Below are 57671 nucleotides of genomic sequence, written 5' to 3'. Positions count from 1 at the left end.
TGCCGTCGGATCACCGGTGGAGGAAGATACGCTCAGTCCGGCCACCTTCCCTGTAATGAGTTGCGCGGCATCTTTAACAGCACCTTTGACAAAATCTTTTGACTTTACCGTGCCAATGGCACCTGTTACTACTTCTTTTTTCTCTGTGCCATAACCCACCACCACGACATCGCCCAGCAAGTTGCTGCCATTTTGTAACAAGATGTCAAGGGGAGAATGATCGGCTATAATATGGCGAGACTGGTAGCCTACAAAATGGAATATCAAAGAGTCATTTGGATTTGCCTGGATTTTAAAATGACCCTCCCCATCTGTTGTGGTTCCTTTATTCGTGCTTAGTACTGTAACAGAGACACCAGGCATGGGTTGGTTGTCCTGCTCAGAGCGGACTGTACCGGTTACGACCCGTAGGTCCTGAGCCGTTCCAAGAGTGATTTGTAAAAGCAGCAGCAACAATAATAATAGCTTACTGCTATATAGCGCTTTTTTAGGAATTCTTGTAATCATTTTTCTAGTTTTTAGTGTGAATTTTAATGGCCGTATGCTTGTAAATTGAAATACGGCTTCAATCGCATTGAAAGGTTGTCATAGTCATCATTGGTTTTTAATTATTGAATGTCGGTCTGTATGTAGTAATTGAATTTAATACTGTCAGCATTTAAAAGCTGCCGCTGAGCCTTAGAGAGATGAACCGTCTGCCAGTGCGTAACCGGGTATATTTTTAAAGAAATTTCCGGTTTAGTTGCATGCAGGGCAATGGGTAGGTTAAAGCTGTCCACACAGTTTTCCCATCGATAACGCACGATCGAACTATCCTGATTAAATCTAAGCGATAAGGTGGGGATCTGGGTGGTGGCCAGATATTGTTTAAATACAGGAAGATAATCAAAGGCGGCTTTGCTACATATATACTGCTCAATTTGCTGTCCTGTTACGGTCTGGTGATAAAAATGTTTGTTTAAACCGCGCAGGATGTTTCTAAAAAGAGAATCATTATCCATGCTATGGCGGATGGCATGAATCATATTGCTGCCCTTGTAATACATATCGCCACTGCCTGATTCATTGACACCATACCGCCCTAAAATGGGCCGGTCATTTTTAATGTTACGGCGGATCCCGTAATTGTATTGATTGCCAGCTTGCTTGCCCCAGCGGTACTCGACGTATAAAGTCTCCGAATAGTTGGCGAAACTCTCATGGACCCACATATCGGCCACATCTTTTGACGTGATATTATTGCCGAACCATTCATGGCCACTTTCATGAACAATAATAAAATCCCATTTAGCGCCCCAGCCGTTGCCTGCCAGATCTTTACCTCTATAACCGTGCGCAAACCAGTTGCCATAGGCCACAGCACTTTGATGTTCCATGCCCGTATGTTGCACTTCCACGAGTTGATAACCATCCTTATAAAAGGGATATGAGCCGAACCAGTATTCCATGCTTTGAAGCATATGATGTACTTCAAAAGGCATATAAGCTTTTGCTTTTTGTACATCTGCTTTTAAAACGTGATAGGTCAGACTCAATGGACCTGCCTGTCCAGGATAAACTTCAGAAAAGCTAACATAGTCGCCGATGTAAGGAATAATACAGTAATTGCTAATGGGATTTTGTACGCCCCATTTGGTTGTAATCGTTCCGTCTTGGTTTTGTACTTCACTGATTTTGTGGCCATTGCTAACGGCGACAAGTCCTCTCGGGACCCGCATACTTAAAGTCGCGCCCTGATCAGGTTCGTCACTTTGATGGTCCTTACAAGGATACCAGATAGAAGCACCGACGCCCTGACAACAAACCGTCATCCATGGATGGCCCTCAGGATCTTTGGTAAAGGTCCAGCCCCCATCCCATGGCGGCCGTGCAGCGATTGTAGGATAACCGTGAAAATACACTTTTACCCGGTGAATAGAAAAAAGCGCTTGTTTTGGCGTATAAACATGCCAGGCGTTGCCTTCTTTGTTAAAACGCAGCGTAATATGCGCATCGAGAACTATGCTATCAATTACCAAAGGCGCCTGAAGGTCGATCTGCATGGCCGGCTGATGTATATTGGTTACCTGATAGGTTATCAGATTGCTGCCAGCGGTAAATTTTTGATTAAAATCAGGTGTAATTTCGATGTCATAACGCAACACATCCCACCAGGCGCGCTCTGCGGTTATACTACCCCTAAGTGTATCTGCCCTTGTAAAAACCCTGTTTTTATAGGTGATGGTGGCGGCTGCAACCATTCTGGCCCTGGCGGCTCTGACGCTATCTGCATTAGGCTGCTGATTGTGTTGTTGATGAAGTTGGCCGTGGACGGCGCTACCCACAAAAAATACCATAAAAAGATTGACTAATGTTTTCATCTGTGCTGCGTTGACCTAAAAGGGACATTCAAGGTGCCGGTTGATGTTCCTTATTTGATCGATTATAAATGTTTAAGGCAAAACCGCCGGACTCAACCGCTTTTTAGGGCGTTATTTGAAAAACTTTAATTGACTTTTGGGAGGCAAGCCGTTAAGCGTTTAATCCCCTTAAATGCATTTAAAGTGTATTATGTACATATATAAAATGAACTAAAAAAATAGCTTGTCCAGATTGGACAAACAGTTGTCATGCTTAAATACAATATATTCGAGTTCTCCTGCAAAAACCGATAGTGAAGTTAAAAATGTAAAGTCATCAGGCTTTTACAGATATTGCTGCATGATTGCCGGATTTTAACCTTTTTAAACTTGCGTAGTCGCATTCGAAGGCGAAGAAAAATTTGTTATTATTCCTATATAAACCCAAATGGTTGGCATTTAACGTCGTTATGACGCTAAATGCCAACCATTTGGGTAAAAACACAGACAATCAGAAACGGCTACTTCCTTTTTATCCCCGGCTTTTAGTAACTCTTTATTTTACAGACCATTCGAGAATCCCCGCGGAATTATCAACAGGCAATTGTAATTGCAGCTTTAAAGCCGTGGTCTTTACTGGTTTAAAAGACACTTCGTTAAAGCTGTCTTTTTTAATGGAATAAGGTGAAGTGTTTTCAACAGGTACCCATTTGTCTCCTTCTTTATAGAGCAGCTGCCAACTGACAGGTACCCTGCAACCGCCAAAAGGCCCGTCATCAAAAAAGTAAACTTTTGAACTACTGATTGTATAAGCTTTGTCAAAATCATATGCTACCCATTCAGACTGATTTTTTGTAGGCCACCAATGCAGATTGCCTGTACTTTGATCCTTTGAATCGGCCGGCGTAACCTGATTGTTCAGGGCACGCAGCATTAGTTTAGAGACGTGTGAGCCAGATACTTTACTCTTAGAGGCGATGGAAGGTGCCGGCAGCGGCGTGCCGTTGGAAGCGTCATAAGGAATCCATACTTCCATTTCATCTGGACCGCGGTTATTCCAACTAAAATAGGGTATCGCTGTTACAGTTGTTGGTATTTTTTCAATTCCGTTTTCCCCTGTACTGCTTTTGCGTTTGAGCAAATAACCGGGCACTTCTAACTGCTGGATGCCACCAAGCTTACCCGCTGCATAAATTGCATTAACCCGGGCTGCCGTATCGATAACCAGATGCATGACACTGCTGTCCTTTCTATCGGCACCTTCAATGCAGTATACAATAGGCCCCCTTTGGAAGGCAAATCTATTGTTGTCTGCTTTTACCTCGGGATTTGCCAGGATTTTTTGACGGGCATGGGTAGATTAAAGCTGATCTGATCGCCTTTTTTCCAGTCACGATTAATCACCGCATAGCCATGCACCAGTTTATAGTCAACTGATTTACCATTTAAGAAAATATCGACTGGATGGGGATTGATATCCAGAAAATGGTAGAGATCGCCTGGCAGCGCATCTCCTTTGGCCCAGCCTGGAATACGGATATGCAGCCCGAAGTCATTGGTAGATACAGGTGTAACATTAATTTTGATATGGCCATCCCAAGGGTAATTAGTTAGCTGTTCTAACTGTACTTTACCGGAGGCCAGCTCAAAATTTGCCTTATTGGCAGCAAACAGATTGACAAATAATGCATTTTTATCCTGTGCATAAATATACTCCGGCATGGAAGGCATAAACCTGGAGATATTGGTGATACAGCAGGCACAGTCAAACCATCCGCTACGGGCATGTTGTCCCAGGGAAGCTAAAGGGTTCGGATAGAAAAAATGGGTGCCATCAAGGGAAACACCTGATAATAAGCCGTTATATAACGTTTTCTCCAATACATCAATATAGCGGGCATCCCCGTGAAGTAGGAACATTCTTTCATTAAAATAGACATTGGCAATGGCGGCGCAGGTCTCCGCATAGGCCGTCATATTGGGCAGGTCGTAGGCAGGCCCAAAGGCTTCACCATTACCGGTGGCCCCGATGCCACCGGTAATATAGAGTTTATGGTCAATGATGTCATCCCAGATAGCATCAATAGCGGTCAGATAAGCTGTGTCCTTTGTAAGTGCTGCCACATCGGCCATGCCTGAGTATAAATAAGCGGCTCTTACTGCATGCCCTTCTGCTTGCCTTTGGTTGACTAGCTTGATATTGGATTGGTTATAGCTGTCTCCTTTATTGTCTTTTTGCGGACCACGAACATCCAAAAAGAATTTGGCCAGATCTAAATACTTTTTGTCGCCTGTTGCTCTATAAAGTTTTGCGAGTCCCATTTCCACAACTGGATGCCCCGGATACTTTTCAATTTTCCCCCAGCCAAAATCCTTGACCAGTAAATTGGCGTTTTTAATGGCAATATTTAAGAAGGTTCTTTTGCCTGTTGCCTGAAAGTGTGCTACGGCTGCCTCATATAAATGACCGCAGTTATATAATTCATGACTTAAAATCTCTGCATTCTGCCAGCGATGCTGCCCGATCCAACTTTGCGGATGCTTTACTTTGGCTGTTCTAAAGGTGTACAAATACCCATCTGGCTGCTGGGCCTGGCCTATGATCTGAATTAAGCTATCTAGTTGTCTGTCCAGCAGTGTATTGGGTGTCGTCTGAAGGCTATAGGAAGCCCCTTCGATCAGTTTATAAATATCTGTATCATCAAAAGGGTAGGTCGTCATTTTATCACCAGCAGGCATTCTACCCGATGCTTTAAGAAAATTGTCAATACGGCCGTGTTCTTTACACATCCTGAGAATATATGGGATGGTGACGGTGGCGTTTACCTCAATTTTGGGTTTCCAAAAATGATCCGTTAATTGTACCTGGGTAAAGGCCACAGGCTTATAGGGATAATCCTGTCCAAAAGCACTCGGCAACCCGGGCAGTAGCCCGGTGGCTAGAAGCGTAAGGCCCAATGCCTTGCCCGTTTTTTGTGCCAGCCGGTGCATCTTCGTTGTATGTTTGCTATTTACGTTCATAAGAAAATATTAAGTGGAAGGTTTAAGTGATTGCTATTTGTGAGCATTAATGCGTGCTGTTTGCACCTGGTTTATAATGGGTTTTATAATAGACATCTGCCGGATTATGATGGCCGATATAAACTTCTGACAAAATCTGGTAAAGTGTCGGATCATATTTTTTTAAGGAGGCCGGCGACCAAACCGTTATGTTGCGGACACGATCCGTAAATGGAAAATTAGACCAGAACCACCACTGTGTACCCTCAGCCCAATATTCGTCTGCTGTATTGATGGCGTATTGCCCTTTGTACATCCCTTTTTCTTTTGCTACCGCATAAGCTGCCAAAATGCGTTTATATAAAGATTTATCTACATGTTGGATAGCGCCCATGATATTATGGCTAAACTCATGAACGGTTATACTTTCTCCATAATAACGCGTACCTGGATAGCCTAACAGGTTTTCCTCAGCGCAGGAGGTAATCAGTCCCCCATGCCTCTTGCCCTTTGATTCCAGTAATCTCTATCCGTCTGGGAAGCGATACCTCCGGGCTTATAATAATTGGCCCTTTCTTTTGGTGTAAGTCGAGGATCATTGTAGCCTGGCTTTTTCCAGTTACTACGCTCAGGGAGATCCGTTTCCATTTCTGACTGGGCCATCACCAAAACACGGCCCTTTTCCTTAACCAGTTCACCCCGGATATCACTTCTGCCTGCCAGCATATAAGTAATAATATCTCTTGCTGTCAGCAGGGCTGTAGGCGGTACCTTTTCAGAGGCCACCACCGGGATGCCGACAGCGTTACAATACTGCTTATAAAATGCATTTAAATGGAGACTATCTGGCGGTGGGGTAATCATCTGGGCAAAATAACGCTTTGCCAGCCCCGTCGTGTCATTAATTGCATGGCTGTCAAAGGAGGAAGCCCTGAGAAAGGCCGCACTTGCGGTGCCAATACGGATGGTCATGCCAATGATAATGATCAATGCCATAAGACCCGCTGGAAGATACAATTTTTTGATAGCCATGGATTTAAATTTTAAAATTGAGGTTAAGTATTTAATAAAATCTGCTAATCAAACTTGCTAAGCTAAGGTCACATTGCGAAAATTTTCGCATAATCGGCCGCTAATACACCTATCGTAGCCACTGTTAATCAATTTTTTAATAGTAATTGTTCAAATAAGCAACTATTGGCTTCAGCCGTTTAATCGCTTAATATTGTAATTTATACAATTATAAAATATAAAGTTACCCATTTAGATTTAAATAAACCAATAATCAATTGACCAATTCTTAACTTTTGTTTGTCGGATATTAACCTAACTGCTTAATATCCGACAGAAAATTTGTTGTAAAAAACAGGGCAATTCAATGAAAAATTTGCTGCATAACCCTAAACAAAGAAGACCGGACGTTAGGTTCGGTCTTAAAAAAAGTTTCATGATATTCAGCTTGCCGATATGCCTGGTATACACCAGTAGTACATGGATCAATATTCCAACGCTTGTTTATATTAGTTTATTAGTTCGGTAATAGCTGTGTTTATAACACGAATGCGTACATTATTTCTCTTTATTTTTATTTGCTTCCAATAGAAGAGATAATTCTTCCTCGACTTCTTCAATTGCGGGTAAAGCAGATTTCAGTTCTTCCGGTATAGCTTTACTTAGCTGATAGTCACTCACCCCAATCGGTTGATTATAACCCGATAATGCGTATTGCGCCATAACTTCATCCTTCCCTTTACAAAGTAGTAATCCGATAGTTTTATTGTCGTTCCCTCCTCTTAATTTGTCATCTACAACATTGATGTAGAAATTGAGTTGTCCTGCATATTCCGGCTTGAATGGAGTCGCTTTGAGTTCCACAACTACGTATGCATGAAGTTTGATATTGTAAAGAATAAGGTCAGCATAAAATCACTATTCCCTATTTGGAAGTGTTTCTGGCGAGCCACAAATGCAAAACTGTTTCCCATCTCTAATAGATATTTGGTGACGTGAGCTACCAATTGGTCTTCAATGTCTCGTTCATCGGCACGTTCTTTCGCTCCGGCTAAATCGAATATATATGGGTCTTTTAAAAGATAGTTGGCCAAATCGCTCTGGGGCTCTGGTAATGTTGCCGTGAAATTACTTACTTTTTGCTTTTCTATCTGCCGTTGAAATAAATCGCTTTCAATCTGTATTTTAAGAATTGTGCTACTCCATCCAAACTCGACAGATTGTTTCATATACCAATATCGATTACCTAATGATAGTTTGCTGTCCATCAATACCATGTGACTTGCCCAATTTATTTTGGAAACAGGAGAGCATATAAAGCCATTTTCTATTTGTGGAATCGGGTGTTGCGTGATTATTGCCAGCGCTTTACTGACGTCTTCAATTTGGGTAGTAGCTTCCTGCGTAATTGTATTTTCTTCATTATTAATAGTTTGAATTTGGGCAGGAGCCTCCTGCCCAAATTTGTATTCATTCAATACAGTTGTTACAGAAAGAACTTTCTCTAATGTCGGTTTTTCTAATTCTTGGTCTGCCTCAATTAATTGCTGAACTATTCCTATCGGATACAATTTGGCAAACTGACACATATATTTAAGATTTCTTGGTGAATAACCCTTTTTTTCAGGGTGCAACTTTTTGAGGGCTTACGAAGTACGTTCAATAAACTTGCTTCCCCATCCTAATTTTTTCTGATTGAATAGAATGACCAATCTTCCAATAATGTAATAACATCTGAACATTGGCGGCAGAAATGAGCTTTACTTGTGCCTGGTCAATTTCCACACTAATAGCGTAGATATATTTGTCAAATTCTTGTCGTTCTGGATTCTTTTCTAGTTTATTCATTTGTATGGCTTAATCTAAATTGTATAACAAAGAGAGCTCTATTCGATTGTGGCTGTAAATGAAAAGCATACGGATAGGTGCATTCTCGATAACAGGTTTGCCGTTTTTCTTTCTCTTTTCAAGGGAAAGATTATATCCCGTTTTATATTAATTTGGGTGCAACTTAAAAGTTACACCCAAGAGTACACCCAATTTTTGATATAAGCAAAGATTTTGCATGATTTTTTATTGTATTATAAATTCAAATATTTGTTGATATACAAGCATTTGATTGGTCTTAATGGTCTATAAAGGTTCAGGAGAAAGCGCCTCCATCTCTGCCACCGTTTTAGCCGCCATTTTACTGCCTAAAATGCGGTATCCATCTTCAGTAATGACCAGGTTATCTTCAATACGAATACCGCCAAAATCCCTGAATTTATCCAACTCCTGGTAATTGATAAAATCACTTAATTTGTTCTCTGCTTTCCAAAGATCAATTAAAGTTGGAATAAAATAGATGCCGGGTTCGACAGTCAGGGTAAAGCCTGGTTCCAGTGCCCTGCCAAGACGCAGTGATTTCCAGCCAAAATTCATATTTTTGGGTTGATCAGGCGTGTAACCTACATACTGCTCGCCCAGGTTTTCCATATCATGGACATCAAGGCCTATCATATGACCCAGGCCACACTGGAAAAAGAGCGTATGGGCATCCAGAGCCAGTGCTTCTTTGGCATCACCTTTAATGATATTAAAAGATTTTAAGCCTTCCAGCAGCAGCTCACCACTGAGCCGGTGCACCTCACTAAATGGCACCCCTGGTTTACAGGCGTCAATAGTGGCCAGTTGTATATCCAAAATCAGTTGATACATGTCTTTTTGTACGCCAGTAAATTTCCCGCTGACAGGAGCCGTTCTGGTTAGATCGCCTGCATAATGCATGGCAGACTCAGCACCTGCATCACAAAGTGCCAAAGCTCCAGCCGGTAAGCTCAAATTGCGGGCATGGATATGCAGCGTCTCGCCCCTGGAAGTCAAAATAGTAGGATAGGAGAGGTCCCCGCCCCCGGCGATGGCAATGGCCCTTAACTGACCAGCGATCTCCAGCTCATTTTTGCCTGGGGCCAGGGCGCGCATAAAGTAAGTATGCATATCATTTGAGGTATCCACCGCTTTTTCCATTTCGGCGATTTCTTCAGGCGCCTTATGGGAGCGCATGGCAACAACCGCCCGAATCAAGCCTGGTGATGCCGATGAAACACTTTCACCTGGTGCTACATCCAGCCATGCTTGCAACTTTAAAATATGCTCTGGCCTGTAGGCAGGCAAAAAATGTGTTTTTTGTCCTTTCTCCCTGGCCGATTTAAGTACCGTAGCCAGTTCGCTATAAGGCCTTACCTGCTCAATCCCTGTCTGTGTGGCGAGCTCGCTGAGTGAAGGCAGCGGCCCCGTCCATACAATATCATCTATGGTAAGTTCATTACCGAACAAAGTAGTTACGCCTGTGTCCAGATCCATGACCACCGCCAGTTCAGCCAGGTCAATACCTGCATAATATAAAAAAGTGCTGTCCTGTCTAAATGGGTACCAGTTATTTTTAAAATTCATTCCGGCTTCGTCATTGCCCAACAGCAATATAAGACCGGAACCTACTTTTTTGGCCAACTGAGCTCGGCGCTGGATATAGATGTCCTTGTCAAACATAATTTCTTATTTAGTTATTGAATCTATTGATCCCAAAGGTAGTTATATTTATACTAGTATCTACCCCCGGACCAGTTCGCTGACCAGCAGACCAGTGGCAGCACCTAAGCTGATGCCTAGCTGAGCATGTCCCGTTGCAACCACCAGATTCTCAATGGATGGTGATTTGCCAATATACGGCATGCCGTCCACAGAAACTGGCCTAAATCCAGACCAGATAGCAGGTTTTATTTTGTTAAAATCCAGTTGCCCTCTATAATCCGGAAAGAAATTTTCTACGGCGTTAATGATTCCTTTGACCCTGTTTAAAGACATCGGTGCATCCAGATTTCTGATTTCCATGGTACCCCCAAAACGTAGCTCATTACCCAAGGGCGTAAAAGCGGCCCGGCCCTCCACCAAAAGGCCCGGGCGGTGGATACGGTGGTGATTTTGGACGGGGACCATAAAAGAATAACCGCGTCCCCCGACCACAGGAAGGTTCAGGTGTAGTTGCCGGGCTAGCTGTTCACTCCAGCTACCCGCTGCCAGTACGACAGCATCTGCTTTAAAGCTATTTTCACCTGCGTAAACTTCAGTAATTAACGGCCCCTGCTTTTTAAAACCAGTGACTTGTTGATTGGCGCGCAATTGAACACCCAGGCTTTCAAGGTTGTTGTAAAGTCCTCGCATCAGTTTTGCCGGATTTAAATGACCATCACATTTGTAATACACGGCGCCCATGGCGTTCCACTCAGTGTCCGGTTCAAGCTCTGATAGACCGGTTTTGTCCAGCATTTCTATTTCCAACCCTAAATCCTGGCCTATTTTTGCGATATGCGTACATTCTTTAAAAGCGGCCTGCGTTTGAAAAACCTCCAGCATGCCTTTATGCTGATAGTCAAAATCCATTTCTCCCAGCCAGACCTGTTCGTACTCATTTAGGCTTAGTAACCCGATATCTCTTAGTGACGCGGCGTTTTGCGTGACATATTTTTGTTTCGCCCTTTTTAGAAAGTGAACACCCCAGCGAAGTAAGGCCGGATCTAACCTGGGTTGAATATAAAAAGGGCTGGTGCTTTTAAGCATCCATTTGAGCCCTTGTTTGGCAATACCAGGGGTGGCCAGTTGAATATAATGGCTGGGGCAGACAAAACCCGCATTGCCATAAGAGCAGCCATCCGTAAAATCTCCCTTTTCCAGTACCGTGACTGTCCATCCGGCTTTAGCCAGATAACGGGCAGAGGATAACCCCGAAATCCCCCTCCTATAATAATTACGCTGTTTTTTGGCATATACGCATTATTGAATTGCTTAATTTTTTAAATAAAATCCGGCATCACCGACCAGGTTGTTTTGTATTGTTTAGTTTAACTAGTTTAACAGCAACTAGCGAATCACGCGAACACTAAAGGCCCTGCCTGCCGTTGACTTATATTTAGCATCAAAGCGCACCCGTATATTGATTTTGCCCTGGATCAGCGCTTTGGGGATCCCGTAGGTTCTGTCATAGAACTTATCAGACTGCCCACCTTCCAGATGCTCGGTTGCAATGAGGTTGCCCTCCACGATAATATCAAATTTTCGGTTTTTGTCAGCTCCGATATAAGTGACCAGCAGACTGTCTGTGTTATTAGGATCTATTTTCATGTCAAATTCAAAGAAACCCCCACTTCTTGCCTCTCGGCCATGTTTGCCGAAGGCCTCGCTGACATAAGAATTGTCAGAAGCAGTTAAATGGTGATCTCTTTCTGGCTGCATTTCCCCGATGCGGAAAACATCCACCGTTCTGGCATCAATCGATTTTTGCCTTTCCAGCTCAGCTTTATACGACGCCTTACGGGCCTGCCAGCCAGCAGGCGTAAACAGATCCCAATAAACCATATAATGCTGCTTGTAAACACTGTAAAATGGCTTGAGTGTAACATCCAGTGGTTTGCCAACGGTAGTTTTAAAGATCATATTTTTTTGTCTACCGGCTGGATCCAATGGCTGGCATCGTGGTCATCGGTTAACAGTACCGGTATGCCCATCACCGGGTCAGCCGTACTGTCTCCCAGAAGTCCTGCCAGTAATACTGGACCATAGAAAATAGCCACCCTGTCTTTATTATCAATCATTGGCTCGGCGTGAATGGTGCGGTGAAGTACATACTGAAGTTGATCCCCATTTTTCCAATTATTAGCAATCGTCACAAAACCTTTTGCATCCACCTGAGCGTTTACTGCCTTGCCATTTAAGAGCAGCGTAAAGTCTTTGGACCACTTTGGTTTGCGCAGTTTTACAGAAAATTGAGCAGCCTTCTTATTTTGAATATGTAAGGTAATGGTGTCTGTTTGTAAGATAGAAGAAGCCAATTGTATTTTTGTATGCTGCACCTGCCAGCTTAAGGTAGCCGGGATGAATAAATTTACAAACAAAGTTTTGCTGTCCGGACTCTGGAAAAATATGCTCTCTCCATATTTAGCATGATTTTCCATACCCGTGCCCACACAACAGGTAAAGGTATTGAAGGGATCACTGAAAGTCTTGGCTCCCCCATGCGTAGAGGAACAAAATAGGTAAACATACCCGTCTCGGGCTGCTGGGTGGCTAATATATGATCCGTAAGCGTCCTTTCATAATAGTCCCCCAATTTGGCAGAGGGATGCAGGGTAAAGAGTTTTCTGGTAAGTTTTAACATATTATAAGAAGCACAGGTTTCTGTATTGTCATCGCTGAGCCGGTCACTTAAATGGTCTTCAGTACCAAAATATTCATAACTTCCATCACCACCATTGGCATAGCTATGATGGCCTACAATGGTCCGCCACATAAACTGCGCAATCGTGCTATCTCTGCCACTACCCACCCAAAGGTACTGAGAGGCAGAGCCCACACCTTTAGGGATATTGGTATTGGCATGTTTATTTTGCAGGGCATCCTTTCTTTCAGACAAAGGCAACATCACAAAATCATCAAAGAAGCGATTGGCTAAATTCAGGTATTTTTTGTTACCGGTAATGGCATAAATATTTACCAATACATCGTTCATTCCCCCATATTCACAAACCAGCATTTTTTGCATCTGAGCATCACTTAAGGGTTTTAGCAAATTATCTGCCCAGTCGGCCATTTTAGTGACAACAGTCAAGGCTTCCTGGTTGCCAGTGTATAGATAAGCGTCTACCAGGCCAGCCATCACCTTATGTACCGTATACCAGGGCGACCAACCGCCATTCAGATCAAAACCGCCGCTTTGAATATCTCCTTTGGCCACGCGCCCAAAAATGCTGTCTTCATTAGGAATGGCGCCCACGTAGCCAGTTTTACGGGCTTTTTGGCATCTGGCTAATTCGCCCACAATATAATCAACTCGTTGTTTGAATACCGTATTGCCAGTGGTGCTATACATCAGACTGGTGGCGGATAAGTAATGCCCCAGCGTATGGCCGGATAATCCTGAGCTTTCCCAGCCCCCGTATACGGAGTCCTTTTCCGGCAGGCCGGCATTTTTGTAAAACCTGGCCAGTAGCCTGTCTGGTTTAAGCTCCAAAAGATAATGCGCATCCAATTGCTGGGCGTGTGCAAAAGGAGAACCTGGGGCTAGTTTGACATCTGTCATGGCAAAACCATAGGCCTGGACGTCAGCAGCTGGTTTTATTTTGAAACGCGAATCGTTTTTAACCGGAATATATGTCTGAGCGGCCACCGTCATCAATGACAAGGCGAAAGGGATAATCAGTGCCGTCAATTTTTGATAATGCATAAGGATAGTGATTTTAAAAAAGAGCAAAATTGTATTGTAACCGACCAGTCATTTCCCAGGTGGATAGGCGGCTGATTATATGACTGAGAAACCTAGTGCCAGCGGGTCATCATCCGTGTCAATGGTAATGGTATTTTGTCCGAAGACCCTGGCCCAGCCTTCAATGCCAGGGATAATCGCCTCAAAATCACCCACCTGGCAGGTGCCCTCAATGGTGCCGGTAAAAGTAGAGCCGATAATGCTCTCATGAATAAAAGCATCACCTTTTTGGAGTTTGCCTCTGGCATGTAACTGCGCCATCCTTGCGGAAGTGCCCGTGCCGCATGGACTGCGGTCAATTGCTTTATCGCCATAGAACACAGCATTGCGCGCAGTGTTCTTGGGATTTAGCGGCTTACCTGTCCACATAATATGGTGGACACCTTGGATTGCAGCATCTTCTGGATGAACAAAATCCGGACCCTTAGCGACAACTTCCCGCATCTGGCGTGACCAGCGAATTATATCCAGGGATGTATAATCCTGCATGCCACTGAAATTTTGTTGCGGGTCTACAATGGCATAAAAATTACCACCATAAGCAACATCAAAAGTCAGCTGACCTAGCTCTGGATGGGAGACCGTAAGATCTCCGGCAGCCAGAAAAGAGGGTACATTAATCAGTTTAACGGATTTGATTTTACCTTTTTGCTCCTTATAGGTAGCGATTACTAAGCCTGCCGGTGTTTCCAGCCTAAGTGTGCCCGGTACGGCAGGCGTGATTAGCCCGGCCTCCAGCGCAATAGTTACCGTGCCAATGGTGCCGTGCCCGCACATGGGCAGACAGCCGCTGGTCTCAATAAAAAGAACGCCGATATCATAATCTTTATTGGAAGGAGGGTATAGAATGGAACCACTCATCATATCATGGCCTCTGGGCTCAAACATAAGTCCTTTTCGGATCCAGTCATAATGCTCCAGGAAAAACAATCTTTTCTCCCGCATCGTCTGCCCTTCTAAAATGGGGCCACCGCCGGCCACCAGGCGCACCGGATTACCACAGGTATGGCCATCGATGCAAAAAAATGTTTTACGCATATAGATTCAACAAACTTTCAAAAGGTTAAAGTTGATTTTTTGTCCAGTTGCCATTGATTTGCCTGAAAATGCCCAATGGATTGCTATTTTTGAGGGCGTCCGGTAATAAATTATCAGGGAGATTTTGATAACAAACCGGTCTTACCCAGCGCAGTATGGCCGAGGTGCCCACCGAGGAATAACTGCTGGAAGAAGTAGCAGGAAAAGGACCACCATGCACCATCGCATGACAGACTTCCACACCCGTAGGTACTTCATTAAAAATGACCCGCCCGGCGATCCCGGTGAGTATATCCAGTAGCGGATTAAGACCTTGTTGGTCTGTAAGATCACGATCGGTTCCAAAAAGACTGGCTGTTAATTGTCCGTCCAGACTGCGGAGTGCCTCTATAAGCTCCTGCTGGTCTCTAGCCACCACCAGTAATGAAAAAGGCCCGAATACTTCTGTTTTAAGTGCGCTGTTATGGATAAAACTATCCGCTGTGACCCTTGCCAGTGAGGGGCTTGCATGGAGCCCATCACTCCCAGCGTCCGTGCTTGCTAACAAGGTGTCAACTCCGGCTTGAGATAAAACGATTTGTAGATTATTATGGTAGTTTTCCAATACGGCTTCATGCAACATTTCAGAGGGGGTACACTGCTTAAAGCCCCTATAAATGCCTGTTGAAAAGCCTCCAGCCCGGCGTCTTTGGTCATAAAAATAAGTCCAGGATTGGTACAGAATTGACCGACTCCAAGGGCGACAGATGCTGCTAATTTTTGAGCGGTGCCTTCGGGGGCGGTATTTAATAGATCACTAAGGATCACCACTGGGTTTGTGCTACTCATCTCAGCGAATACTTCAATGGGGGCTGTTCTGTGGGCTGCAGCCTGCATAAGTGTAGTACCCGCCTGGAAAGAGCCAGTGAAACCAACCGCTGCTGTCGCTTTAGCCTGGACCAGGTCGATGGAGATTTGTGTGCCAGTTTCGCTTACATGTTGCAAAATATCAGGCGGCAGCCCAAGACTGCTTATGGCTTCACTGGCCACATCAAATACCGCTTTGGAAGTATTTGGATGGCCAGGATGGGCTTTTATAACAACCGGGCAACCGGCAGCCAAGGCACTGGCAGTATCGCCGCCAAGGGTCGAAAAAGCAAACGGGAAATTACTGGCGCCAAAAACCAGAATTGGCCCTTTGGGGCGTAACATCTTACGGATGTCCGTTCTGGGTAATGGCGTTCTGTCAGGTAAGGCGGTATCGATGCTCGCCTGTACCCAGCTACCTTCCAACAGTAACTGGGCAAAAAGTTTCAGCTGACCAGTTGTACGACTGAGCTCCCCATTTAACCGCGCTTCAGATAAATGGGATTCTTGTCGGGCAATCGTAACCAGCGTCTGTCTGTTTGCTTCCAGCAAGTCAGCTATTTTTTCAAGCAATGCCCCGCGCTGCTGAGCAGTGCTGTGCTGGAAACTTAAAAATGCAGTCTGGGCCCGGTTCATAACCGTGGCGGCTAATTGCATACTTTCTGTTATATCGTGTTGCATGGGAATCAATTTTTGAATTAATTTGTTAGGTGTGCGCTGTTTAAAAACTTAAGCCAAATGCTTAATTGTCTAAGTTACGTGTTATTTTTTGGCAAGGAGGCAATGAACTGACAATTTTTCAAGTTGCCTATCCATCTGCGTCCCCGCAAAATATTACCCAAAATCCATTAAGATGCTGCCAGAGCAAGCCCTTCTGCGACCAAAGACTCAGGGCGATTTGCCAGGGCAGATTCGATTATTTTGACCGCCTTTGAACGCTCCATGCCACTTAAGGCAAGCCTGGGCGCACGAACGATTTCACTGCCAAGGCCGGTATAGACTTCTGCAAGTTTGATATACTGCACGAGTTGAGGTGTAATATCAAATTCCAAAAGTGGCATAAACCATCTATAGATGATGAGGGCCTTATCATGTTGCTTGTTTTTAATAAAATTATATATCGCGACCGTCTCTTTAGGGAAAGCACATACCAGACCTGCAACAAGGCCATCAGCTCCCGCAGAGAGCTCTTCAAAAGTCAGGGTATCTACTCCACATAGAATCCTGAAGCGATCACCAAATTGGTTGCGCAACCGAATGACATTGGATACATCCCTGGTGGATTCTTTAACTGCTTGAATGGTAGGCAGATCCTTTAATGCCTCAAACATATCCAAAGTGATTTCTGTTTTATAATCTACCGGATTATTATAGAGCAGGATCGGCAAATCAGTGGCGGCAGCGACGGTTCTAAAAAACAAAACAGTCTCCTCAGGTGTGGATTTATAGCGCATCGGTGGCAAAAGCATAATGCCTTGCGCCCCCCAGATTTTGATTTGTTTTGCCAGCGCTACCGCTTCCTTAGTGGCACCTGTTGCGATATTTACAACGACCGGTATTTTGCCGTCAGCTATTTTTAAACCACTTTTGACCAACTCTTCCAATTCCTGTGTTGTTACCGTACTGGATTCTCCAAGAGATCCCCCAATAATAATACCTGCCACACCTGCCTGAATCTGCGCCTGCAGGTTTTTTTCAAACAAAGGCAGATCCAGTTCGTCATTTTTATTAAATTTGGTTGTCACTGCAGGAAATACGCCTTTCCATTCTAATGCCATAGTTGTATTTTATTTAATAATTAAAACAAAGTCCTCTACAAAGTAAGGAATATTCGCCTGTAAAATTACCGGCCGCTGTTCAAGCAATATTCCCGCTTTTTGTTATTTACTATACAGATATTAACCCGGTCTGCAGATCCTTGAAAATGTGATAAAATTCATAAAATCCTGTCTGATATTGCCGCGACTAACCATATTTTAACCTAGTTTACACGAAAATTGATCATTTGGTGGTAATTTACGTATTGAGCACGCAGAATTTGTTAACTTGGCCTTATCAATGTTTGGTTATTCTTTGATGCGATTCTCCATTAAAATTCTTGAATTATGAAAGTCCTGCAGTTTACCATCCCCGTTAGTCACGACAAAACAATTGTCACCAGAATGGATTTATTGCCGCATTTTTACCCGTATTTGCATCGCCACAAAGAAATGCAACTAACATGGGTACAACAAGGAGAAGGTACGCTTATGGTGGATCATAATATGCATAGCTTTACCCATAATGATATTTTTATTATTGGCGGCGGGCAGCCGCATTTATTTAAAAATCATGCGGCTTATTTTGAAGAAGGTTCCGAGCGGATTATTTGCTCTTTAGATATCTTTTTTGACCCGGAGGTTATCTGTCAGACTTTATTGGGTGTTCCGGAATTAAAGCATTTACGCAATTTTATCACGCTGGCTCAAAACGGTATCCAGGTACCTCAGCATCATACAACCGAGGTTGCCCGCTTGATGGATACACTTTATAAAACCGAGGACGCAACGCAAGGAGTGATCCTTTTTATACAGCTGTTGCAGCTTCTGGCCGGTATTTCTGATCAAAAGATCTTGTCACGGCAAGGATCCAAGATGATCAATACAGAAACGGACGGCATCCGGATTAGTCATATCTATAACTATATTCTGCAAAATTATGATAAGCCGATCACGCTGGAGGATGTTGCCGGACAAGCCTTTATGACACCCCAGGCGTTTTGCAGGTTTTTTAAGAAACACACCCGCCATACTTTCGTGCAGTTTTTAAATGAAGTACGCATCGGAGAGGCCAGAAAACAATTTTCCACAGGTTCTTTTGAGAGCATTTCCAGCATTGCCTATAACTCTGGATTCAATAGCATCACCAATTTTAACCGGGTGTTTAAATCCGTTATGGGACAAGCACCAAGTGAATATATTGAAAGTCTAAGGGAATTGCAGCAGCCGGGATTGGTATTGGATTAATAATTTCTACTTGAATCTCAATTAGTTAATAACTAGAGGTTAAAAAACTTTAGGATTTTTTTTGTGGGTTGATAATAATAGTTAAATTTACAATTAAAAAATTTTACTCATAATTATATTTGTATGAATTACAATTATGTAATAGGTCTTGATTATGGAACAGATTCTGTCCGAGCAGTACTCGTAGATACGGCCGGTGGAAAGGAGTTGGCTTCCAGTGTGTTTTATTATCCAAGATGGGCCGCAGGTAAGTACTGTGATGCCCAAAAGCAACAGTTCAGGCAACATCCGTTGGATTATGTGGAAGGACTCACTGCCACTATTAAGGAGGTATTAGAAAAGGTGGGACCAGAAGCTGCAGCTCGTGTAAGAGGTATTTCGGTAGACACCACTGGTTCAACGCCAGTGGCTGTAGACAAGACTGGTACGCCGCTGGCTTTAACACCAGGTTTTGAACAGGATCCTAATGCCATGTTCGTATTATGGAAAGACCATACTTCGATTAAGGAAGCTGCCAGAATAAATGAAGTGGCGGCCAATCGAGCCGTTAATTACCTGCAATTTGTCGGCGGTATTTATAGCACTGAATGGTTCTGGGCTAAGTTATTACATGTGCTGCGTACAGATGAACATATCCGGCCAAATATTTATAGCTGGGTAGAACATTGTGATTGGATTCCCTTTTTATTGACCGGTGGTCAGGATGTGAAGGCACTTAGGAGAAGCGTTTGCGCTGCAGGTCATAAATCCTTATTTGCCACAGATTTTGACGGGCTGCCCCCCAATGATTTTTTTACACAAATCGACCCACTCTTAGATGGGTTTAGAGATCGATTATTTGACAGGACGTATACTTCGGCTGAACCTGCAGGGCATTTGAGTGCTGAGTGGGCCGAAAAACTGGGTTTATCTACGGATGTAGTGGTGGGTATTGGTGCTTTTGACTGCCATATGGGTGCTGTTGGAGCAGAAATAGCGCCTTATATGTTAAGTAAGATCATTGGCACTTCAACCTGCGACATTATGGTAGTGCCAGAGGCGGAAATGAAGGATATTCTGGTTAGTGGCATTTGTGGTCAGGTACCTGGATCTGTCATCCCTGGCATGGTTGGATTAGAGGCTGGACAGAGCGCTTTTGGGGATGTGTATGCCTGGTTTAAAAATATCTTATTATGGCCCGCAAAAAATATGGGCGCTTCGCCTGCCGAGCTGGAAAAATTGGAAAATGATTTACTTGTGACACTTTCGCAGCAGGCCAGTAAAAAACCAATTACGGAAAATAGTGTGTTAGCAGTAGACTGGCTCAATGGCAGAAGAACCCCTGATGCCAACCAGGCGTTAACTGCAGCCATTAGTGGGCTGCAATTAGGTACCGATGCCCCTGAAATCTTCCGGGCCCTTGTAGAAGCGACTTGTTTTGGAGCCAGAGCCATTGTTGAGCGTTTTGTTCAGCAAGGTATACCCGTAAAAGGGCTGATCGCAATGGGTGGCGTGGCCCAGAAATCCGCCTTTATAATGCAAACCATGGCCGATGTGATCGGTATGCCGATTAAGGTGCATCGTGCTGAACAAACCTGCGCCATCGGCGCAGCCATGTTTGCCGCTACAGCAGCAGGTATCTTCCCCAATGTGGAGGAGGCGATGGTTGCCATGGGGCAAGGCTTTGATAAAAGCTATGCCCCTGATAGTATAAGACAGGCATTATATAATAAACGCTATGAGCGCTATAAAAGCCTGGGGGGATGGATTAGTGCTCAGGTGGGGGCGCAGTAAGCCTGATTTAATTGATCAATTAAAAATAAATATGATTTTATTATGCAAAAATACTTATCCATTAAACAAGAAGCATACGAGGCCAACATGCAGCTACCTGCATTAGGTCTCGTATTGTTTACTTTTGGCAACGTGAGTGTGGTGGACAGAAATGAGGCGGTTTTTGCCATAAAACCCAGTGGCGTTCCTTATGCAGACCTTTCACCAGATAAAATGGTGATTGTCGATTATGAGGGAAAAGTAGTTGAAGGGAACCTAAGACCCTCATCTGACACTAAAACCCATGGGGTGCTCTATCAACACTGGGAAAAAATAGGTAGCGTGGTGCATACGCATTCCACCTATGCCACCTCCTGGGCACAATCTGGCTTAGATATTCCTATTTTTGGAACAACACATGCGGATCATAACACCATGGATATTCCCTGTGCCCCACCCATGTCTGATGAGATGATCCAGGGCGATTATGAATATCAGACTGGTTTTCAGATTATGGATTGCTTTAAGCAAAGAGGACTGAGTTATGAAGAAATGGAGATGATCCTGGTAGGCAATCACGCACCCTTTACCTGGGGAAAAAATGCTGCTAAGGCAGTCTATAACAGTGGGGTATTGGAACAGGTCGCTAAAATGGCCTTGTTTACCCTGCAAATCAATCATGAAGCGCCCAGGCTTAAAGATGCACTTATTAAAAAGCATTATGAGCGTAAGCATGGTAGCAGCGCTTATTATGGGCAGTAAATAGAACTTAAATTCTTTCATTATACAATATTTTCATTAAACAAAATTTCTATGATCAATTATACGAACCGGGAAATCTGGCTGGTGACCGGCAGTCAACATTTATATGGTGATGAGACGCTGCGGCAAGTGGCTGAACACAGCCAGCAAATTGCCCGTGCGCTGGATACTTCCAGTGCGATTGCTGTAAAAATTGTCTGGCAGCCTACGGTAAAAACCACGGATGAAATCTATCAGCTGATTCAAAAGGCGAATGCCGATGATCAGGTAATCGGGCTGATTGCCTGGATGCACACTTTCTCTCCTGCTAAAATGTGGATCCGGGGATTAACTATTTTACATAAACCTTTACTGCATTTACATACCCAGTTTAACCAGGACATTCCCTGGGCAACCATGGATATGGACTTTATGAACCTCAATCAGAGTGCGCATGGAGATAGAGAGTTTGGTTATATCGTTTCCCGGTTGGGTATCGACCGCAAAGTAGTCGTCGGACACTGGAAAAGTGAAACAGTTCAAAAACAAATTGGCCAGTGGGCCCGGGTTACTGCTGGTTGGGCAGATTGGCAAGGCGCTAAATTTGCCCGTTTCGGAGACAATATGCGTTTTGTAGCGGTGACAGAAGGGGATAAAGTGGCGGCTGAAGCAAAACTTGGTTTCTCGGTTAATACCTACGGAATCGGTGACCTGGTCGAGGTCATGAAGGAGGTATCTGATAAAGAAATAGATACGCTGGTAAGTGAATATGAAGACAGTTATAAGTTAGCTGCTGGCTTAAGTAAAGAAGGTGCTCAGCGCGCGGCGTTAAGAGATGCGGCCAAGATTGAACTGGGTCTCCGCCATTTTTTAAAAGCAGGCGACTTTAAAGGTTTTACCGATACTTTTGAGGATCTCCATGGAATGCGGCAACTGCCAGGTATTGCTGTTCAGCGTCTGATGGCAGATGGATATGGTTTTGCCGGTGAAGGCGACTGGAAAACAGCTGCCTTGGTGCGTGCAATGAAGGTAATGGGCTATGGACTGAAAGGCGCCAATGCTTTTATGGAAGATTATACCTATCATCTGGATCCAAGTGATACCAAAGTGATGGGTTCACATATGCTGGAAGTGGATCCTACACTTGCCAGTGGCGACATCAGTTGTGAAATTCATCCATTAGGCATCGGCGGGAAAGAAGATCCCGTCAGACTGGTATTTAACGGTGGGGGAGGGGCTGCAATCGCTTCCAGCCTGGTAGATATGGGCGGACGTTTTCGTTTGGTGGCCAATGCCGTAGAAGGAGTGGCTATCAATGAAGCGCTACCGAAACTGCCGGTGGCCCGCATTATGTGGAAACCACTTCCTGATTTTCAGACTGCCTGTGCAGCCTGGATACTGGCAGGTGGAGCGCATCATACCTGCTATAGCCAGAATCTATCCATGGAGCAAATTGAGGATTTTGCAGATATTGCGGGAATTGAAACTGTAATTATTGATCAGGATACTTCGCTAAGACAAATAAAGAAAGAACTTAAATTCGCGCAGGCTTATTATCATTAAACAATCATTCATTCACCAAGGGGGGCAGCCCTCAACTAATTAACTAGAACATGAAAAGTGGACTTATCCATATTGATTATATCATTATCGTTGCCTATTTTTTACTGATCACCTTCTATGGTCTTTGGATCTATCATAGAAGGAAAAACAAGGATTTAACCAGTCATGACTATTTTTTGGCTGAGGGGTCTCTCACCTGGTGGGCTATCGGCGCCTCCATAATTGCTTCCAATATATCCGCTGAGCAGTTCATTGGGATGAGCGGAGATGGTTTTTTTGTAGGGATTGCCGTGGGCGTTTATGAATGGGTGGGGGCGCTTGGCCTGATTATTATCGCCGTCTGGTTTTTGCCCATCTATCTTAAAAATAAGATCTTTACCATGCCACAGTTCCTTAAACGAAGGTTTAATGGAACCGTAGCCCTGATAATGGCGATTTTCTGGTTGATGCTTTATGTATTTGTCAATATTACTTCCATCCTCTATTTAGGTGCCTTAGCGGTAAATACACTAGTAGGAGGGCAGTCATTGCATCTGATTATGGTGATTTTTGCCATCTGCTCCGTACTCATTGCTTTAGGTGGTATGAAAGTGATTGGTTATACAGATGCCATACAGGTAGCGATGCTTTTGATTGGCGGACTGGCGACCACTTATTTTGCCTTACAGGTGGTGAGTGAAAAGTTTGGTCTGGGAAAGGATGTTTTTGCAGGATTCCAGGCGATGATGCATGCAGCACCGCAACACTTTCATCTGATCTATTCCAAGCCGACCGCTACTTCTTCTCAGCACTATATAGATCAATACCTGATTGTCCCTGGTATATTGATGTATATCGCCGGTCAGTGGATCGTGAACCTGGAGTATTTTGGTACCAACCAATATATTACACAAAGAGCACTCGGTGCCAATCTTAAGACAGCCAGGACGGGCCTTATGTTCGCTGGGATCTTGAAGATGTTTACCCCTATTGTTGTTATGCTGCCAGGTATCGCCGCCTATGTCTTATATCAAAAGGGATATTTGCCAGAACTAGGCGGCCATAAAGACCACGCCTATTCGGCCGTTTTAGGCTTTTTGCCTAATGGATTAAAAGGCTTGTCTATAGCGGCACTTTCGGCGGCCATTATCGCTTCGCTGGCTGGTAAAGCCAATAGTATCTCCACCATTTATACCCTGGATATTTATAAAAACTATTTCCATAAAGAAGCGAATGATAAGAAAATGGTTTGGATAGGTAGAATTGCAGTGGTGATTTCCATGGCAATAGGCCTGTTCTTTACCTGGGATGACCTGTTAGGTATCGGTGGCGCCGGTGGCTTTACTTTTATCCAGAAATATACCGGCTTTATCAGCCCTGGCGTACTGGCTGTTTTCTTACTGGGAATGTTCTGGAAAAGGACCAATGGACTTGCTTCCATCGTGGGTATCGTCGGTGGATTTGTCCTATGTGTCTTCTTTAATGAATTTGCGCCCGCTCTGCTGGGTCATAATACCTGGTTTTATACTGCTTATCCCAATGGGCATGGCGGCTATGAAATTCCATTCCTTATCTGTATGGGACTGGCCTTTGGCTTTACTGTTGTGCTGATGGTCATCTGTAGCATGTTTAGTCCGAAAGTCAATGCGAAAGCTTTTGTGATTGACCGTAAGATGTATAAGGTTGAACCCAGTGTTTTGGTACTGATTGTCGTCATTATGATGTTGTTCGCAGCTTTATATGCGAAGTTCTGGTAATAGTGGCGTGTAATTAATAGAAGCGTTGAATTGGTTTATCTTTAAAATAGCAGTTTGGAAAAAGTAGCGAAAATAGCTGAAAAGAAAGCAGCCCAAAAGCAAATGTCAGGTGAAAAACAAAGCAAGCGTAAGTACAGTGGTAAAAAGCTGCTACTGGCTGTGGATTGCATCATATTTGGATTTGATGAGCAAGGATTAAAACTGCTGGTGATCAAAAGAGGTTTTGAGCCTTGCATGGGAAGACTCAGTCTGATGGGGGGCTTTGTAGGAGATACGGAAAGCAGCGAAGACGCTGCCATCCGTGTCCTACATGAATTAACCGGCCTGGAAGGTATTTATATGGAACAATTGCACCTTTTCAGCAGTCCGTTGCGAGACCCAGGAGCCAGAACGGCTGTTATGGCCTATTTTGCCCTGATAGATATTAAAAGCTATCAGAGTCAGATGAGTGATGATTTTCAGGCCAGATGGGTTCCGGCAGAAGAAGTGCCTAAGCTGATATTTGACCATAATGAGATGGTGGAAATGGCCAAAGAACGACTGCGTTATAAGGCAGCCTTGCACCCGTTACTCTTTGAACTATTGCCCGACAAGTTTACGATTCCGCAGCTGCAGATCTTATACGAGAAACTCTATGATACAAAATTTGATCCTGGAAATTTCTTTAAAAAAATCAGGTCTACAGGGCTGCTAGTCAGATTAAAAGAAAGAGATAAACTGAATTCAAAAAAAGGGGCTTATTTCTACCAGTTAGATAAGGAAAAATATGAAGAGGGTTTCAATACTTTTTTGAACTTTGTTTATAAGCCTAGGTTTAAAAACAAAGTTCAAAAAAAATCATCGGTTAAAAAATAAGGTGCGTGCCAGCGTGGCGTAGCTATAGTTAAAGGCAATGCATCCAATAGCATGGCGTTATTCACTAATCAACAAAATAAACAAATTTATTCACATGAAAAAACAATTGCTTACGGCCTTTATCGCCTGTTTTGCCCTGGCTGCATCAGCGCAAAAGGCAGTGCTTAGTCTGGATGCAGATCGAGCCAATATTAAGATTAATCCCAATATTTATGGCATGTTCTCTGAACACCTTGGCCGCGGAATCTATGGGGGTATCTGGGTGCCCAAAGATGCAAAAGTAGAAAAGCAGGGACGGATCCGCATGGACGTCGTGGAGGCACTCAGAAAAATTCAGATCCCGAATCTTCGTTGGCCGGGTGGGTGTTTTGCCGATGAGTATCACTGGATGGATGGCATTGGCGACCCTGCCAAAAGGCCAAAGATGGTGAACACCAACTGGGGAGGCGTAACGGAAGACAATAGCTTTGGAACCAATGAATTTATGCAGCTTTGTCATTTACTCCACACACAACCTTATATCTCTGGCAATATGGGAAGCGGCACAGTACAGGAAATGTCTAATTGGGTAGAATATCTGAATTTTGACGGTGCAAGCCCGATGACTAAACTGCGTAAGGAGGATGGTGTAGACAAACCTTATGGCGTGCAGTTTTTTGGTATTGGTAATGAAAGTTGGGGTTGTGGCGGCAATATGACGCCGGAATTTTATGTGGATCAGTTCCGCAGGTATGCCACTTTTGCTAAAAGCTATCATGATGCGCCACTCAAAAGAATTGCCAGTGGTGCCAATTCTGATGATTATCATTGGACAGAAGTATTAATGAAAGGGATCCCGCATAATATGATGTGGGGGATCAGCCTTCATTACTATACTATTCCCACAGGGAACTGGGGCAAAAAAGGATCTGCGACCAAATTTTCTGAGCAGGAGTATTTTAATACGATGAAAAATTGCCTTCATATGGAAGATCTGGTTACCCGGCATTCAGCCATTATGGATAAATACGATCCCCAGAAAAAAGTAGCTTTGGTTGTTGATGAGTGGGGCGTCTGGACAGATGCAGAGCCCGGTACTAATCCCTCCTTTTTATATCAGCAAAACTCCATGCGGGATGCCCTGATTGCTGCTACGACGCTCAATATATTTAATAATCACGCTGATAGGGTAAGGATGGCTAATCTGGCACAGACGGTAAATGTCTTACAATCCTTGATACTAACAAAAGGAGATCAGATGATTTTAACACCCACTTATTATGTGTTTGAACTGTATAAAAAGCACCAGGGTGCCAAACTGATCCCGTTACATCTGATCAGCCCTGCTTATACCATGGGTGGGAAAACGATCGATGCGGTAAATGGTTCTGCTTCTATTGATAGCACAGGTAAGATGCATATCAGTCTGGTGAATCTGGATGCAGAAAAAGCAAATCCCATCACCATTGATCTGGCACATACTAAATATGTAAAAGTGAATGGGGAAATACTTGATGCTAAAGCGGTAACGTCCGTCAATACATTTGAAGCGCCAGATAATGTAAAAACAACCGGATTTACAGATTATAAATTGTCCGGTGATGCTGGAAATCAGGTGTTGAGCGTGAATTTGCCTGCTCACAGTGTCGTTATGTTAGAGGTTAACTAATGTTGCTATCAAGATAATTTAATTTACTCCTACGGGATAATAAAGGTTTGGATTTTAGATAAAAGGGTGAATGGGGTCATTTTGGACGAACAGTCCAAAAATGGCCCCTATTTTTTTTGAGGAGCAATGGTTAAGAGAATTTAGAACTGCATTGGAATAAGAATGGCGTTATAGCCCAACTATCTTTTAATATTGCTCCGTTTTTAGCTGGATGCAAACCTAATCCTGCATTTTTTGACCAATTCTGGACATATGAGTCTATAAGCTGCATTAAGTGAAGCCATATTTGTCGCAAATAACCGCTGATTTTGCCGTAATTACGTCCTGTGTTTCTGGCCTGAGAGGGTTATTTTTGATATCTGATTGGGCAAATTTTAGGCTCTATCTTCTTTTTTACAAAAGCGAAATGAATTATGGAAGAAACCTGGCGTATTTCATCAATGCAAAAAGACTTACTGGAGCAGCATTTAAAAGCAGTCATTCGGGATTTTGTTGAAGGCTTATATGCATTTGATGAAGCTGCCTTTAACCGAATTGCTGATGTAAATAGTTGGTCAGCGGCCCAGATAGGGAGCCACATTAATAAATCTATGCAATTTATTCATCAAGTGGTAACAGACAAGACTTCTCAGGCCCATAGAAACCCGGCGGCGCACATCGACGTATTAAAAGCGATGATGGAAAATATGCATACAAAAGCTAAATCGGCAGCTGAGCTCTTGCCCAGTCCGGATTTTTTAACGAGAACTAGCATGCGAAATGAGGTGACAGGTGCCACTCAGCTTTTAGCAGGGGATATTCGGACACTAGAGTTATCCTCCATTTGTGATACAATGAACTTTCCTACGGTAGGCTTTCTTAGTAGGTATGAATTGATCTCGTTTGCTGTTTTTCATATTGAGCGGCATACCAGGCAATTAGCTGCCACCTATGCCGCATTACAAGCAAAGAATACCTATATGGAAGGTTAATAATTCTCAATTTCTTACTTTAAAAATAAAACTTATGGAAACGGTCGACAAGAAGAACTTATCTGTGGACAAATCTGGGAACATATCCGGGAACAAATCCGTTAAAGTTACCTATTGGGTAACCACCTTGATTATTGCCTTGTTTGAACTCTCTGGTGCCTTCTTTATTAACAGTGAAATGGCCAAAGAAGGCACCAGGCATTTAATGCTGCCGGAATGGTTCCGGTGGGAGGTGAGCATAGGGCACATCATTGGCGGTATTTTATTGATTGTACCCGTCTCAAAAAGGATAAAAGAATGGACATATGTGGCTTTCGGGATTGACTTTGTTTCTGCGTTTATCGCCTATGCAGCGGTAGATGGCCTGACGGCCAATCTATTGTCTCCGGTTGTTTTTATGGTACTTTTGGTGGTTTCCTATATAACCTACCATAAACTACAGGCTTATAAACAATTTCCGGTGATTGTCGCACCAAAAATGGCGGGCGTTTAGATCTTTAACCTGCATAAGCATTGTTGGCTGAGGGCCGCGGATTAGCGTCGATGGGATTATAAATAAAACAATAAAATAGTAGTAGTAGCAGTAGCAGCCTGTTTGATTTTTACGAACACAGGCAGCTACTGCTGTTTTATTGCCATAAAGGATCGAACGGAAACGGTTGCGGAGTTTTTTAACTAACAACTGATATTTTTCCTTTAGTTTTATGGGGTATTTCTTAATTGGACCGTTTGTTTTTGAAATCGTTTCCATAAACTATTTCAAAAGCGATTAATTTAATCAAACTATTTTAAAAGTATATGAGGTATTTATTGGTCATTGTTTTTCTGGTAGGTTATAACTTATCTTTTGCGCAGCAGTCCATCCGTTTAAATGAGGGTTGGCGCTTTTTGCGGGAAGATCTGGGTGGTATTTGGGAAGCCGTTCGTCCGGCTGGAAAGGGTGATCCCGAAACTGTTCCTTTGTGGACGAAGGTGACTTTGCCACATTCAGCCAATGAAAGAGATGCGGTTGATCCGGATGTTAATTATTATGAAGGCCCAATGTGGTATAAAACCAGGCTGGATATCCGTAATCCTTATAACCAGGGTAGAACGTTGTTGCATTTTGAAGGTGCAGGCCAAAAATCTGAGGTGTATGTTTATACAACCAAGGTTGGCAGCCATGTGGGAGGGTATGATGAGTGGAGTGTGGATATTACAGATGCGGTGAAAGCTTTTAAGCTTAATGATAGCTTGTTTAAAGCATTTAAAGGTAAAATCCCCATAGCCATCAGGTGCGATAATAGTAGGGATCTGGAGATGATGCCTTCCGATCTGTCTGATTTTAATTTGTATGGCGGATTATACCGTTATGTCAATCTGGTCTATGAGCCGGCCCTGTACATAGATAAGGTTTTTGCCGCACCAAAGGTTAGTCTGAATCAAAAAATGCCGATTTAAATGTTAGCGTGCGCTTTGCAAACCCCGACAATATGAAATCAGGTAAACTTTCTGTACAACTGAAGGATCCATCAGGTGTTGTGGTTAAGCAATTTGAAAAACAGATTGACAAATTTAGTGGAGATATACAGGTGGCGGATTTGCAAATTCAGGCCCCTAGGCTGTGGAGTACAAATGATCCGGTAGTGTACACGCTGGAAACCAGGATATCTTCCAAGGCAGGTGAACATACCAGTATCTCTCCAGTGGGGTTCAGGCATTTTGAATTTGTGAAAAAAGGGCCATTTAAGCTGAATGGTAAAAGACTTTTATTAAGAGGAACACATCGGCATGAAGATTTTGCAGGTGAAGGACCTGCTATGACAGAAAATCAGATGCGGGAGGAAATGGTTCTAATGAAAAATATGGGTGTAAATTTTATTCGGTTAGCCCATTATCAACAGTCGCCTATCATATTACATTTATGTGACAGCCTTGGCATCCTGGTCTGGGAAGAAATTCCATGGTGTCGGGGAGGACTGGGAGGACCGGTCTATCAGGCACAGGGAAAGCGGATGCTGACAAATTTAATCGAGCAGCATTATAATCATCCTGCTGTCATAATTTGGGGGTTAGGTAATGAGAATGATTGGCCGAATGATTTTCCTGAATTTGATAAGCAGAAAATAAGGGGTTATTTTACTGAGTTAAACAACTTGGCACATAGGCTGGATCCTGCCAGGAAAACGGCCATCCGCCGCTGTGATTTTGCAAAGGACATCGTAGATGTTTATTCCCCTTCTATCTGGGCCGGATGGTATCGTGGTATCTATACCGAATACAAAGGTATTACCAAGGCAGAATTTGATAAGGTGGATCATTTTTTACATGTCGAGTGGGGTGGTGACAGTCATGCCAGACGGCATTCTGAAAATCCGGACAAAGGATTGCAGGATATTAAGGCCACTGGCGCTGCTGATGAACGGGCCGGCGACGCTTCGCTTTTTGGTGGTGCCGCACGCGCTTCAAAAGATGGAGACTGGAGTGAGAGCTATATATGTAATTTATTTGACTGGCATTTAAAAGAACAGGAAACCATGCCTTGGCTTACAGGTACAGCTATGTGGGTATTTAAAGATTTTTCGACACCTGTCAGACCGGACAATCCGGTCCCCTATGTAAATCAAAAAGGAGTGGTTGAAAGAGATCTGACTAAAAAGGAGTCTTATTATGTATTCCAGTCTTATTGGACAGACAAACCCATGGCGCATATTTATGGGCATAGCTGGCCTGTGCGTTGGGGTAAGGATGGAGAAGAAAAATGATAAAGGTTTATTCCAATTGCGAAGTGGCAGAACTGTTTGTTAATGGTAAATCATATGGCAACAGAAAACGCAATAGCCAGAATTTTCCGGCGGCAGGTCTTCGTTGGAATGTACCCATGCATAAGGGTACGTATACTGCCATCGTAGTGGCTAGTAAAGGCGCCAGGACGATTCGTGATACCATTCACTTTCAGTACCAGACAGATGTTTGGGCGGCCCCTTCCGTGGTGACACTTGAGAAGATTGGTGAGCAAAATGGAATAGCTACCATTGAGGCTAAGGTATTTGATAAAAATCATGTTCAATGCCTGGATGCAAAAAACTGGATTCATTTTGGGCTGGCTGGCGATGGTAAACTAATAGACGATCTGGGAACGTCAACGGGCTCAAAAAAAGTTCAAATGTACAATGGCCGGGCGATTATTCGGGTTCATACAAATAATGGAAAATCTGTAGCAAGTGCTAAAGTTGATGGATTACCTGTCGCATTTGTGTCGCTTTAATCTATAACCCTTAATGATTTAAAAAAAATTGAATGATAAATAGAATCACTGTAAGCTATCTACTGGCTTGCACCCTTGGCCTTGTTTTAAATTGCGGGCTGCATGCGCAAAATAGTGTAGGCAAAACTAGGACTATAAAGCAGGTGCAGCAAGTACTTGAAAAAGATGTGCTACAAAGGGCCGACAATGATTTAACAAAAAAGCCGATTACCGTTACCGCTGCGGTGTCTGATCGAAGCGCCGGAGGGAAGCATGATTTTTATAGTGAAGGGGATTACTGGTGGCCAAACCCCGCCAGCCCGGATAGTCCTTATATTAGAAAAGATGGGCTGACGAACCCTGATAATTTTGTCGCGCACAGACAGGCCATGATCCGTTTTAGCCGAATTGTAGGAAACTTAGCTTCTGCGTGGCGGATAAAAAATAAGCCGGTTTATCTGCATAAGGCAATGGAGCATTGCATTGCATGGTTTGTAGATACGGCTACCCGCATGAATCCTGATTTATTATATGCGCAGGCCATAAAAGGTCGGGTTACAGGAAGAGGAATCGGGATTATTGACGCCATACAATTAATGGAAGTTGCCCAAGGCTTGTATATCATGCAAAATGCCCCTGAAATGGACCAGGTTGCACTTCGAAAGATCAAAAAATGGTTTGCCGATTATCTTACATGGGTATCAACACATCCTTATGGTCTTGATGAAATGCATGCAGCCAATAATCACGGGACTTGTTGGGTGATGCAGGTTGCCTGCTTCGCCCGCTTTACCGGCAATATGAAGTTGATGAATTTTTGCCGGGATAGATATAAGAAGGTATTGCTGCCAGAGCAGATGGCCAAAGACGGAAGTTTTCCAAAAGAGATGGCCAGAACAAAACCCTATGGATACGCTTTATTTAACCTGGATGCCATGACGATCATCTGTCAGATTCTGTCCACTGCCGAAGATGATTTATACAATTATCAAACGCCTGACGGCAAATCCATTAAAAAGGGCATTGAATTTATGTTCCCGTATATGAAGGATAAAACTAAATGGCCATTGCCTCCGGATGTGATGTACTGGGATCAGTGGCCTGTTGCGCAGCCAGCCCTTTTATTTGGCGCAGCCCGCTTTGGAAATAATAACTGGTTTAATCAATGGAGTCGTTTGGATCATTTTCCTGAAGTAGAGGAAGTTATCCGAAATCTGCCGGTTAGAAACCCGCTAATCTGGTTATGATTAAGACTAAATAAATGACTGATTGACTTTCTTTTATTAGACGTTATTGCTAGGTTGTAATTAATGCCGACATGGCCTGCATAAAGCAAAAATACCCTCTTGAGGGTATTTTTGCTTTATGCAGGCTATCCTATTTTTGCTTTAGAAAACCAGAATAATTGTACATAGTGTTTGAACGCTGTAATTTGAAATAAGATAAATTTTTGTAGACAGACAAAACCCTATTATAAGGTGCGCCTATTGATAAATAGTAATAATAGGAAGTACTTATGATCACATGCAGGTCATATTTACTGGAGGGTTGATCTTATACGCAGGTTTGTTTTTATCTAGCATTAGAAGTATCAATAGCAGACTAATTGGTTGAATGTTTTATTATCACTAACGGCTTTAAAATAATGAAATTATGAAAAAGATATTATTTCTGACTGCACTTGTGTTGGTGGTGTGTACGGCGTTTGCACAATCATCACTTCAGAAGTACAAAAGGAGTTCCTTATGGACACTTATGATTGATAAGCCTGCCGAAAGCCAGGATTCGGTTATCCTGAAAGCCTTTGCCAGCTATCCTGTCCCTGAAAAGTTCAATGATCATAATGGAGATCTAAGAGTTATCAGTGCTTTAAATGCAATTGATGAAAACTTATTATCGCAGTATGCCAATGGGCCGCAAAGTAATGCGGGGTTAGGACTACTTGGTAAAAATCCTAAAAGTAACAAAAAGCAACAAAGTAGTGCAGGGCAGAATGTTGAACTGATTGAGTGGTATTTGAACGATAGCAATTTTGCGAAGAAAATTGTTGCAAAATGGTTTAACAGGAGTGCTAAAGGAGGTTTTAATATGAATTTGGTTGCTGATAGGGGGGCATATAACGCATCAGATATTGATGTAAAAGTGGCAAAGAAAAGCGAGCGTGGCCTGGCACTTGTCCGGGATGCAGGGGAACAGTTGATTCAGAACACTTTTGTCATCGTAAATGATTTTAAATTTACGAACAAGGAGGAAGTCGCGAAAAAGGCAAAAGGACTATTATCCTTGGCTTCTTCTGTTGCTTCCTATGCAGGTAATTCTTCGCTTAGTCTTGCTTCTGAAGGTGCGAGCCTTGGGGTAGGAGTGGTTGGCAAAGGATATGTGATTAAAACCAATGCTTATTTATTTAAGCTAGTCTGGAATCAGGAGGTAGCCAATGCTTTTTATAATGAAATGTGGACCGACGACGCACATTTAGATCCGGTAAAAGTCGCTGCTTTTGAGAATACCGATCTTTTTAAATTGGAATATATTGGCCTTGAAACAGCATGGGCAGATTTACAAAGTACTGCATTTACCAAAAAAACAGATAGTGCATTAATTTCTATTGCAACAAAAAAAGCGACGGATGCTGTCATTGCAAAACTCCAAAGAAAATATGAAGTATTTAGAACCAAAACACCCTTATTAAGTGGGTGGCCTATTTCTGCCAAAATCGGATTAAAAGAAGGATTGGAGGGTGGCGATAAATATGAAGTATTGGAGCAAATACAGGATGAAAATGGCAGAACACAGTATAAGCGTGTGGGCGTTGTGAAAGTCGAAAAGGGTGAAATTTGGGATAATCGTTATATGGCTGATGAGGAGAATCCCTCTAAACTTGAATACACCAGCTTCAAGGGAGCGAAAAATAAATACGCTGAAGGAATGTTGATAAGACAAATCGATTAATAAATTATTATGAGAAAAAGTGCAATACTCGTTTTTCTGTTTAGCATTTGTTTTGCCACTGTAAAAGTGCAAGCCCAGTGGAAGAAAAACAAAGCATTGGCGGATACCAAAATATGGCGTTATGATATTGAATGTGCAGGACTTGGAAAACAAGGCTCTAAACTGGTAAAAGTATGGTCCTACTCCAAAAATCCAAAACACGCTATTGCCAGCGCCATGAGAAATGCTGTTCACGGCATTATTTTTAAAGGCTATGCCGGTGGTGGACAAGGATGTACTGCTTTTAAGCCTTTGGTGAGAGATCCCGCGGCTGAATCCCAGCATCAAGCGTTTTTTGATGCCTTTTTTGCCGAGGGAGGTGAATATTTAAAATATGTTTCCTCTGCTACCGATGGTCAGATTGCTGCTGAGGACCGTCTGAAAGTGAGTAAACGAGAGTATAAGATTGGAGCCATCGTAACTGTAATGACGGATCTATTGCGTAAACGCCTTGAAAAAGAAGGAATAGTGCGGGCGCTTAATGCAGGATTCTAAAACTCGAATATATGTATAAGATTAAATTTATTTTTACTTGCCTGACCCTTTTTATTGCATGTGTTGTATCTGGTCAGGCTAAAAAGCCAACACTTATGGTCGTCCCAAGTGACGCCTGGTGTATTCAGCACGGTTATGTTCAAAGTTTTGATGATCAAGGAACCGAAGTGGAAGTGCCGGATTATAAGCGCGCCTTTCAAAATAACCCGGAGGTGCTACAGGTAATTAGTCAGATTAATGGCATGATGGCTGAAAGAGGTTTTCCATTAAAGAACATGGAGTCTGCTATTAAAACCTTGCAATCTAATAGCGCCGAAGATATGTTGCGGCAATCCAAGAGCGGCGGTGGAATAATAGAAAGCCCAATTGATGCATTAAAAAAGGCGGCCAAGGCGGATATTATCATCCAGCTTACCTGGACGATCAATAACGTGGGGCCCAAGAAATCAGTCAATTTTAATTTGCAAGGCTTGGACGCTTACACCGATAAACAAATTGCTACCGCTACCGGCACTGGAGCTCCTTCATTTAGTGCGGCGGTGCCAGTGCTTCTTTCCGAGGCCGTCATCTCACATATGGATAATTTTACCAGTTCATTGCAGGATTATTTTGATGATATGTTTGAAAATGGAAGGGAAATTATTGTCCGCATACAGACCTGGGACAACTGGGAGGGAGATTTAGAGCAAAATTATGGTGGCGGTGATGAATTAGGCTATGTGATCGAAAGCTGGATAAGAGATCACAGCGTTAAGGGGAGATTTAATACCACAGATTTTACCGAAAATATGATGTTATTTGAGCAGGTTAGAATCCCGCTTTTTGATGCCAGTAATCACGCGATAGATGCTAGACGGTATTTAAGAGATTTAAGCAGGTATTTAAGCGCGGCTCCTTTTAATATTCCCAATAAGCTGGTCATGAAAGGCCTTGGACGGGCAACCATTATTTTGGGAAGCAAATAAAATTTTAACTATGAAAAGAATATATTTTGTCTTTTTATTTTTACTAGTGCTATCCATGGGTGCAAAGGTGCAAGGACAGGGTAACGTAGTCGGTAGCGGACCGCAACCGGATTTTATGGCCTTGGGCATTTATATCGAAGACGGTTTAGTGCCTATGGAGTCAAGAACGATTATGGAAACAAAGCTACAGCAAATTGCCACTGCCAACGGGATTAGTGATCTGGGCAATTTATCACGGTTTATTCTTGTGCCTAAAATTTCAGTTATTGGCAAGGAGGTTCTGTCAACGGCACCTATTCAAGTAGTATTAAGCCTGGAAGTGACACTTTGCATTGGGGACGCTCAGACGAGTCATATGTATGCGACGAAGAGCTTTTTAGTAAAAGGTGTGGGCAGAAATATAAACAAATCCTATATCGCTGCATTAAAGACGATTTCTCCAAAGAATGCAGGTGTTATTAATTTTATTACCCAAGGTAAACAAAAATAATTGATTATTACAATACGAATTGTGATTTAATTTTACGTCAGGTCGATCGATTTGAATCACAAGAGAAATATGAACAAGCACTTGCTTTGCTGGTAAATGTACCTGTTGAAAGTAATTGCTTCAGTCAAGTAAGAAGCGATTTACAACGCGTGTATAAACAGGTGATTGACAGGCAATGTGCAAAATATCTGATGTCGGCAAAGGCTATCTGGACAGCCAACCAGGATATTAATGCGGCCAATAGGGCTGGTGCGTTACTAGCCAGAGTAGAGCCAAATGCTTCTTGCTATGGCGAAGTCGAATATTTGTTTGAGCAAATCGGCAACCGTGTAAAAGTAATAAGTGACCGGCCATGGGAATATAAGTTGAAGGTGCTGGATGCCAGGATATCCCAGGCAGAAGGCGCGATGGAAGTATTACGGATTTTTGCCAAAAATCAGCCAAATTATGTGGGATATAATATAGGCGGTTGGTTTAGGTGATGAGTAAATACTAAAAGTTAGTTTAATTGGATCTGTTATAGATTTTAATTGCATCTATTAATTTGCCTTTTTTGGCCTTTTTAAGCGCGTCTGTATTTTCCTTGACCATTTCTATAACATGTTCTTTGGTGAGTTGGACGGGGGCTTATTTTTATCTTTTTGAATGGCGGAAAAATAGGGTGAACCCCACTCGGGCATTATGGCATATTTATTTATTTTTCCTTCGTAAACTTTAAATAGCCAGCAGGAATCATTAAAAGCAGGTATTCCTGTCATTTTCCGACCATTAGAAGTAATCATTGAAATTGATTTTGTATCTACTGGATAGAATATTTTAAACTTTTTTCCTCGGTAGAACCTTATATAACATTTATGCTTGTATAGTTGTATTTTCCCTTTGCCTTTGTAAACCTCTCCCGATTTTAGGGTCACGGTATAATCGTATTTTTTCATGGCTGGCCTTACGCCATGATTGTATATGGGCATAAAGCCCATTCCAGGTGTTTGTATAGTTGCTTTACCGTAAGGGGTACGGATGGTGGAATAAGTCGTTCCAAATTGAGCCTTTGAGGTATTATAGCTAACAAAGAGGGCAAAGGTTATTAAAAAGACAATATAGATTCTTTTATACATAAACAGTATATTTAATATAAGATTGAATTTTGGTTTTTTAAAGTCTATACGAAATACGAGAGGTGAAATTACAAATTTTATGTAATTGTTTTAAAATAAAATTTATTTTAAATATGTATTGTATAATCTTTTCTCGTTTTTCTGCATTGAATGATTGATGACCACTTGGTTTGGCAGATACCTGGCAAATAACAGGTTTAAACGCTTTAAGCTTCGATATTTCTTGCGTATTTAGTGTAATATTGCCTTACATTTAATCGAATATTTGATCCATAATCATTACGTCCATGTTGCATATAGAGAGATTGCATCATATAGCTATTATTTGTTCTAACTATGAACGCTCAAAAACCTTTTATACGGAGATTCTTGGGTTTGTTATTGAGAATGAAGTGTTTAGGTCTGATAGAAAATCCTATAAACTAGATCTGTCATTAAACGGACAATATCTTATTGAGCTGTTTTCCTTTCCTGATCCGCCAAGTCGAATAACCAGGCCCGAAGCAACGGGACTCAGACACATAGCCTTTGGCGTTAAAAGTCTGGAAAAAGAGTTGGTGTTTTTGGCTTCCAAAGGGGTTGTTGCGGAAAAGATTCGTATTGATGAGTGTACCAATAAGAAGTTTACTTTTTTTTATGATCCGGATAATCTACCGATAGAACTTTATGAATTTTGATAAGGCTTATTCAAACAGACCGCATTAGCTATGGTGATAGGCTTAGTACCAAAAAATACCTCCCAGGGGGAGTAGTTAATTTAAGTGGGATCTGCCGAATGGATCTCCTATGAGAATGTTTTTTTCGCTGGCTTTAATGATCATCTCTATCGGACAAGGAATATTTGGTGTTTTATAAACGGTTTTTATAGTTTCAATTGGATCAAAGTCAGTTCCTAGACAAAATACGTAAAAAAAACAAGAATATTGAAACATACGCTTTGCAATAACTTCTTGGTGATGTGGCGAAATGTAAAGCCTTGTCATCTCTTTGTCAAGAGACCTTAAAGGGATCTTTCCTTTTGCAAACAGATCACCAATCAATGAATGCATTTGCTCCTCTGTATTTTTTATAAAAAATATAATTGCCGGAAAGCTAACAGCCAGTTTATGAATCCAAGCGATTGCTTTAGGTGTTACCCAATCATATCCTTTGTGATACAGACCTTTGCTCGCGTCCCTTTCATATTTTAGTTCCACATTAAGTGCCAATCGTCCCAGTAAATCAGGAAAATGTTGTATTACTGTAAGCGGTTCTATAATAGGCGTTATGGCCTCGTGTTTCAAATTGTGCTTAGAGACGAGTAATTCAATAGGCTTGTCGGGAGAATCCCTGAATTTCTGAAACCAGTCTTTATATTTTTCAATCAATGGATTGTTTGCATTTGTATAATAAATAGGAGACATATCAATTGATTTAATTCCCGTATAATTTTATTGGTTTAATGTTCGGGCTCATCTGGCTTAAAAATTATAGGTTTTATAATAAAATCTGCTTCAATTTGAAACTTTCTTTTGCAAAATACTAAATTGATTGGACTTTCGAGGGTAAAAAACAAATAATTATTTTATTTATTTGATTGAATACATCACTAGGTGGGGAGATGGAGCAATTGCACTAGTGAAGAAGCGGGCATTTTTGTTCATCAATGAGCACACCATTTTGCTTTATACCTTCACTGGTTGCTCAAAACTTATGATTACTAGCCAGTCAGTTACTGTGTCAGTATGAGCCAGCTCCATTTCTTGGAAAACTTTAAAAAACGCGCAGTCGAGTAGGTTTCGTCTTTTGTTTATACATGTTGTCCTAAAGCGCTGATTAATTACAGGATTTTCTCCGGTCATCTTTGATATTATCCTACTTTTCCGGCGCTTCTTTAGGTTGTAGGTTGGCCCCGCTGACAATGACTTTGTAGACTAGTTTTTCGTAAACAATTGCCGATGGTAGCAGAAAGTTGTCGGCACCTTATTGTTCGTTATAAGTACCCGGAACAAGGCCTGATGGAGCTGTTAATCTGGCCCAATGTGGTCCGAAATGCCATTATGACGCTAAAAATACCCTCTATAGGGTATTTTTAGGAAAGAAAAACCCTCCTAACTTCATCCGGTTTAAGTCAGCGACTTGCTCCTGATATTTTTTAATATAAATGCTCTGAACCATGCAGAATAACAGCGATAATATCTATGATTCATTAGGGCTTCCTCTAACCGCAAAGTGGACGGAAGTTAAGCAGCGCTATGATGCCTCCCTGGACAATACTGAACAGATGAAAAAACAAGCGGATAAGGAGCAGATTCGAGAAATAGAAAAAAAACAAAGCCATTTAAAAAAACTATTTACGGTATTTTCCAATAAAGTCTCTGCAGAAAACGGCCGGATGTTTCAAACAAGGCAGGCACTCAAATCTGTGGGTCTTTCAGATACTGCTGATTGGGATACTGTGCAAAAGCGGGAGAATGAGTGGCCCCGCACTTCCAGCAATGATCATAACCCCAATACGGACTGGGACACCCTGCACAGAAACCGAGATTTACTGCTTCGCGATCCCAAAAGAAAAAATCACACAATACTAACGGCAGCATCAGCGCTTGCCGGAGCCGGTATTTCGCTGGCTGCTTATCATTATTTGAGTAATAGCGATAGCGATGGAAAAAGCCTCGAGGATCTGAGTTTTGAGGGTGACCCACATGCTGAGTCTAGTGAGGATATTCAATCCAGCACTGATTTACTGGAAGCACATACCCAGCAACTTTCAGATCCTGTCATCCATCAGGATGAACTGGATGCTTATGTGACGGAAAATAGTCATTTGGATGGCGAAATGATGTCGTTGCTTGGCCTGGCACCTTCACCGGAATTAACGCTTACTGTAGACTTCAAAATGCAGGTATTAAGTGCTTTGGCTAAATCGATATAGATAAATATTTATTGTTTACTCTCTAAAATGTACATTTATGGCTGCAGAATTAGATGCGCTGCTTTCGGATGCGAGCGCCACCCTTGACGAATTAATCGAAAAATCATCTTCGATCCAGGGAATGACAGATGATATTACCGGACAGCACCAGGCCGTCCAGGATGCCTACAACGAAGTACTTACATTACAACAGCAAACTCAGGAAGCTAATCATCAAGTGGATACTTTACATGATGAAATCAGTAACATCCGTGACGAATCCAATAGTCTGCATGATGAAATCGCTGCTGCCCGAGATGAGGCGAACAGCATGCATGATGAGATTGGCTCTGCCCGAGATGAATCGAACAGCATGCATGATGAGATTGGCTCTGCCCGTGATGAATCCAATAGTATGCATGATGAGATTGGCTCTGCCCGGGATGAATCAAACAGCATGCATGATGAAATCGCTGCTGCCCGAGATGAATCAAACAGCATGCATGATGAGATTAGCACTGCCCGAGATGAGTCCAACAGTATGCATGATGAGATTAGCACTGCCCGAGATGAGTCCAATAGTATGCATGATGAGATTAGTACTGCCCGAGATGAGTCCAATAGTATGCATGATGAGATTAGTACTGCCAGAGATGAGTCCAATAGTATGCATGATGAGATTAGTACTACCAGAGATGAGTCCAACAGTATGCATGATGAGATTGGTAATGCCAGAGATGAATCAAACAGTATGCATGATGAGATAAACGGTGCCAGAGATGAATCCCTTCAGCTAAGAGATGAGTCCTCGCAATTGCGTGACGAGAGTACTCAGCTCCGCGATGAAAGTACACAAACGAAAGATGAAATAATGCAACTCAAGGAAGAATCCGATGGCCTGAAACAGGAAGTGGATAGCTTAAAACAGGAAGCAGAAAATCTCAAAGCGGAAATTGAAGATTTAAAAGGACAGGCAGAAAGTCTTGTTTCCGAAATTGAAAGTAAAAAAGGCGATGCAGAAGGGGTTCAGTCTGAATTGGATTCCATTCTGTCGCAGGCACATAGCGCACTAGCGGAAATCGAATCAGCCCGCTCCTCCGCTTCTGCATCGGGAGGATTTTCGATTTAATCATTTAAAAATAGCATTGTGGCATTAACCAGAACATTTCAGGATCGGTATCAGAAAGCATTTGCAGGGCTGGATGAATTGATGGATGCCTACCCTAGAATGGAGGGTGGGCATCATCTGAAAACACACTTGCAGACGCTGGCCGGACAGGTACTTGTATCAACCCCTATTCAAATTGAAATGGTGTGGCTGGACGAGCCCGATGAGACTCAGTTGATCCGGTTTGTGGACTTTATAAATGTCAACAGACAAAAAGTTGACCAACTATTGGAAAATTTACAGGATGTAAAAGCCGCCAACCTATTTATGACTCAGCTGGAATGCAGTTCGCAATTATTTGATATCACGGTGTACAGGGGTAGGCATTTCCCGACAAGAAGTACACTGCGCCAGGCACCAGCTTTTAAAATTCTTTTCGGATTTGCGACTAATAACGTGGAAGCCGACGACACGGAAACTGTTTTATGGCGTACGGATGCGGAAGGTGGGACCGTTATGATGATATATAATGGTACGGACATTTTTATGCAACAGTCGGAACAATTGAAAGTTATCTCCCTTGAATGGAATAAACTACCGGAGCGTTTTGCGGAACTGGTGGAATTGTATAAACTGCTCCCGCTTTTGCAGTCCATGCAGAGCATCCGGGCGGTGCAGGGATTAGAGAAAATTTCCGATGCCTTTTACCAATATATGAATCAGCAGGAGCGTGATATAAAATCCAAACGTTTCGGGGCTCAGCAAGAAATTAACAGCGTTAAACTGCAGGAAAACGTCAATTCTCGTGATTTTTTTCAACAACTGAAATCCGGTTTACAACGGGATTTTAGCGAGTTTGAAAATGGGGTCAGTGAGCAGGCTATTCAGCTCAAACAACTGCATAATCCCAGATCTCTGATGGCGCAGGTAGAGACAGAGGTGAAAAAAGTAAACCATCTGGTGGAAGAAACATTTGCGGGCAATATTCTTATGGGTTTACCCGAAGGTACACAGCGCCGCCTGCTGGATTTTATCAATCAGTCTTTAAAAAGGACAATCTCTGAGGGGGTACACACTATGGAAGCCTTCTTGAATCAGGAAGTGAGCCTATTGAAAGAAAAACTAAAACCCAAAGGATTTCAGTTTAGTTATCACCCCAGTCCCAATATCAATACGTCGCGGCTGGAACTTAATATGATGGAATATGTCCGCTTTCAGCAGAAATATGAATTGGAAAAGAAAAAACTGGAATTTTCAGATTATGTTCGGGCGGCGATGGCCCCATTTATGAGTGTTATGTCCTTTTTTATTATTTTCCGGTTTGTTCCCATCCCTAGAAGTATAAAGACCACATTTATGATAATAGCCGGTATCGTTCTTACACCACTTGCCATCCTAGGATTTAGAAAATTCCTTCGCAATACTAAAATTAAAAAGGAACGGGATTACGATAAGGAACTCAGAAAAATGCAAGAATCTCTTTTGAATGAAAGCAAAGGTATGATTGGCAAATTTTCAGACGAATGGCAAAGAGAGGTCAGTGGCTGTGTTAGAATAGAAATGAACCAGTTTATCAGCCACCTGGAAACAGTATTTGAATCGGCTTCAGAGAACAACAAAGAACTGTTACAAAAGCAACAGCGTTCCGTCCAGAGGCGGGTGCAGGGACTGGAACAGCGTGAAAGAGCCCATCAGGTTATTGTTCGCAACAAGGAAACCTACGATCGTGCTTTAGCCCAGTTTAAAGGGGAATTAATGAACCAATATCAACAAATAGTAACACAATTATGATTATCGGGATAGACCTTGGGACGACATATTCACTGGCTGGTACGCTCAATCTGGACCAGCAGCCGGTGTTGTTGCCTGACAATTCCGATAAGACCGTGCTGTACACTCCAAGCACTGTCCATATCAACGGGAACAATGCTTTTGTCGGCCAGTCGGTGCTGAATATGCTGGAACAAAACCCCGGACTGGACGTTATTCGTTTTTTTAAACGGTATCTGGGCGAGAAAAAAGAACTGCATATTGACCAGGAAGGCAATGTCTGGTATCCGGAATCTATTGCGGCACTGGTGTTGAAAAAAATCAAATATGATGCGGAAATTTACGCTTCCAATACTGTAGATGGTGCTGTGATTACGGTTCCTGCGCATTTCGACGATGCACAGCGCAAAGCGATTTTGAATGCCGCGGCCATGATAGACCTTACGGTGCTGGGATTAGTGGAAGAACCCGTGGCAGCCGCTATGTATTATGGTATCAGCAACAAAGCGCATGAACAGAACATCTTGGTCTATGACTTAGGAGGTGGCACTTTCGATGCCACTGTACTGACGGTAAACGACAAAGGATTTTATGTTATGAGCAAAGACGGGCTGACCGATTTGGGGGGTAAAGAATTTGATGAAGCCATGGCTGTACTGGTACAAAAACAATTTGAAAAAGCCGCTGGAAAATCTTTGCTTTTTACAGGTAGCAAGTTGCAACAGTTAAGAGTGTTTTGCGAAGAAGTAAAAATTGAATTGGCCAGCCCAGGTGTGCAATATATCAACCGTGTATGTCTGCTAGGAAACGATAGTATAGAAGTGTTCATCACCCGAAAAGAATTTGAAAAGGCCATCACCTACGAAGTGGATAGAACCATTAAAATTCTGAAAAGATGTCTGTCCTCTGCCGGCCTTACAGAAGACATTGTAGATACGTTGCTGATGGTGGGCGGATCATCCATGATTCCATTTGTGCGTAAAAGAATAGAAGAAGAAATGCCCGCACTGGCTGGAAAAATTCGCTTTCAGGATCCCATGAAAGCAGTTGTGTTCGGCGCTGCCATTTATGCCCGAGTACTGAATGGCGACCAGAATCGTTTTGATAATATGGACATGCCCTCCGAATTGCGGGGCGTAACAGGTTATAATATCGCTCTGCGTGCCATTAATCCAGAAACCGGCAGGACAGTTCTGGATATTATCATTCCCAAAAACCGGCCCGTTCCGCTGAAAATAAAAAAGACCTATTACACCGCACCTAATAATGGCGGCAAAATGCGGATAGAGCTGCTTCAGTTTATTGAGGAGGAGGATGTTAAAACCCTGGGATTGTTAAATGTCGGGCCGTTGCCCACTGATAAGGCCAATTATCCCATAGAGGTCACGATTGAATACTCAGAAGACGGCATTGTTATTCTTCAAGCCTATAATCCTGAGACTGGTCTGGAATTGGAAAAAACCTTTGGCAAAGAAGGCATGGACGCCAATTATTTATCCAATCAGAAAAGAATTGTTCAGAAGGCCTTTATTAATAATGCGCTATAGAAAAGATGAATATTTTAGAATTTTAGCAAACTAACCGAATAAGACAATGACCCAAGAAGAAGCCTTTCAACGAATAGAGCTGCCTGAAGGCACTGACATACAAGAAGTGCGTCGAAAGTTTGCTGCCATGCATGGTGACTACCGTATGCGTATAGACAACGCACCCACACCACGCCTTAGGCAAATGTTTGAGCAACAATTAGAACAAATTAAGGAAGCCTACAGTCTGCTCAACGGTAGCGAAGGTGTGAACGATACCATAGACCTGCCGAGAACAAAACGGGTGCTTTACGAGGATGCCGCCAGGGAAAATCAAAGTGCCAAAGTGAAGCCGGATAACAGTTCCCAGTATAGCCTGTTGGATGCTTATGATTATTTCGGCCTTTCTCCCGAAGATGATAAAGTGACTTTTAACCGGTTGACAAAGAAGAAACTAGAAGACCTTGAAACCAGTTTGCAAAGCCAGTTTCTGGCACCCGCAAAAAAACTGTTTGAAGAAGAGCTGGTCAAGGCTACAAAATTAAATGCACTACTTGTGACTGATCGGCAGGCAAAAGAAGCCCTGGCCCAGAACATAGCTGAGAAAAGAGAGCAGGAACGATTAACCAGAGAAAAGGCCGAAAAAGAGCGGCTGGCCAAAGAAAAAGCAGCACAGGAAAGGATGGCCAGAGAAAAGGCCGAACTGCAACGACAGGCGCGTAAACGGGCTGAACATGAACGTATTGAAAAAGCAGAGGCGGAAAAAGCGCATCTGGCCCAGCAAAAAGCCGAAAAACAAAGGGATAAGGCAGCAAACAATCCGTGCAAAAATGCCGTAGATGCTCATTCTGCAAATAAAATGAAAGGAAAATTTATATGGATCATCAGCCTGGTGGTGATCGTACTCGGTGTTCTGGCTTTTGCGTATTTTAAACCCAAACTGGAAGAACCATCAACGCTGGTTGTTATGCAACAGGGTAGTCTGTATGGTTATAAGAAAGATGGGCATATTGTTATTGAGCCCCAGTTTGAAAGCGCAGCGGCTTTTAATGAGGGACAAGCCAAAGTAAGTGTTCACGACAGTGTATTTTATATTGACGAAACAGGAAAACTGACCCACCTGATTAAAGTGAACGTCAGTGCTGCTGAAACAGAAAGTCAAAAGTTGGCGGAAAAAGACCGGACAGCCTGGGAAATTGCGGCGGCATCTGGTAGTAAACCGGCTTATGAAAGCTATCTGAAATTATACCCAGAAGGGCACTATGTGGCAGAGGCCAAAATAAAAATAGCGGCACTGGATAAGCAGGGGAGTCCAACCAAACAAAGTAAAACGACCGAAAAACACAGCCGTACAAAAGTTAATATGATGCAATATAATAAAGATCTCAGCTGGGCCAAAAAGATGGTGGCTGTGGATGGTTGTGAAGGTTGCCGGGCTAATCCTGTCTGCAAATCGCAGGTGATTGAACGGCTGAAAAGAGCCCTGAAAAACAATCCAAACGGACGCGAGGCAAAATCATTACTTCAATGTTTAACCCAATAAAATATACAAAGAGATGAAAAAACTAGTTATACTGATATTCACCTTATTACCGCTTGCTATTATGGCGCAGAACGAAGAATACACTGCCTATCTAGAGCAGGCTATAGCAGGTGCTAAAAACAATGACGCTAAAGCGTTTAATACCAACTTGCGGTTCTTTTCTGCTGCCATAGATCGGGATAATATTACGCCATCTACCCTAGGCAAGAAGAACAGGGAGCTATACACTGAAGCGCTATACCAGGCACTAATATATTCGAATATTGATATTTCGGATGAAATCGCAAAAAAAGCGCTGAAGTTTATTCAATACAATATAGAAAGCAATGCAAGAAATATGTTTATGATGGGGCGCCTTTATAGTGACGGCAAGGCTGTAGAGCAAGACTATGCACAGGCAAAACTATGGTATGAAAGGGCAGCAGCAAAAGGAGATACATGGGCTATGAATAACCTCGGGGTATTGTATCATAATGGAAATGGGGTAACAAAAGATTATGCTCAAGCCAAATACTGGTATGAGAAAGCGGCGGATAGAGGAAATGAAGGGAGCATAGTTAATATTGGTGTGTTATATGAATTTGGGTTGAGCGTGGAAAAAAATTACGTGAAAGCCATGACTTATTATAAAAAAGCGGCAGATATGGGAGATGCGGATGGGATGGATCACCTTGGAGATTTGTATTTCTATGATGATAGGCTTACCATAGATTATACCAAAGCCAAATACTGGTTTGAAAAAGCATCGCTGAAGGGAGTTGCGAGTGCGATGAATAATTTAGGCTGGTTATATAGATATGGTAAAGGGGGGCGCAGGACAATGTCAAAGCTAAATACTGGTATGAAAAAGCCGCGAAGAAGGGAGATGCTGCGGCGATGAGCAACCTTGGACTCTTGTATTATCAAGGTAAAGGCGTTGCTGAAAATAACACCACAGCTAAATACTGGTTTGAAAAAGCCGCCGAGAAAGGAAATAGCAAGGGGATGTTTTATTTAGGGGAAATTTATGACAGAGGATACGGAGTAGTAATTGATTGGGATAAAGCCTTTGAATGGTATGAAAAGGCTGCGGAACTTGAGTATATTTATGGTTTAAGGCTTGCGGGAGAATTTTATCTTTTCGGGGTGGGTGGCGCGGCTAAAATCAAAAGTAAAGCCATCGCACTTTTTGAAAAAGCAAAAGAAAAGGGGGATAAAAAGGCGGCTCTTTATTTACAGGTACTTAGGGATATAGAAAATAAGAAATACCACGAACTGAACACTTCGCAATACGGTAACAGAATATTGGTCGAAGACGAGCCTTTAACCGCTCATCAGAAAAACTTCCCTTATGTGATGACGAAATTTGGTGTCGGCTGGCAGTTTGACGTAACTTATAAAAAGTCTCGTGTGGGCAAGGTGCAGATATTTCCTACATATACGAATGATAAAAATCGGCCTGAGGATGATATTTCTTTTTCAGGCTATGCGCCTTCGCTTGCCATGTCGGAAGAGCATGGAAAGCAGGGGTACCGGCTCTCCTGGAGATTGAAACGTGGTTACCGCGCCATAGGCTATACCTATATCACGGGCCATTTCCCGGATAATGACAAGCACCAGATTAAAGTGCCTCTGGCCTTATGCTGGCTGCCGGAGCGATATTATAAATAGGATGCCCAATAATCCCTGTATTACAAAATCAGAAGCTAAGTTTTCATGACCCACGAAGAAGCCTTTCAACGAATAGAGCTGCCTGAAGGCACTGACATACAAGAAGTGCGTCGGAAGTTTGCTGCCATGCATGGTGACTACCGTATGCGCATAGACAACGCACCCACACCACGCCTTAGGCAAATGTTTGAGCAACAATTAGAACATATTAAGGAAGCCTACAGTCTGCTTAACGGTAGCGAAGGTGTGAACGATACCATAGACCTGCCGAGAACAAAACGGGTGCTTTACGAGGATGCCGCCAGGGAAAATCAAAGTGCCAAAGTGAAGCCGGAAAACAGTTCCCAGTATAGCCTGTTGGATGCTTATGATTATTTTGGCCTTTCTCCCGAAGACGGCAAAGTGACTTTTGACCAGTTGACAAAGACGAAACTCGAAGACCTTGAAAACGGATTGCAAAGTCAGTTTCTGGCACCCGCAAAAAAACTGTATGAAGAAGAACTGGTTAAAGCCAAAAAGTTAATTGCGATCCTGCTGACGGATCGGCAGGCAAAAGAATACCTGGCCCGAAAAAGAGCTGAGCAAAGCGCACTGGATCAACTGGCAAAGGAAAAAGCCCAAAAGAAACAGGAAAAATTGTCCGGAGACTTTATAGAAGAGCATACGGACGGAAAAACCAAAAGGAAGCGCATACTGATTATCGGGCTGGCGGCTGTGATTATCATCGGGGCTTTGGCTTTGTTAATTTTGAAGCCTGGTCTAAATTCCGCGCCCGTCTTATTTGAGCACAATGGTTTGTACGGCTATAAGAAGGGTGATTATCTCTTTATTTGGCCAAGGTATAATACCGCCAGCACTTTTAAGGGCGGTGAAGCCAGGGTCAGTGTAAACGATAGTAATTTCTACATAGACGAAACCGGCAAGTTTTTAAGGTTTGCCGATTCAGTAAATAAGCGTACGGCAGATGAAAATGCACCAAACCCTAAATTCGTAAAGGACTCGTTAACAGAGGTGCATTCAGAACAAGAACCTTTACATACGATAAACACTGACACGGAGAAGGTAAAAGGTAATGCGACAAATAATACTGCCTCCAAAAAAAGTGTTGAAGACCTACTACAATTAGGGAATGAGCATTTTGACAAACGCAATTATGGACCTGCAAGGAATTATTATGAAAAGGCTGTTAAGAAAGGAAGCTCAAAGGCTATGTATAAATTAGGATATCTGTATGCAAATGGGTTAGGGTTTCCCAGTGATTATAAAAAAGCAATATATTGGTATGGAATGGCGGTGAATAATGGGGAAGTGGAAGCTATGGTTCTGTTAGGTGTCCTATATGCAAACGATTATGCAGGTCTGCGAGATAATATGGGAAATCGAGAATATAAAAAAGCTAAATATTGGTATGAAAGGGCGATAGATAGCGGCAATCATAGGGCGGCCTTAAATGGGTTGGGATGGTTGTACTATTTTGGTCATGGTGTTGCAAAAGATTATAAGAAGGCTGCAATGCTTTTTGAAGAGGCAGCCCAGAATGGTTATGCTGCTTCAATGTATGCTTTGGGTAACTTATATCGTAATGGGGGACACGGGGTACAAAAGGATGATAGTTTAGCAAAATATTGGTATGAAAGGGATGCGTTGCCGGCTATGATCCTGCCTGTTCCGAATTGAAAAATTATTAATGGCAGAGTGATTGTTCAAAAGGAGAAGGGCTGCCAAAACAATAAGTTTATATCTGCCACTATTGCTGAAATGCAGGAGGTGGCATCATCTAGAATAACAGTATATAAAAGACGATCTTGAAGATTATTAAAGTAAATATTAGCCAAAGTTTTATGGACCATATTCTGGGAAGGTGATTTTTTTTCAAATGTATGGAACGGAAGTTATCTGCTGGATTCTAGCGATATGAATAAAAAACCATTTGAACCACTCACTTTGATTTCAGATGGAGATGATACAGTCAAAATGTATGTCGAAAGCAATAAAGAAGTATGTCATGTATGTGCCTGAAAACCGGCTCCGTAAGGGGAAATTTATTGGAATGAAAAAGAAAAATCCATCTGTAAATTACTGATTTACAGATGGATTTTAGTGCCCAGGACTGGATTCGAACCAGCACATCCTTGCGAACGCTGCGACCTGAACACAGTGCGTCTACCAATTTCGCCACCTGGGCATTCAGGAGCGCAAAAGTAAGGTGAAAAGTTGAAATTCTAAAAATAATTAAAGGAGTTTTTTCAATTTTTTTGAATTTATACATTTTTTCAGGTGCTTGCATTGGCAATTAAGTTACATTTGGAGCCTAAGAATCGTACAGAAAGATGCATGTAAATCATTATTGGCAAGGCCCTTTGCGGGCTTTATCTATAATAAGGTCAAAAAAGAAATGGCAAGCGCGGTGGAGGATCAAAATAGCATCCGCCAATACTTGATAAAATCAGCTCAGCATACTATGTTTGGCAAGGATCATGGATTTGACCGTATCAAGAACTATGAAGATTTTAAAAAGCAAATTCCGGTCAGGGATTATGAAGCGTTGCGGCCTTATGTTGAAAAGGTAAAAGAAGGCAAACAAAATATACTTTGGAAAGGCAAACCCTTATATTTTGCCAAAACCAGCGGTACCACCAGTGGCGCCAAATACATTCCGATTTCCAAAGAATCCATCTCTAATCATATCAATACAGCACGTAATGCGCTGCTGTGTTATATAGCCCAGACCGGGAAGGCAGACTTTACCGGAGGGAAAATGATCTTTTTAAGTGGCTCTCCGGAGCTGGACAGAATAGGCGGTGTCCCATCCGGTAGATTGAGCGGCATTGTCAATCATCATGTTCCCCCTTATTTAAGGACCAATCAGCTCCCTAAATATGAAACCAATTGTATCGAGGACTGGGAAACTAAACTGGATAAAATTGTAGCAGAAACCAGTGGCAAGGATATGACACTCATTAGTGGCATCCCCCCTGGGTACAGATGTATTTTGACCGACTAGTGGAGAAACACGGCAAAAAAGTAGGCGAAATCTTCCCCAATTTTTCATTGCTTGTTTATGGCGGGGTCAATTTTGAGCCATACAAGCAAAAGCTTTTTGAATCCATTGGCAAGGAAATTGATAGCATTGAACTTTTTCCGGCATCCGAAGGCTTTTTTGCCTTTCAGGATTCACAAACAGAAAAAGGGATGCTACTCAATACCAATTCAGGAATCTTCTTTGAATTTATACCATCCGATCAATACGGAAAGCCAGATGCTACCAGACTTTCGCTGGAGGAAGTTAAAGTAGATCAAAATTATGCCCTGATCATCAGTAATAATGCCGGCCTCTGGGGTTATGATATTGGAGATATGGTTCGCTTTGTCAGCACCGACCCTTATAGGATTGTGGTTACTGGCAGAACCAAGCATTTTATCTCCGCTTTTGGGGAACACGTAATAGGAGAGGAAGTAGATTATGCCATGCAGGCCGCAGCAGCGGACCTGGGGGCAAAAATAACAGAGTTCACTGTGGCCCCCATGGTGGTCCAGGGCGAAGGCAAGAGCTATCATGAGTGGTTCGTGGAATTTGAGAAAATGCCAGAAAATATGGACCAACTGGCCTTAGCACTAGATAATTATCTCAGACAGAAAAATACGTATTACGATGATCTGATTGCTGGGGGCATTTTGCGTACCCTTCAGATATCGCCCGTTCAAAAGGACGGATTTATTCAATATATGCGTTCAATTGGTAAGCTGGGAGGTCAAAATAAGTTGCCTCGGCTCAGCAATGACCGTAAAATCGCAGATGCATTAAAAGAATTTTTAATTTAACCTAAAGGAAACGCCCTGCATTTAGTGATTGAGTTGTAATAGTCATCTGGCCGTAAATAGCCAAATGCCTCCCTGGCTGGAAGCCAGGCGGGGTTATTTTCTATTTAGGCCTAAAACCAATATCTTTACAACGTTCACAAAACGAGGTATTAATCAACCTGCACCCTGAAAATTATGCAAAAAAGACGTATTGCAATATTTGGCTCTACCGGATCAATAGGTAAGCAGACACTGGAAATTATAGATGAAAACCCTGAGCTTTTCTCAGCAGAGATATTAACCGCATCCACTAATGCGGATCTACTGATTGAACAAGCCCTGCAATATGACCCTAATATCGTTGTTATTGCCGATGAAAGTCAGTTTTCTGCCGTTCAGACAGCACTGATGAATACAAATACCAAAGTATTTGCGGGAGATCAAGCCTTGGTAGATGTAGCCGGTATGGATTGCTACGATCTGATGATCGCAGCCATTGTCGGATTTGCCGGGTTAAAACCTACGCTCAAAGCCATCGAAATCGGTAAGCCGGTCGGACTGGCCAACAAAGAAACGCTGGTCGTGGCTGGAGACATTGTTATGCGTACCGCAGCTGAAAACCGCGTACCGATCATTCCGGTAGATAGTGAGCATTCTGCTATATTTCAATGTCTTGTGGGGGAAGGACGCAATAAAATTGACCGGGTAATACTCACCGCAAGTGGTGGCCCTTTTTTGGGTAAAAAACCGAATTTTCTGGTCAATGTCAAACGGGAACATGCCTTGCAACACCCCAGATGGCAGATGGGCGCTAAAATTTCCATTGATTCCGCAACACTCATGAATAAGGGGCTGGAAATGATTGAAGCCAAGTGGTTATTTAATCTTACCCCACAACAAATCCATGTCATTGTGCACCCTGAGAGCATAATTCACTCCATGGTTGAGTTTGAAGACGGTAGTATTAAGGCGCAAATGGGTCTTCCAAATATGAAAGTGCCCATTCAGTATGCCATGAGCTTCCCGCATAGAATCCAGTCCAAGTTTCCCCGCTACGACTTTTTAAAACCGGATGCACTTCATTTTGAAAAGCCCGACCTGAAGACCTTCCGCAACCTGGCGCTGGCCTCAGAGGCCTTGAACAAAGGGGGAAATCTTCCCTGTATCGTCAACGCAGCCAATGAGTTAGCCGTGTATGCATTCCTACACAACCGGATTGGCTTTTTAGAAATGACAGACGTCATAGAGAAGACTATGACCAAAATCAGCTTCATAGAAAGACCAACACTCGAAGATTACTTTGAAACTGACGGGGAAGCCCGTAATTTTGCGGCAACTTTGGTCAATATGTAATCCAAAAGACATCAAAACTCAATTTTTATCATTACTTCTCTAAATACATGACACTATTAGCTATAGACTGGGCAACCGTAGGGATTAAAGCGGCCCAATTAATTTTATCACTGTCCATATTGGTCGTTCTCCATGAATTTGGCCATTATATCACGGCCAGGTTATTCAAGTGCCGGGTTGAAAAATTTTATCTTTTCTTTGATCCTTGGTTCTCCTTGGTTAAAAAGAAAGTCGGTGACACCGAATACGGGATCGGCTGGGTACCGCTGGGCGGCTATGTGAAAATATCCGGGATGATCGATGAAAGCATGGATAAAGCCCAGATGGCAGAACCTCCCAAGCCTTATGAGTTCAGAAGCAAACCTGCCTGGCAGCGACTGATCATAATGCTGGCAGGTATTATTGTCAATATCCTGCTTGGTTTTTTATCTATTCCATGATGCTCTGGAAATGGGGGGACGCCTATCGCCCGACAAACAGTTTGCAATACGGCATTGTCGCAGATTCACTGGCTCAATCCGTTGGGTTACAAAGTGGAGATAAGATACTGACCCTGGATGGCAAAGAAGTACCTCGGTTTGAAGATATACAGATCTCCGTGTTACTGGATCATATTAAAAACATTGAAGTATTAAGAGATGGCAGGAAAGTGGATATTGCTTTGCCCGAAAACCTGGCCAGTACGATGGTGAATAATCATCTATCTTTTATCAGTGCAGCAGATTATAGAATGAAATTGCATCCTTTGGATTCTGTACTGACTGGTTCGGCTGCCAGTAAAGCAGGGCTGAAAAAAAACGATCAGATTATAGCCTTTAATGGCCAGCCAGTTGAATTCTGGGACCAGGTTACCCAATTAACTAAAGCCTCAAAAGGCAAACAGGCCGATTTGAGTGTACAACGCGGTGCGGATACCGTTCAATTGGCCGTAAATATTCCTGCTACAGGCACAATGGGTATTTCTATTCAATCTGAGCCTCCGCATATAGATCATTACGGCTTTTTAGCCTCCTTTCCGGCAGGCGTGGCCAAAGGATGCAGAATGCTCAAGTCCTATGTTAAACAGTTAAGATTTCTGTTTGGCGGTGGCGTTAATTTGTCAGAAGGGATGAGCGGACCTGTGGGGATTGCCAATCTTTTCCCCGCAAGCTGGGATTGGCAGGCATTCTGGTCACTTACGGCATTTTTATCCATGATCCTGGCGATTATGAATCTGTTACCAATACCGGCACTGGATGGAGGTCACGCGCTATTTTGTATCTATGAAATGATCACCGGGCGTAAGCCAGGAGAAAAGTTTATGGAATATGCCCAGACCATTGGTATGATTATTATATTGGCACTGATGGTATTCGCCTTCGGCAATGATATTTTCAGGCTATTTAAAAAGTAAGCAGGCTTATATAGAAAAATAAGTTCATAAGTTATTAAAGTGTATGCATATTGTAATCCTAGGTCCCGCATATCCGCTTAGAGGCGGTCTGGCAAATTTTGATCAACGACTGGCCAGGCAGTTTATGGCAGAAGGACACCAGGTGACAATATATACATACAGTCTGCAATACCCCGGTTTTTTATTTCCGGGTACGTCCCAGTATAGCGATGAGCCTGCACCCAAAGATTTGGATATCAAGGTAGTTATAAATTCCATGAGTCCACTCAATTGGCGAAAAGTGGGCCAGGAACTCAAAAAAAGACGCCCGGATCTGATTGTTGTCCGCTATTGGATTCCCTATATGGGGCCTGCCAGGGCAATATATTAAGGCAGGTAAAAAAGAATGGACATACCAAGGTCGTATGTATTACAGATAACATTATTCCCCATGAGAAAAGGCCGGGGGATTCGCTACTGACAAAGTACTTTATACAACCGGTGGACGGATTTATCACCATGAGTGATTCTGTGCAAAATGACCTCCGACAGTTTACTAATAAACCTTCCAGACTGGTTGTACATCCACTATTTGATAATTTTGGGGCGCCTCTGGCAAAAAAAGAGGCCCGTGCCTTTCTAAATCTGCCAGACGAGGTGCCTATTATCCTCTTTTTTGGCTTTATCAGAAAATACAAGGGACTGGATATTTTATTAAAGGCCATGAAAGTCCTAAAAGAACGTCACCTGGAAACAATACCCAGGCTCCTTATAGCAGGTGAATATTATGGTGGCAAAGAAGAATACGAAAAACTAATTCAGGAACTGGGCATTGAAGATCTGCTCATTATGCGAACCAACTTTATCGCCGATAGTGAGGTGCGTTATTATCTTAGTGCAGCGGACTTTGTTATTCAACCCTATCGAGAGGCTACGCAAAGCGGTGTAACGCCTTTAGCCTATCACTTTGAAAAACCAATGCTGGTAACCAATGTCGGTGGATTGGCTGATTTGGTGCCAGATGATCAGGTAGGTGTCGTCACTAAGCCTAATCCGGCGTCAGTGGCGGATGGAATTGAACAGCTCTATAAAAGGGGAGTGGCCTATTATTTGCCGTATTTACAGGCAGAAAAACAGCGTTATAGCTGGGCTAATTTTTCAGCAGCCATTTTGCAATTGGCAGACTAAGGGCTATAAAAAGCCAAAAACGAGTTCAGATAGACGTTATGGATCAGCAGCTTTCCAGGCGAAGCATTCATGGCTGAGATAGATAAATTACCTTTGCCATTAATGACCGTGCAACAAAAAATATATTATGGGCATGCAATCAATTATACAGGACTGTATCAGCAGATCTATCGCAGTGAAACAACAGATATTGGCTGATGACCGTTTTTTGTCACGTATTGAGCAGGCCGTGGAAATCATTACCGAAGCCTTTAATGCAGGCCATAAGGTCTGGTTCTGTGGCAATGGCGGCAGCGCCGCCGATGCGCAGCATTTAGCGGCTGAGTTCTCCGGCAGATTTTATCTTAACCGCAAAGCGTTGCCAGCAGAAGCCTTTCATTGCAACACTTCATATCTGACGGCCGTGGCAAACGATTATCATTTTGAGGATATCTACGCGCGTTTAATTGAAGGGTTAACCGGGCCCGGGGATGTCCTTATCGGACTAAGTACTTCCGGCAATTCTGCCAATATAGTCAAGGCATTTAAGGCTGCCAGGGCGGCTGAAGTCGTGACCATCGGATTTACCGGCAAAACAGGGGGGCAGTTGCAGCCGTTAACTGATCTACTTTTTAATGTACCGGACAGCGATACCCCCAGAATCCAGGAAGCCCATATACTTATTGGTCATATTATCTGTCAATTGGTAGAGGCGAATATCTTTGGTGGATAAAGATTACCAGGGGCATACAAATCGATTAGGTAGCAATATCCCACCAACAAATATTAGAAAACAGAGAAAAACATACGAACCCAGCAAGCTTAACAAGCATAGGAGGCAGTGATTATTCAAATGGAAATCGAACAAAGAAATAGCCATAGAACCAGCATGGCTGACAAAGAAATAGACAGTACAAAACAAGTTACCTCCATTGATAGTAGCTGGACCTTGTTTTTAGACAGGGACGGCGTCATCAATGTGGATCATGTGGGGGCTATACACTCAGTATTCAGGAATTCAGGTTATATGAAGGCGTAGTGGAGGCAATGGCCCAGTTTGCCCGCCAGTTTGGTCGGATTGTCGTTTGTACCAACCAAAGGTGTATCGGCAGGGGATTACTGAGCGAGCAGGGACTTTCAGATATTCACCGTTATTTATTACAACTCATTGAGCCGGCAGGAGGCAGAATCGACCATTTCTATTTTGCCAAAGAAGTATCTGACGATGATCCGTTACGTAAGCCGCATCCTGGCATGGCACTGCTTGCCCTAAAGGATTATCCCGAGATCGATCTGGAAAAATCCATTATGGTGGGCAATAATCCATCAGATATGCAGTTTGCCATCAATGCAAAAATTCACTATAAAGTATTTTTAAATACCACTATTGATGAGGCGCCAATGAAAGAAGGACAGCCGATCAGTGATCTGCATTATCCAGGTTTAAAAGATTTTGCAGACAGCATTAAAGATAATACCATCTCTAAAATCATACAATAAACTGTTTATACATGACAGGCGTTGATATATTACAACAATATTTTTCTGGCTTTACCCAGCAGCAAATCCATCAATTTGAGGCCCTTGGCAAATTGTATCCCGAGTGGAATGAAAAGATTAATGTCATCTCCAGAAAGGATATAGATAGTCTTTATACCCGTCATATCCTGCATTCACTCAGTATTGCGGCCATCATAGAGTTTAAACCGGGCACGCAGATTATTGATATCGGCTGCGGGGGCGGACTGCCCGGCATACCACTGGCTATTTTCTTCCCTGAAGTCAGTTTTCATCTGGTGGATTCCATCAATAAAAAACTGACCGTCGTTAGAGAGATCAGTGCAGCCATCGGGCTTAAAAATATCACTGTTGAACACACCCGTGCGGAGCAGATACGGGACCGTCAATTTGATTTTGTCGTTTCAAGAGCAGTTACGACCCTGAAGAATTTATGGCAATGGGGTAAGCCCCTGATCAGAAAAGGCAAGGAAAATGAATTGCCAAACGGCCTGATTTGTCTAAAAGGAGGCGATCTGGCAGAAGAAATCTCGCAAAGCGGACTCAGGCCACATATCTATAAATTGGATGATATTTTTGATGAAGAAATATTTGAGGATAAATTCCTGTTACATGTAAAAAAGGGGTAAAATGAAACATCCATGAAATAAAACATAATATAAAACAAACGGTTGAGCCGTTCATCCAATCACTTAGTTGTCATCCATAGAGAACAACCTTAATACTTTTTTGAACAGCCCAAATAAATTCACTAAATACACCAGGTAACCGGTATGAATAAGCATATAGCCCTTTTTAGAAATTTGTTGTTAATCTTTTTTTCAGCATGGACACTGCTCGTTTTAAACAGCTGTCACCCGAAAGGCGCTAATGGGGAAAATGGCAGAGA

The 57671-nt window shown here is 42.7% G+C and carries 56 protein-coding genes, 1 tRNA gene and 2 pseudogenes (2 of these 59 only partly in view); 39 read left to right on the top strand and 20 right to left on the bottom strand.

The features are described from left to right. The 17 genes and pseudogenes from FSB73_RS05650 to FSB73_RS05590 form a co-directional block, all read right to left on the bottom strand. A protein-coding gene (locus FSB73_RS05650) for a SusC/RagA family TonB-linked outer membrane protein (protein WP_225974525.1) crosses the window boundary here: on the bottom strand, positions 1–507 show its beginning. Its footprint begins 1686 nt before the window's first position; only the first 507 of its 2193 coding nucleotides appear in the window; the start codon lies at positions 505–507; the stop codon falls past the left edge of the window. 101 nt (positions 508–608) lie between these two features. Beyond that, positions 609–2360, bottom strand: a complete 1752-nt coding sequence (locus tag FSB73_RS05645) for a M1 family metallopeptidase (protein ID WP_225974524.1) — start codon at positions 2358–2360, stop codon at positions 609–611. A 535-nt stretch (positions 2361–2895) separates the two neighbouring features. Continuing rightward, the gene (locus FSB73_RS24250) at positions 2896–3675 is read right to left on the bottom strand and encodes a hypothetical protein (RefSeq protein WP_394344840.1); all 780 of its coding nucleotides are present in this window, start codon (positions 3673–3675) and stop codon (positions 2896–2898) included. Continuing rightward, entirely contained in the window at positions 3657–5360 is a 1704-nt protein-coding gene (locus tag FSB73_RS05640) for a glycoside hydrolase family 127 protein (protein WP_225974522.1), read from the bottom strand. Before FSB73_RS05640 ends, FSB73_RS24250 begins: the two co-directional genes overlap by 19 nt. Positions 5361–5406: 46 nt before the next feature. Further along, positions 5407–5733 (bottom strand): hypothetical protein, encoded by a 327-nt coding sequence (locus tag FSB73_RS24245; RefSeq protein ID WP_225974521.1) that lies wholly within the window; start codon positions 5731–5733, stop codon positions 5407–5409. 92 nt (positions 5734–5825) lie between these two features. Then, positions 5826–6371 carry a hypothetical protein gene (locus tag FSB73_RS24240; protein WP_225974520.1) on the bottom strand — a complete coding sequence of 182 codons (546 nt, stop codon included), beginning with the start codon at positions 6369–6371 and terminating at the stop codon, positions 5826–5828. Between the two features lie 537 nt (positions 6372–6908). Continuing rightward, positions 6909–7939 (bottom strand): annotated as a pseudogene (locus tag FSB73_RS05630) (PDDEXK nuclease domain-containing protein). A 70-nt stretch (positions 7940–8009) separates the two neighbouring features. After that, positions 8010–8198: a DUF1016 N-terminal domain-containing protein gene (locus tag FSB73_RS05625; RefSeq protein ID WP_146780508.1), complete on the bottom strand. Its 189-nt coding sequence runs from the start codon at positions 8196–8198 to the stop codon at positions 8010–8012. Positions 8199–8483: 285 nt separating this feature from the next. Continuing rightward, on the bottom strand, positions 8484–9881 hold the full coding sequence (locus tag FSB73_RS05620) for an aminopeptidase P family protein (protein WP_146780507.1): 1398 nt from the start codon (positions 9879–9881) through the stop codon (positions 8484–8486). Positions 9882–9941: 60 nt separating this feature from the next. Next, positions 9942–11120 carry an NAD(P)/FAD-dependent oxidoreductase gene (locus FSB73_RS05615; RefSeq protein WP_146780506.1) on the bottom strand — a complete coding sequence of 393 codons (1179 nt, stop codon included), beginning with the start codon at positions 11118–11120 and terminating at the stop codon, positions 9942–9944. Positions 11121–11249: 129 nt separating this feature from the next. Next, positions 11250–11822: a DUF6805 domain-containing protein gene (locus tag FSB73_RS24235; protein ID WP_225974519.1), complete on the bottom strand. Its 573-nt coding sequence runs from the start codon at positions 11820–11822 to the stop codon at positions 11250–11252. Then, the gene (locus tag FSB73_RS27440) at positions 11819–12280 is read right to left on the bottom strand and encodes a hypothetical protein (protein ID WP_394344825.1); all 462 of its coding nucleotides are present in this window, start codon (positions 12278–12280) and stop codon (positions 11819–11821) included. Before FSB73_RS27440 ends, FSB73_RS24235 begins: the two co-directional genes overlap by 4 nt. Continuing rightward, on the bottom strand, positions 12271–13608 hold the full coding sequence (locus FSB73_RS05610) for a beta-L-arabinofuranosidase domain-containing protein (protein WP_394344824.1): 1338 nt from the start codon (positions 13606–13608) through the stop codon (positions 12271–12273). The genes FSB73_RS27440 and FSB73_RS05610 overlap by 10 nt, the downstream gene beginning before the upstream one ends. 75 nt (positions 13609–13683) lie before the next feature. Continuing rightward, positions 13684–14685 carry a 4-hydroxyproline epimerase gene (locus FSB73_RS05605; protein WP_146780505.1) on the bottom strand — a complete coding sequence of 334 codons (1002 nt, stop codon included), beginning with the start codon at positions 14683–14685 and terminating at the stop codon, positions 13684–13686. Positions 14686–14710: 25 nt separating this feature from the next. Continuing rightward, positions 14711–15232, bottom strand: a complete 522-nt coding sequence (locus FSB73_RS05600) for an aldehyde dehydrogenase family protein (protein ID WP_146780504.1) — start codon at positions 15230–15232, stop codon at positions 14711–14713. Beyond that, the gene (locus tag FSB73_RS05595; protein WP_146780503.1) at positions 15226–16212 is read right to left on the bottom strand and encodes an aldehyde dehydrogenase family protein; all 987 of its coding nucleotides are present in this window, start codon (positions 16210–16212) and stop codon (positions 15226–15228) included. The genes FSB73_RS05600 and FSB73_RS05595 overlap by 7 nt, the downstream gene beginning before the upstream one ends. 167 nt (positions 16213–16379) lie before the next feature. Further along, positions 16380–17309: a dihydrodipicolinate synthase family protein gene (locus FSB73_RS05590; RefSeq protein WP_146780502.1), complete on the bottom strand. Its 930-nt coding sequence runs from the start codon at positions 17307–17309 to the stop codon at positions 16380–16382. A gap of 327 nt (positions 17310–17636) precedes the next feature. On the opposite strand from FSB73_RS05590, the gene FSB73_RS05585 reads away from it, so the two are divergent. From FSB73_RS05585 to FSB73_RS05510, 18 genes are all read left to right on the top strand, one after another. Continuing rightward, positions 17637–18536 carry an AraC family transcriptional regulator gene (locus FSB73_RS05585; protein ID WP_146780501.1) on the top strand — a complete coding sequence of 300 codons (900 nt, stop codon included), beginning with the start codon at positions 17637–17639 and terminating at the stop codon, positions 18534–18536. A 123-nt stretch (positions 18537–18659) separates the two neighbouring features. Further along, entirely contained in the window at positions 18660–20309 is a 1650-nt protein-coding gene (locus FSB73_RS05580) for a ribulokinase (RefSeq protein WP_146780500.1), read from the top strand. Between the two features lie 42 nt (positions 20310–20351). Next, positions 20352–21050: an L-ribulose-5-phosphate 4-epimerase gene (locus tag FSB73_RS05575; RefSeq protein ID WP_146780499.1), complete on the top strand. Its 699-nt coding sequence runs from the start codon at positions 20352–20354 to the stop codon at positions 21048–21050. 51 nt (positions 21051–21101) lie between these two features. Further along, positions 21102–22592, top strand: a complete 1491-nt coding sequence (gene araA, locus FSB73_RS05570; protein WP_146780498.1) for an L-arabinose isomerase — start codon at positions 21102–21104, stop codon at positions 22590–22592. 50 nt (positions 22593–22642) lie between these two features. After that, the gene (locus FSB73_RS05565; protein WP_146780497.1) at positions 22643–24328 is read left to right on the top strand and encodes a sodium:solute symporter family transporter; all 1686 of its coding nucleotides are present in this window, start codon (positions 22643–22645) and stop codon (positions 24326–24328) included. 54 nt (positions 24329–24382) lie between these two features. Then, entirely contained in the window at positions 24383–25183 is an 801-nt protein-coding gene (locus FSB73_RS05560) for an NUDIX hydrolase (protein ID WP_225974518.1), read from the top strand. Positions 25184–25277: 94 nt separating this feature from the next. Further along, positions 25278–26831, top strand: a complete 1554-nt coding sequence (locus tag FSB73_RS05555) for an alpha-N-arabinofuranosidase (protein WP_146780496.1) — start codon at positions 25278–25280, stop codon at positions 26829–26831. A 413-nt stretch (positions 26832–27244) separates the two neighbouring features. Next, positions 27245–27802, top strand: coding sequence for a DinB family protein (locus FSB73_RS05550; protein WP_146780495.1), 558 nt, complete (start codon positions 27245–27247; stop codon positions 27800–27802). Between the two features lie 34 nt (positions 27803–27836). Then, positions 27837–28295: a DoxX family protein gene (locus FSB73_RS05545; protein ID WP_146780494.1), complete on the top strand. Its 459-nt coding sequence runs from the start codon at positions 27837–27839 to the stop codon at positions 28293–28295. Positions 28296–28600: 305 nt separating this feature from the next. After that, on the top strand, positions 28601–29242 hold the full coding sequence (locus tag FSB73_RS24230; protein ID WP_225974517.1) for a sugar-binding domain-containing protein: 642 nt from the start codon (positions 28601–28603) through the stop codon (positions 29240–29242). A 32-nt stretch (positions 29243–29274) separates the two neighbouring features. Then, a complete protein-coding gene (locus tag FSB73_RS24225; RefSeq protein WP_262712509.1) occupies positions 29275–30546 on the top strand; it encodes a glycoside hydrolase family 2 protein in 1272 nt (423 codons plus the stop codon). A gap of 23 nt (positions 30547–30569) precedes the next feature. After that, positions 30570–31049, top strand: a complete 480-nt coding sequence (locus FSB73_RS24220) for a DUF4982 domain-containing protein (protein WP_262712508.1) — start codon at positions 30570–30572, stop codon at positions 31047–31049. A 32-nt stretch (positions 31050–31081) separates the two neighbouring features. Next, on the top strand, positions 31082–32275 hold the full coding sequence (locus FSB73_RS05535) for an alginate lyase family protein (protein WP_192904095.1): 1194 nt from the start codon (positions 31082–31084) through the stop codon (positions 32273–32275). Positions 32276–32681: 406 nt separating this feature from the next. Beyond that, positions 32682–33977 (top strand): hypothetical protein, encoded by a 1296-nt coding sequence (locus FSB73_RS05530; RefSeq protein ID WP_146780493.1) that lies wholly within the window; start codon positions 32682–32684, stop codon positions 33975–33977. A 9-nt stretch (positions 33978–33986) separates the two neighbouring features. Then, positions 33987–34511: a hypothetical protein gene (locus FSB73_RS05525; RefSeq protein ID WP_146780492.1), complete on the top strand. Its 525-nt coding sequence runs from the start codon at positions 33987–33989 to the stop codon at positions 34509–34511. Positions 34512–34522: 11 nt separating this feature from the next. Then, on the top strand, positions 34523–35476 hold the full coding sequence (locus FSB73_RS05520) for a DUF6175 family protein (RefSeq protein ID WP_225974514.1): 954 nt from the start codon (positions 34523–34525) through the stop codon (positions 35474–35476). Positions 35477–35486: 10 nt separating this feature from the next. Then, a complete protein-coding gene (locus FSB73_RS05515; RefSeq protein WP_146780491.1) occupies positions 35487–35966 on the top strand; it encodes a magnesium transporter CorA family protein in 480 nt (159 codons plus the stop codon). 86 nt (positions 35967–36052) lie between these two features. Next, a complete protein-coding gene (locus FSB73_RS05510) occupies positions 36053–36448 on the top strand; it encodes a hypothetical protein (RefSeq protein WP_146780490.1) in 396 nt (131 codons plus the stop codon). A gap of 111 nt (positions 36449–36559) precedes the next feature. On the opposite strand, the gene FSB73_RS05505 is transcribed toward FSB73_RS05510, so the two are convergent. Next, complete coding sequence (locus FSB73_RS05505; protein ID WP_146780489.1) at positions 36560–37081, bottom strand: hypothetical protein; 522 nt, start codon at positions 37079–37081, stop codon at positions 36560–36562. Positions 37082–37368: 287 nt separating this feature from the next. On the opposite strand from FSB73_RS05505, the gene gloA2 reads away from it, so the two are divergent. Further along, on the top strand, positions 37369–37758 hold the full coding sequence (gene gloA2 / locus FSB73_RS05500; RefSeq protein ID WP_146780488.1) for an SMU1112c/YaeR family gloxylase I-like metalloprotein: 390 nt from the start codon (positions 37369–37371) through the stop codon (positions 37756–37758). Positions 37759–37833: 75 nt separating this feature from the next. Here the strand turns inward: gloA2 and FSB73_RS05495 are convergent, their stop codons facing one another. Beyond that, entirely contained in the window at positions 37834–38484 is a 651-nt protein-coding gene (locus FSB73_RS05495; RefSeq protein WP_146780487.1) for a hypothetical protein, read from the bottom strand. 752 nt (positions 38485–39236) lie between these two features. On the opposite strand from FSB73_RS05495, the gene FSB73_RS05490 reads away from it, so the two are divergent. From FSB73_RS05490 to FSB73_RS05455, 8 genes and pseudogenes are all read left to right on the top strand, one after another. Further along, positions 39237–39995 carry a hypothetical protein gene (locus tag FSB73_RS05490; protein ID WP_146780486.1) on the top strand — a complete coding sequence of 253 codons (759 nt, stop codon included), beginning with the start codon at positions 39237–39239 and terminating at the stop codon, positions 39993–39995. 37 nt (positions 39996–40032) lie between these two features. Continuing rightward, entirely contained in the window at positions 40033–41103 is a 1071-nt protein-coding gene (locus tag FSB73_RS05485) for a coiled-coil domain-containing protein (RefSeq protein ID WP_146780485.1), read from the top strand. Between the two features lie 18 nt (positions 41104–41121). Beyond that, a complete protein-coding gene (locus FSB73_RS05480; RefSeq protein ID WP_146780484.1) occupies positions 41122–42873 on the top strand; it encodes a hypothetical protein in 1752 nt (583 codons plus the stop codon). Continuing rightward, on the top strand, positions 42870–44399 hold the full coding sequence (locus FSB73_RS05475) for an Hsp70 family protein (RefSeq protein ID WP_146780483.1): 1530 nt from the start codon (positions 42870–42872) through the stop codon (positions 44397–44399). The genes FSB73_RS05480 and FSB73_RS05475 overlap by 4 nt, the downstream gene beginning before the upstream one ends. 46 nt (positions 44400–44445) lie before the next feature. Next, positions 44446–45921: a WG repeat-containing protein gene (locus FSB73_RS05470; protein WP_146780482.1), complete on the top strand. Its 1476-nt coding sequence runs from the start codon at positions 44446–44448 to the stop codon at positions 45919–45921. A 13-nt stretch (positions 45922–45934) separates the two neighbouring features. After that, positions 45935–46666: pseudogene (locus FSB73_RS26350) on the top strand (tetratricopeptide repeat protein); the annotation flags it as partial. Positions 46667–46797: 131 nt separating this feature from the next. Further along, complete coding sequence (locus tag FSB73_RS05460) at positions 46798–47571, top strand: tetratricopeptide repeat protein (RefSeq protein ID WP_146780480.1); 774 nt, start codon at positions 46798–46800, stop codon at positions 47569–47571. A gap of 45 nt (positions 47572–47616) precedes the next feature. Then, on the top strand, positions 47617–49248 hold the full coding sequence (locus tag FSB73_RS05455; protein ID WP_146780479.1) for a tetratricopeptide repeat protein: 1632 nt from the start codon (positions 47617–47619) through the stop codon (positions 49246–49248). A 424-nt stretch (positions 49249–49672) separates the two neighbouring features. On the opposite strand, the gene FSB73_RS05450 is transcribed toward FSB73_RS05455, so the two are convergent. Next, positions 49673–49756: transfer RNA gene (locus FSB73_RS05450), tRNA-Leu, on the bottom strand. Positions 49757–49966: 210 nt separating this feature from the next. On the opposite strand from FSB73_RS05450, the gene FSB73_RS24210 reads away from it, so the two are divergent. The 12 genes from FSB73_RS24210 to FSB73_RS05410 all read left to right on the top strand — a co-directional run. After that, entirely contained in the window at positions 49967–50575 is a 609-nt protein-coding gene (locus FSB73_RS24210) for a GH3 family domain-containing protein (RefSeq protein WP_225974513.1), read from the top strand. Beyond that, positions 50575–51393: a GH3 domain-containing protein gene (locus tag FSB73_RS24205; RefSeq protein WP_225974512.1), complete on the top strand. Its 819-nt coding sequence runs from the start codon at positions 50575–50577 to the stop codon at positions 51391–51393. Before FSB73_RS24210 ends, FSB73_RS24205 begins: the two co-directional genes overlap by 1 nt. Positions 51394–51567: 174 nt before the next feature. Beyond that, positions 51568–52725 carry a 1-deoxy-D-xylulose-5-phosphate reductoisomerase gene (locus FSB73_RS05440; protein ID WP_146780478.1) on the top strand — a complete coding sequence of 386 codons (1158 nt, stop codon included), beginning with the start codon at positions 51568–51570 and terminating at the stop codon, positions 52723–52725. A 47-nt stretch (positions 52726–52772) separates the two neighbouring features. Next, on the top strand, positions 52773–53165 hold the full coding sequence (locus FSB73_RS24200) for a site-2 protease family protein (RefSeq protein WP_225974511.1): 393 nt from the start codon (positions 52773–52775) through the stop codon (positions 53163–53165). Further along, complete coding sequence (gene rseP, locus FSB73_RS05435) at positions 53162–54118, top strand: RIP metalloprotease RseP (protein WP_225974510.1); 957 nt, start codon at positions 53162–53164, stop codon at positions 54116–54118. Before FSB73_RS24200 ends, rseP begins: the two co-directional genes overlap by 4 nt. Positions 54119–54161: 43 nt before the next feature. Beyond that, entirely contained in the window at positions 54162–54488 is a 327-nt protein-coding gene (locus tag FSB73_RS24195) for a glycosyltransferase family 4 protein (RefSeq protein ID WP_225974509.1), read from the top strand. Further along, complete coding sequence (locus FSB73_RS05430; protein ID WP_225974508.1) at positions 54449–55285, top strand: glycosyltransferase; 837 nt, start codon at positions 54449–54451, stop codon at positions 55283–55285. Before FSB73_RS24195 ends, FSB73_RS05430 begins: the two co-directional genes overlap by 40 nt. Positions 55286–55418: 133 nt before the next feature. Further along, positions 55419–55997, top strand: coding sequence for a D-sedoheptulose-7-phosphate isomerase (locus tag FSB73_RS05425; protein WP_192904094.1), 579 nt, complete (start codon positions 55419–55421; stop codon positions 55995–55997). Positions 55998–56117: 120 nt separating this feature from the next. Next, a complete protein-coding gene (locus FSB73_RS23215) occupies positions 56118–56303 on the top strand; it encodes a hypothetical protein (RefSeq protein WP_158639428.1) in 186 nt (61 codons plus the stop codon). A gap of 8 nt (positions 56304–56311) precedes the next feature. Next, complete coding sequence (locus FSB73_RS05420) at positions 56312–56764, top strand: HAD-IIIA family hydrolase (protein ID WP_262712612.1); 453 nt, start codon at positions 56312–56314, stop codon at positions 56762–56764. Positions 56765–56775: 11 nt separating this feature from the next. Then, positions 56776–57411, top strand: coding sequence for a 16S rRNA (guanine(527)-N(7))-methyltransferase RsmG (gene rsmG / locus FSB73_RS05415; RefSeq protein ID WP_146780475.1), 636 nt, complete (start codon positions 56776–56778; stop codon positions 57409–57411). 144 nt (positions 57412–57555) lie between these two features. Continuing rightward, on the top strand, positions 57556–57671 hold the 5' end (the start) of the coding sequence (locus FSB73_RS05410; protein WP_146780474.1) for a M1 family metallopeptidase. Its footprint extends 2605 nt past the window's final position; 116 of the gene's 2721 nt are visible here — the first part of the coding sequence; it begins with the start codon at positions 57556–57558; its stop codon lies off the right edge, out of view.

The organism is Arachidicoccus ginsenosidivorans (assembly GCF_007971385.1).
Classification (GTDB): Bacteria; Bacteroidota; Bacteroidia; order Chitinophagales; family Chitinophagaceae; genus Arachidicoccus; species Arachidicoccus ginsenosidivorans.
This window is presented reverse-complemented; position numbering and strand designations above follow the sequence as displayed.

Bases quoted from the DNA above. Each gene is read 5' to 3' on its own strand.
- FSB73_RS24230 (WP_225974517.1), top strand. From the start codon at position 28,601: ATGAGGTATTTATTGGTCATTGTTTTTCTGGTAGGTTATAACTTATCT.
- FSB73_RS05605 (WP_146780505.1), bottom strand. From the start codon at position 14,685: ATGCGTAAAACATTTTTTTGCATCGATGGCCATACCTGTGGTAATCCG.
- FSB73_RS24240 (WP_225974520.1), bottom strand. From the start codon at position 6,371: ATGGCTATCAAAAAATTGTATCTTCCAGCGGGTCTTATGGCATTGATC.
- FSB73_RS05575 (WP_146780499.1), top strand. From the start codon at position 20,352: ATGCAAAAATACTTATCCATTAAACAAGAAGCATACGAGGCCAACATG.
- FSB73_RS23215 (WP_158639428.1), top strand. From the start codon at position 56,118: ATGGAAATCGAACAAAGAAATAGCCATAGAACCAGCATGGCTGACAAA.
- FSB73_RS05555 (WP_146780496.1), top strand. From the start codon at position 25,278: ATGAAAAAACAATTGCTTACGGCCTTTATCGCCTGTTTTGCCCTGGCT.
- FSB73_RS05460 (WP_146780480.1), top strand. From the start codon at position 46,798: ATGAGCAACCTTGGACTCTTGTATTATCAAGGTAAAGGCGTTGCTGAA.
- FSB73_RS05470 (WP_146780482.1), top strand. From the start codon at position 44,446: ATGACCCAAGAAGAAGCCTTTCAACGAATAGAGCTGCCTGAAGGCACT.
- FSB73_RS05580 (WP_146780500.1), top strand. From the start codon at position 18,660: ATGAATTACAATTATGTAATAGGTCTTGATTATGGAACAGATTCTGTC.
- FSB73_RS05485 (WP_146780485.1), top strand. From the start codon at position 40,033: ATGGCTGCAGAATTAGATGCGCTGCTTTCGGATGCGAGCGCCACCCTT.
- FSB73_RS05585 (WP_146780501.1), top strand. From the start codon at position 17,637: ATGAAAGTCCTGCAGTTTACCATCCCCGTTAGTCACGACAAAACAATT.
- FSB73_RS05550 (WP_146780495.1), top strand. From the start codon at position 27,245: ATGGAAGAAACCTGGCGTATTTCATCAATGCAAAAAGACTTACTGGAG.
- FSB73_RS05595 (WP_146780503.1), bottom strand. From the start codon at position 16,212: ATGCAACACGATATAACAGAAAGTATGCAATTAGCCGCCACGGTTATG.
- FSB73_RS05520 (WP_225974514.1), top strand. From the start codon at position 34,523: ATGTATAAGATTAAATTTATTTTTACTTGCCTGACCCTTTTTATTGCA.
- FSB73_RS05535 (WP_192904095.1), top strand. From the start codon at position 31,082: ATGATAAATAGAATCACTGTAAGCTATCTACTGGCTTGCACCCTTGGC.
- FSB73_RS24245 (WP_225974521.1), bottom strand. From the start codon at position 5,733: ATGGGCGCTATCCAACATGTAGATAAATCTTTATATAAACGCATTTTG.
- FSB73_RS05440 (WP_146780478.1), top strand. From the start codon at position 51,568: ATGCAAAAAAGACGTATTGCAATATTTGGCTCTACCGGATCAATAGGT.
- FSB73_RS24235 (WP_225974519.1), bottom strand. From the start codon at position 11,822: ATGATCTTTAAAACTACCGTTGGCAAACCACTGGATGTTACACTCAAG.
- FSB73_RS05490 (WP_146780486.1), top strand. From the start codon at position 39,237: ATGCAGAATAACAGCGATAATATCTATGATTCATTAGGGCTTCCTCTA.
- FSB73_RS24200 (WP_225974511.1), top strand. From the start codon at position 52,773: ATGACACTATTAGCTATAGACTGGGCAACCGTAGGGATTAAAGCGGCC.
- araA (WP_146780498.1), top strand. From the start codon at position 21,102: ATGATCAATTATACGAACCGGGAAATCTGGCTGGTGACCGGCAGTCAA.
- FSB73_RS05645 (WP_225974524.1), bottom strand. From the start codon at position 2,360: ATGAAAACATTAGTCAATCTTTTTATGGTATTTTTTGTGGGTAGCGCC.
- FSB73_RS05565 (WP_146780497.1), top strand. From the start codon at position 22,643: ATGAAAAGTGGACTTATCCATATTGATTATATCATTATCGTTGCCTAT.
- FSB73_RS05545 (WP_146780494.1), top strand. From the start codon at position 27,837: ATGGAAACGGTCGACAAGAAGAACTTATCTGTGGACAAATCTGGGAAC.
- FSB73_RS05505 (WP_146780489.1), bottom strand. From the start codon at position 37,081: ATGTATAAAAGAATCTATATTGTCTTTTTAATAACCTTTGCCCTCTTT.
- FSB73_RS05610 (WP_394344824.1), bottom strand. From the start codon at position 13,608: ATGCATTATCAAAAATTGACGGCACTGATTATCCCTTTCGCCTTGTCA.
- FSB73_RS05475 (WP_146780483.1), top strand. From the start codon at position 42,870: ATGATTATCGGGATAGACCTTGGGACGACATATTCACTGGCTGGTACG.
- FSB73_RS05420 (WP_262712612.1), top strand. From the start codon at position 56,312: ATGGCCCAGTTTGCCCGCCAGTTTGGTCGGATTGTCGTTTGTACCAAC.
- FSB73_RS05425 (WP_192904094.1), top strand. From the start codon at position 55,419: ATGCAATCAATTATACAGGACTGTATCAGCAGATCTATCGCAGTGAAA.
- FSB73_RS05515 (WP_146780491.1), top strand. From the start codon at position 35,487: ATGAAAAGAATATATTTTGTCTTTTTATTTTTACTAGTGCTATCCATG.
- rseP (WP_225974510.1), top strand. From the start codon at position 53,162: ATGATGCTCTGGAAATGGGGGGACGCCTATCGCCCGACAAACAGTTTG.
- FSB73_RS05620 (WP_146780507.1), bottom strand. From the start codon at position 9,881: ATGTTTGACAAGGACATCTATATCCAGCGCCGAGCTCAGTTGGCCAAA.
- rsmG (WP_146780475.1), top strand. From the start codon at position 56,776: ATGACAGGCGTTGATATATTACAACAATATTTTTCTGGCTTTACCCAG.
- FSB73_RS24195 (WP_225974509.1), top strand. From the start codon at position 54,162: ATGCATATTGTAATCCTAGGTCCCGCATATCCGCTTAGAGGCGGTCTG.
- FSB73_RS05590 (WP_146780502.1), bottom strand. From the start codon at position 17,309: ATGGCATTAGAATGGAAAGGCGTATTTCCTGCAGTGACAACCAAATTT.
- FSB73_RS05495 (WP_146780487.1), bottom strand. From the start codon at position 38,484: ATGTCTCCTATTTATTATACAAATGCAAACAATCCATTGATTGAAAAA.
- gloA2 (WP_146780488.1), top strand. From the start codon at position 37,369: ATGTTGCATATAGAGAGATTGCATCATATAGCTATTATTTGTTCTAAC.
- FSB73_RS05625 (WP_146780508.1), bottom strand. From the start codon at position 8,198: ATGAATAAACTAGAAAAGAATCCAGAACGACAAGAATTTGACAAATAT.
- FSB73_RS05530 (WP_146780493.1), top strand. From the start codon at position 32,682: ATGAAAAAGATATTATTTCTGACTGCACTTGTGTTGGTGGTGTGTACG.
- FSB73_RS24210 (WP_225974513.1), top strand. From the start codon at position 49,967: ATGGCAAGCGCGGTGGAGGATCAAAATAGCATCCGCCAATACTTGATA.
- FSB73_RS05640 (WP_225974522.1), bottom strand. From the start codon at position 5,360: ATGAACGTAAATAGCAAACATACAACGAAGATGCACCGGCTGGCACAA.
- FSB73_RS05455 (WP_146780479.1), top strand. From the start codon at position 47,617: ATGACCCACGAAGAAGCCTTTCAACGAATAGAGCTGCCTGAAGGCACT.
- FSB73_RS24225 (WP_262712509.1), top strand. From the start codon at position 29,275: ATGAAATCAGGTAAACTTTCTGTACAACTGAAGGATCCATCAGGTGTT.
- FSB73_RS05525 (WP_146780492.1), top strand. From the start codon at position 33,987: ATGAGAAAAAGTGCAATACTCGTTTTTCTGTTTAGCATTTGTTTTGCC.